At 58.7% G+C, this 44,743-nt stretch carries 41 protein-coding genes, 1 tRNA gene and 1 pseudogene; 18 read left to right on the top strand and 25 right to left on the bottom strand.

The window, feature by feature from the left end; genetic code table 11:
• Both ACUY3D_RS03985 and ACUY3D_RS03980 read left to right on the top strand, forming a co-directional pair.
• Positions 1-218: integrase core domain-containing protein (locus ACUY3D_RS03985; RefSeq protein ID WP_448240381.1), on the top strand; the 218-nt coding region annotated here is incomplete at its 5' end.
• Between the two features lie 107 nt (positions 219-325).
• The gene (locus ACUY3D_RS03980) at positions 326-697 is read left to right on the top strand and encodes a hypothetical protein (RefSeq protein ID WP_448240380.1); all 372 of its coding nucleotides are present in this window, start codon (positions 326-328) and stop codon (positions 695-697) included.
• Positions 698-919: 222 nt separating this feature from the next.
• On the opposite strand, the gene ACUY3D_RS03975 is transcribed toward ACUY3D_RS03980, so the two are convergent.
• The 3 genes from ACUY3D_RS03975 to ACUY3D_RS03965 all read right to left on the bottom strand — a co-directional run bounded on the left by ACUY3D_RS03975 (position 920) and on the right by ACUY3D_RS03965 (position 2,664).
• A tRNA-Pro gene (locus ACUY3D_RS03975) sits at positions 920-993 on the bottom strand.
• Positions 994-1,080: 87 nt separating this feature from the next.
• Complete coding sequence (locus ACUY3D_RS03970) at positions 1,081-1,479, bottom strand: YchJ family protein (RefSeq protein WP_448240379.1); 399 nt, start codon at positions 1,477-1,479, stop codon at positions 1,081-1,083.
• Positions 1,480-1,485: 6 nt separating this feature from the next.
• Positions 1,486-2,664: a bifunctional alpha/beta hydrolase/OsmC family protein gene (locus tag ACUY3D_RS03965; protein ID WP_448240378.1), complete on the bottom strand. Its 1,179-nt coding sequence runs from the start codon at positions 2,662-2,664 to the stop codon at positions 1,486-1,488.
• A 96-nt stretch (positions 2,665-2,760) separates the two neighbouring features.
• On the opposite strand from ACUY3D_RS03965, the gene secA2 reads away from it, so the two are divergent.
• The 5 genes from secA2 to ACUY3D_RS03940 all read left to right on the top strand — a co-directional run bounded on the left by secA2 (position 2,761) and on the right by ACUY3D_RS03940 (position 7,989).
• Positions 2,761-5,052 carry an accessory Sec system translocase SecA2 gene (gene secA2 / locus ACUY3D_RS03960; RefSeq protein ID WP_448240377.1) on the top strand — a complete coding sequence of 764 codons (2,292 nt, stop codon included), beginning with the start codon at positions 2,761-2,763 and terminating at the stop codon, positions 5,050-5,052.
• 87 nt (positions 5,053-5,139) lie between these two features.
• A complete protein-coding gene (gene odhI, locus ACUY3D_RS03955) occupies positions 5,140-5,571 on the top strand; it encodes an oxoglutarate dehydrogenase inhibitor Odhl (RefSeq protein WP_010186533.1) in 432 nt (143 codons plus the stop codon).
• A 106-nt stretch (positions 5,572-5,677) separates the two neighbouring features.
• Positions 5,678-6,433 (top strand): transcriptional regulator FtsR, encoded by a 756-nt coding sequence (gene ftsR / locus ACUY3D_RS03950; RefSeq protein ID WP_070524832.1) that lies wholly within the window; start codon positions 5,678-5,680, stop codon positions 6,431-6,433.
• Positions 6,434-6,534: 101 nt separating this feature from the next.
• Positions 6,535-7,128 carry a bifunctional nuclease family protein gene (locus tag ACUY3D_RS03945; RefSeq protein ID WP_070524859.1) on the top strand — a complete coding sequence of 198 codons (594 nt, stop codon included), beginning with the start codon at positions 6,535-6,537 and terminating at the stop codon, positions 7,126-7,128.
• Between the two features lie 300 nt (positions 7,129-7,428).
• Positions 7,429-7,989, top strand: coding sequence for a MerR family transcriptional regulator (locus tag ACUY3D_RS03940; RefSeq protein WP_198530989.1), 561 nt, complete (start codon positions 7,429-7,431; stop codon positions 7,987-7,989).
• Positions 7,990-8,097: 108 nt separating this feature from the next.
• On the opposite strand, the gene ACUY3D_RS03935 is transcribed toward ACUY3D_RS03940, so the two are convergent.
• From ACUY3D_RS03935 to ACUY3D_RS03925, 3 genes are read right to left on the bottom strand one after another with little or no spacing between them, the layout of a single operon-like run.
• Positions 8,098-8,940 (bottom strand): vWA domain-containing protein, encoded by an 843-nt coding sequence (locus ACUY3D_RS03935; RefSeq protein ID WP_070524836.1) that lies wholly within the window; start codon positions 8,938-8,940, stop codon positions 8,098-8,100.
• Between the two features lie 56 nt (positions 8,941-8,996).
• On the bottom strand, positions 8,997-9,851 hold the full coding sequence (locus tag ACUY3D_RS03930; RefSeq protein WP_070524839.1) for a 3-methyladenine DNA glycosylase: 855 nt from the start codon (positions 9,849-9,851) through the stop codon (positions 8,997-8,999).
• On the bottom strand, positions 9,848-11,137 hold the full coding sequence (locus ACUY3D_RS03925) for a DEAD/DEAH box helicase (protein WP_448240376.1): 1,290 nt from the start codon (positions 11,135-11,137) through the stop codon (positions 9,848-9,850). The genes ACUY3D_RS03930 and ACUY3D_RS03925 overlap by 4 nt, the downstream gene beginning before the upstream one ends.
• 115 nt (positions 11,138-11,252) lie before the next feature.
• Here ACUY3D_RS03925 and ACUY3D_RS03920 point away from each other — a divergent pair, with 115 nt between their 5' ends.
• Positions 11,253-12,047, top strand: a complete 795-nt coding sequence (locus ACUY3D_RS03920) for a hypothetical protein (protein WP_448240375.1) — start codon at positions 11,253-11,255, stop codon at positions 12,045-12,047.
• Positions 12,048-12,290: 243 nt separating this feature from the next.
• On the opposite strand, the gene ACUY3D_RS03915 is transcribed toward ACUY3D_RS03920, so the two are convergent.
• Both ACUY3D_RS03915 and gnd read right to left on the bottom strand, forming a co-directional pair.
• Positions 12,291-13,385 carry an HNH endonuclease signature motif containing protein gene (locus ACUY3D_RS03915; protein ID WP_448240374.1) on the bottom strand — a complete coding sequence of 365 codons (1,095 nt, stop codon included), beginning with the start codon at positions 13,383-13,385 and terminating at the stop codon, positions 12,291-12,293.
• A gap of 109 nt (positions 13,386-13,494) precedes the next feature.
• Positions 13,495-14,952 carry an NADP-dependent phosphogluconate dehydrogenase gene (gene gnd, locus ACUY3D_RS03910; RefSeq protein WP_448240373.1) on the bottom strand — a complete coding sequence of 486 codons (1,458 nt, stop codon included), beginning with the start codon at positions 14,950-14,952 and terminating at the stop codon, positions 13,495-13,497.
• A 43-nt stretch (positions 14,953-14,995) separates the two neighbouring features.
• Here gnd and ACUY3D_RS03905 point away from each other — a divergent pair, with 43 nt between their 5' ends.
• On the top strand, positions 14,996-15,442 hold the full coding sequence (locus tag ACUY3D_RS03905; RefSeq protein WP_070520420.1) for a PaaI family thioesterase: 447 nt from the start codon (positions 14,996-14,998) through the stop codon (positions 15,440-15,442).
• Positions 15,443-15,446: 4 nt separating this feature from the next.
• Here ACUY3D_RS03905 and corA read toward each other — a convergent pair whose 3' ends face one another.
• Positions 15,447-16,520, bottom strand: a complete 1,074-nt coding sequence (gene corA, locus ACUY3D_RS03900) for a magnesium/cobalt transporter CorA (RefSeq protein WP_070532752.1) — start codon at positions 16,518-16,520, stop codon at positions 15,447-15,449.
• A gap of 83 nt (positions 16,521-16,603) precedes the next feature.
• Between corA and ACUY3D_RS03895 the strand changes: the two genes are divergently transcribed.
• Complete coding sequence (locus ACUY3D_RS03895) at positions 16,604-17,206, top strand: class I SAM-dependent methyltransferase (protein ID WP_070520425.1); 603 nt, start codon at positions 16,604-16,606, stop codon at positions 17,204-17,206.
• Here the strand turns inward: ACUY3D_RS03895 and thiD are convergent.
• Together thiD and ACUY3D_RS03885 are read right to left on the bottom strand one after the other, a co-directional pair.
• Positions 17,203-18,039 carry a bifunctional hydroxymethylpyrimidine kinase/phosphomethylpyrimidine kinase gene (gene thiD, locus ACUY3D_RS03890; protein WP_070520428.1) on the bottom strand — a complete coding sequence of 279 codons (837 nt, stop codon included), beginning with the start codon at positions 18,037-18,039 and terminating at the stop codon, positions 17,203-17,205. The two genes, ACUY3D_RS03895 and thiD, sit on opposite strands and share 4 nt — an antisense overlap.
• Before the next feature lie 99 nt (positions 18,040-18,138).
• A complete protein-coding gene (locus ACUY3D_RS03885) occupies positions 18,139-19,482 on the bottom strand; it encodes an NAD(P)/FAD-dependent oxidoreductase (protein ID WP_070520431.1) in 1,344 nt (447 codons plus the stop codon).
• Between the two features lie 186 nt (positions 19,483-19,668).
• Between ACUY3D_RS03885 and ACUY3D_RS03880 the strand changes: the two genes are divergently transcribed.
• The 6 genes from ACUY3D_RS03880 to ACUY3D_RS03855 all read left to right on the top strand — a co-directional run bounded on the left by ACUY3D_RS03880 (position 19,669) and on the right by ACUY3D_RS03855 (position 26,467).
• Entirely contained in the window at positions 19,669-20,961 is a 1,293-nt protein-coding gene (locus ACUY3D_RS03880; RefSeq protein WP_070596587.1) for an SAM-dependent methyltransferase, read from the top strand.
• 60 nt (positions 20,962-21,021) lie between these two features.
• Positions 21,022-21,741: a glycerophosphodiester phosphodiesterase gene (locus ACUY3D_RS03875; protein WP_070520437.1), complete on the top strand. Its 720-nt coding sequence runs from the start codon at positions 21,022-21,024 to the stop codon at positions 21,739-21,741.
• A gap of 238 nt (positions 21,742-21,979) precedes the next feature.
• Positions 21,980-22,954: a carbohydrate ABC transporter permease gene (locus tag ACUY3D_RS03870; protein WP_448240372.1), complete on the top strand. Its 975-nt coding sequence runs from the start codon at positions 21,980-21,982 to the stop codon at positions 22,952-22,954.
• Complete coding sequence (locus ACUY3D_RS03865; RefSeq protein ID WP_144677133.1) at positions 22,955-23,926, top strand: carbohydrate ABC transporter permease; 972 nt, start codon at positions 22,955-22,957, stop codon at positions 23,924-23,926.
• A 73-nt stretch (positions 23,927-23,999) separates the two neighbouring features.
• Positions 24,000-25,310, top strand: coding sequence for an ABC transporter substrate-binding protein (locus tag ACUY3D_RS03860; RefSeq protein WP_448240371.1), 1,311 nt, complete (start codon positions 24,000-24,002; stop codon positions 25,308-25,310).
• 26 nt (positions 25,311-25,336) lie between these two features.
• A complete protein-coding gene (locus tag ACUY3D_RS03855; protein ID WP_448240370.1) occupies positions 25,337-26,467 on the top strand; it encodes an ABC transporter ATP-binding protein in 1,131 nt (376 codons plus the stop codon).
• Between the two features lie 68 nt (positions 26,468-26,535).
• On the opposite strand, the gene ACUY3D_RS03850 is transcribed toward ACUY3D_RS03855, so the two are convergent.
• Positions 26,536-29,457: an FAD-binding and (Fe-S)-binding domain-containing protein gene (locus ACUY3D_RS03850; protein WP_448240369.1), complete on the bottom strand. Its 2,922-nt coding sequence runs from the start codon at positions 29,455-29,457 to the stop codon at positions 26,536-26,538.
• Between the two features lie 109 nt (positions 29,458-29,566).
• Between ACUY3D_RS03850 and ACUY3D_RS03845 the strand changes: the two genes are divergently transcribed.
• On the top strand, positions 29,567-30,544 hold the full coding sequence (locus tag ACUY3D_RS03845) for a bile acid:sodium symporter family protein (RefSeq protein WP_448240368.1): 978 nt from the start codon (positions 29,567-29,569) through the stop codon (positions 30,542-30,544).
• A gap of 338 nt (positions 30,545-30,882) precedes the next feature.
• On the opposite strand, the gene ACUY3D_RS03840 is transcribed toward ACUY3D_RS03845, so the two are convergent.
• From ACUY3D_RS03840 to ACUY3D_RS03825, 4 genes are all read right to left on the bottom strand, one after another.
• A complete protein-coding gene (locus ACUY3D_RS03840) occupies positions 30,883-32,253 on the bottom strand; it encodes an MFS transporter (RefSeq protein WP_448240367.1) in 1,371 nt (456 codons plus the stop codon).
• A 604-nt stretch (positions 32,254-32,857) separates the two neighbouring features.
• Positions 32,858-33,022 carry a hypothetical protein gene (locus tag ACUY3D_RS03835; RefSeq protein ID WP_168163001.1) on the bottom strand — a complete coding sequence of 55 codons (165 nt, stop codon included), beginning with the start codon at positions 33,020-33,022 and terminating at the stop codon, positions 32,858-32,860.
• Between the two features lie 15 nt (positions 33,023-33,037).
• Complete coding sequence (locus ACUY3D_RS03830) at positions 33,038-33,736, bottom strand: YceI family protein (RefSeq protein ID WP_250223888.1); 699 nt, start codon at positions 33,734-33,736, stop codon at positions 33,038-33,040.
• Between the two features lie 3 nt (positions 33,737-33,739).
• On the bottom strand, positions 33,740-34,099 hold the full coding sequence (locus tag ACUY3D_RS03825) for a hypothetical protein (RefSeq protein WP_250223887.1): 360 nt from the start codon (positions 34,097-34,099) through the stop codon (positions 33,740-33,742).
• A gap of 135 nt (positions 34,100-34,234) precedes the next feature.
• Here ACUY3D_RS03825 and ACUY3D_RS03820 point away from each other — a divergent pair, with 135 nt between their 5' ends.
• Positions 34,235-34,618, top strand: a complete 384-nt coding sequence (locus ACUY3D_RS03820) for an RNA polymerase-binding protein RbpA (protein ID WP_010186588.1) — start codon at positions 34,235-34,237, stop codon at positions 34,616-34,618.
• Positions 34,619-34,721: 103 nt separating this feature from the next.
• Here the strand turns inward: ACUY3D_RS03820 and musI are convergent, their stop codons facing one another.
• The 9 genes and pseudogenes from musI to ACUY3D_RS03775 all read right to left on the bottom strand — a co-directional run bounded on the left by musI (position 34,722) and on the right by ACUY3D_RS03775 (position 44,679).
• Positions 34,722-35,363, bottom strand: a complete 642-nt coding sequence (musI, locus tag ACUY3D_RS03815) for an ABC transport system MusEFGK2I component MusI (RefSeq protein ID WP_250223885.1) — start codon at positions 35,361-35,363, stop codon at positions 34,722-34,724.
• A gap of 26 nt (positions 35,364-35,389) precedes the next feature.
• Positions 35,390-36,304: a carbohydrate ABC transporter permease gene (locus ACUY3D_RS03810; RefSeq protein ID WP_143335529.1), complete on the bottom strand. Its 915-nt coding sequence runs from the start codon at positions 36,302-36,304 to the stop codon at positions 35,390-35,392.
• 3 nt (positions 36,305-36,307) lie between these two features.
• Positions 36,308-37,153 carry a carbohydrate ABC transporter permease gene (locus ACUY3D_RS03805; RefSeq protein ID WP_070520471.1) on the bottom strand — a complete coding sequence of 282 codons (846 nt, stop codon included), beginning with the start codon at positions 37,151-37,153 and terminating at the stop codon, positions 36,308-36,310.
• 172 nt (positions 37,154-37,325) lie between these two features.
• Positions 37,326-38,656 (bottom strand): annotated as a pseudogene (locus tag ACUY3D_RS03800) (ABC transporter substrate-binding protein).
• 365 nt (positions 38,657-39,021) lie between these two features.
• Positions 39,022-40,266 (bottom strand): DUF4032 domain-containing protein, encoded by a 1,245-nt coding sequence (locus ACUY3D_RS03795; RefSeq protein ID WP_269948256.1) that lies wholly within the window; start codon positions 40,264-40,266, stop codon positions 39,022-39,024.
• A 99-nt stretch (positions 40,267-40,365) separates the two neighbouring features.
• Complete coding sequence (locus ACUY3D_RS03790; protein WP_070520478.1) at positions 40,366-41,496, bottom strand: ABC transporter ATP-binding protein; 1,131 nt, start codon at positions 41,494-41,496, stop codon at positions 40,366-40,368.
• A 219-nt stretch (positions 41,497-41,715) separates the two neighbouring features.
• Positions 41,716-42,591, bottom strand: a complete 876-nt coding sequence (locus ACUY3D_RS03785) for a polyprenol monophosphomannose synthase (RefSeq protein WP_448240366.1) — start codon at positions 42,589-42,591, stop codon at positions 41,716-41,718.
• 28 nt (positions 42,592-42,619) lie between these two features.
• Positions 42,620-44,107 (bottom strand): apolipoprotein N-acyltransferase, encoded by a 1,488-nt coding sequence (gene lnt, locus ACUY3D_RS03780; RefSeq protein WP_448240365.1) that lies wholly within the window; start codon positions 44,105-44,107, stop codon positions 42,620-42,622.
• Positions 44,107-44,679, bottom strand: a complete 573-nt coding sequence (locus ACUY3D_RS03775) for an FxsA family protein (RefSeq protein WP_448240364.1) — start codon at positions 44,677-44,679, stop codon at positions 44,107-44,109. The genes lnt and ACUY3D_RS03775 overlap by 1 nt, the downstream gene beginning before the upstream one ends.
• Positions 44,680-44,743 lie beyond the last annotated feature (64 nt).

Below are 44,743 nucleotides of genomic sequence, written 5' to 3'. Positions count from 1 at the left end.
ATGACAATGCACTAGCCGAAACAGTCAATGGTCTCTACAAGGCGGAACTGATTCATGCCCAAGGCCCGTGGACATCGGTCGGAGAAGTCGAACTGGCCACCTTGCGGTGGGTGCATTGGTGGAACACCAAGCGGCTTCACGAAGCATTGGACTACGCCACCCCACAGGAAATAGAAACCGAGTACTATCTCACCCAGCCCATCAACACAGGGGCGTAAAAGAAGCGGAACTAAACCCAGGACGCTTCAGACTGCCTATTATCCCATCACCTAGTCTTGAAGCTCCGCGCAGCCAGATGGGTAAGTGCTGTACCAATAAGTCCTCTGTGGCCATCCCTCACACTGAGGGCATTCGCTACCGACAAACTGGCCCGGCCTACAAGACACCTGAGTGGCAGAAAATATACGGTACCTGGCGCAATGTGATTGAAACTCGTAATGACTACGTGAAGAACAATCGTGGTGGTGCTGCTATTGGTGACCACACTAGGAGGCCGGTTCGTGGTTTTGCTGCGGCCTTCTTCTATACGGCTCTTGGTGTGGTTGCGGCCAATGCCTCCATGATCCGGCGCTTTCTTGGCCGGGTGGAGCGAGATGAAAAGACCCCGCCTCCTGAAGGCCGTGAGCCTCAGCCGCCGCGCGATCCGGCGCGCGAGAAGGCAAGCCCGAACGCGCCGCCTGCGCGCGAGGCAGCTTAAGACCAACTAAATAGCTTTATCCATCTAGCTCGGAAAACCGATATGGGGTTCCGGGCTAGAAGTCGTTTTAGAGGGGACGAACCATGCTGTGTTTGTTATTGGTCAACACCCAGATCAGAGCGAAAACGACCAAACCCACCGCCCGAAGGAGGTGGGTTTATCTCACGGAGGCAGTTTCGCAAACGATTTAAGGTCGTTTCACGAAACCGTCCCTGGATGCTGTCGGACTAACAGGATTTGAACCTGCGACCCCTACACCCCCAGTGTAGTGCGCTACCAAACTGCGCCATAGTCCGCCGTCGCACCATTTGGTGCAACTGCTACAGATTACACCAGCGGTATTCGCTTCGACAAATCCCAGGTTGATGCGCGTTTTGAAGGCTCTAGAACTCGCCGGTGGAGTAGACCCACTGCCCGTCTTGTCTGCGGAAAGAGGAGCGTTCCCGCTGAGAGCCTTGTGCGGCGCCCTTATAGAAGGCCTCGAACTCAACGACGCCGGTATCGTCCAAGGGGCCGCCGGCGACGGTATCGATAATATCGAGGTGGTAAAAGCGGATGCCGTTATCTGCGAGGTTGAGGCGCTCAGGGCGGGTCTCTGGGTCCCAGGTACGGAGCAAATAGTCCTCATCGCCGGTGACGAAAGCACTGAACCGCGAGCGCATGAGTGCCTCTGCCGAGGGCGCGGGCGTGCCGGCGTGGTAGCGCGAGCAGCACTCGCCAAACGTCAAGCCGGTTCCGCAGGGGCAGCGGGCAGCCGGATCAAGAGGGTTGAGAACAATCATGTGAATCTATTGTGCCGCGGTTGTCACGGTGGTGGTCACCTCGACGGTGAGGAGGGAGTCGATGGTGGTGGATGCGGAGGCGTCGCCAAGCGCGCGTTGTTGGTCCGCGCTAAGGGAGGCGGGGAGAGTCACCGTACGTGTAAATCGGGATTCGGACTCTTGGGTAATGCTGACGGACACAGCTTCGAGAGCCTTCGCGTCGATCTTCTGTGCCTTGCCCGCTGCCTTGATGGCCTGGGTGCTTGCCACAGCCAGTGCGGACATGAGGAGGCCTTCAGCGGTAAAACCTTGGCCCTTGCCGCCGCTTTTCTTCGTGCGGTCAGCGGTCACAGAACGGTCGTTGTGGCGTACTACGACGCCCATCCTCGTGCCCACAGCTGGGATTGCAACTGCGGAGTCCTCAGCGACCGGCGCGGGAAGGTTCTCCGGAACGATGAACTGCTCCGCCCACGCGCCAATCAGGTCGGCAGCGCGTGCGGCCGCGCCTTGCTTGGTGACGAGGTGATCAGCCTTGTCCAAGGCCACCAAGGACTTGGGGTAGCGCGTGGTGCGGAAAATGTTCTGGGCATTGTCGATGCCAACGGTCTGATCAATGGGGGAGTGCAGCACCATGAGTGGCTTGCGTAGGCGCGGAAGGTACTCCTCCGGGTTGGTCTCAGCAAGGTCTTCGAGGAAAAGGCGCGAAATGGTTAGCGCGCGGCCGCCCAAGGTGACCTCTACCTCGCCATTGGCGTCGACCTCGCCAATCTTGTCGGCGTAATGCAGCACTGAATGTGCGGGATCGAAGGGGGCACCGATGGTGGCGACGGCTTTGAGGGAACGAATGTCGTTGGCCGCCGCGAGGGCTGCGGCGCCGCCCAGCGAGTGACCCATGAGGAGCTGCGGCGCAGAATAGTTGTGGGCCAGCCACTCGGCGGCGGCCTGGATGTCTGCAACGTTTTGGCTGAAACAGGTATCAGCGAAGTTTCCCTCGGACTGTCCCAAGCCTGGGAAGTCGAAGCGCAGGGTGGCGATACCAAAGTTTGTCAGCTGCTTGCTCACGCGGGCGGCACCGGGTGTATGGCGCGAGCCGGCAAAGCAGTGCGCGAAGATGGCGAAGGCTTGCGGAGGGGAGTCTGGGAAATCGATGGTTCCGGCCATCGTGGTACCGGTGCTGGAGGGGAGCGACACGTTCACGGATTGCATGCCCACAAGGATATAAGGGCAACTGCACGCCTGCGAACCGGGGTTGACTAAAGTCGATAGAAGACCTGTATGACGCACAAGGATGGAGGAGTGCTCATGGGCGCATTCGATTGGTTCTGGAAGGCAATGGGCGCACAGTCCGAGCGCAACAATAAGAAATCGAAAGCCGTCGTCACGGCTGCGGACTCGGCGGTGGAAGAAATTGCCAACTTATCGGATGCAGACGTTGCCACCACCGCACGGGAATGCGTGAAGGATGGCAAGATTGCGGATAAGTCGCGTTTCCTCGCTGCTCTGGCCGTGGCCAGCGAACGCAAGCTCGGCATGCGCCCATTTAATGTCCAGTCCCAAGCCGTTCTCCGCTTGCTTGAGGGTGATGTCATCCAGATGGCCACCGGTGAGGGAAAAACCCTGGTGGGCGCAATGGCCGCGACTGGTTTTGCGCTGACCGGAAAACGCGTCCACCTGGTGACGGTCAATAACTATCTCGCGGCGCGCGATGCCGAGTGGATGCGCTCGCTCGTGGAGTTCTTCGGCCTCACGGTGGCCTCGGTCACCGAGAAGCTAGGCCCAGAGGAGCGTCGCACGGCCTACCTGAGCGATATCATCTATGCCCCCGTCAACGAGCTGGGATTCGACGTTCTGCGGGATAACCAGATCACCTCCCGCGAGCAGACGGTACAGGCGCGCGCAGATGTTGCGTTGGTGGATGAGGCGGACTCCGTGCTTGTCGACGAAGCCCTCGTTCCCCTCGTCCTCGCCGGAAACCGCCCGGGTGAGGAGTCCACAGGTCACATCACCAACGTGGTTTCGCGCCTGCGTGAGGAGCAGGACTATGTCATCGCGGAGGATGGGCGCACGGTGGCGCTGACCGACGATGGAGCGGCGCGAGTCGAGCGCGAATTGGGCATTGATTCGCTCTACTCCGAGGGGAATATCGGCTCCGTACTGGTCAAGGTGAACTTGGCGCTGCACGCGAAGGCGCTGCTCATTCGTGACATTCACTACATCATCACGGACGGAAAGCTGCAGCTTATCGACGCCTCCCGCGGCCGCGTAGCCGAACTGCAGCGCTGGCCCGACGGCCTGCAGGCCGCTGTGGAGGCCAAGGAAGGCTTGGAGGTATCGGAAGGAGGGCGCATCCTCGACACCATTACGCTCCAGGAACTCATGCGCCGTTACCCGTTGGTGTGCGGGATGACCGGTACCGCTGTGGAGGCGACCGATCAGCTACGGCAGTTCTATAACCTCCACGTATCGGTCATCGATAGAAACAAGGAACTGCAGCGCTTCGATGAGGCGGATCGCATCTATGCCTCGGTGGATGAGAAGTCCCGCGCCATCGTGAACGAAATCGTCGCGATCAACAGCACCGGCCAACCAGTTTTGGTGGGCACCCACGACGTCGCCGAATCCGAAGATCTCGCCGCTGCGTTACGCGAACGGGGGATCGAGGTAAACGTCCTTAATGCGAAGAATGACGAGGACGAGGCGCGCATTGTGGCGGAGGCTGGCGACGTCGGCCGTGTCACCGTTTCCACCCAGATGGCGGGCCGCGGCACGGATATTAAGCTGGGCGGCGCTGATGAGTCTGACCGCGATGCCGTCGTCGAGAGGGGTGGTCTGGCGGTGCTCGGCACCTCGCGGCACCGTTCCTCGCGTCTGGATAACCAGTTGCGCGGTCGCGCTGGCCGCCAGGGAGATCCGGGCAAGTCCATCTTCTTCGTTTCCTTAGAAGATGACGTGGTTAAACAGGGTGGGGAAGATGAATCCTTGTCCGCCCGCCCCGATGCCGACGGGCTCATCGAATCCAAAAGGGTTCGTGATTTCATTGCACACTGTCAGCGCGTGACCGAGGGGCAGCTTCTAGAGATTCACGCGCAGACCTGGAAGTACAACCACCTGCTCGCAGATCAGCGCATCATCATTGATGAGCGGCGAGCTAAGCTGCTCGATACCGACCAAGCCTGGCAGGAGCTGGCTGAGCGGGCACCGGAGCGTGCTGCTGAGCTTCGTGACGTCCCCGCTGAAGCGCGCGAGCGGGCGGCCCGTGAGATTATGCTCTTCCACCTCGACCAGGCGTGGGCCGACCACTTGGAGTTGATGGATGATGTGCGGGAATCTATCCACCTACGTGCCATCGCCCGCGAGACGCCAATCGACGAATACCACCGCATCGCGGTGCGCGAGTTTAAAGACCTAGCGCAGCGCGCGGTTAATGACGCCGTTGATACTTTTAAAACCGTGCTTATCGATTCAGATGGCGCCCATCTAGAGGATCACGGCCTGTCCCGCCCGAGCGCAACGTGGACTTATATGGTCTCCGATAACCCACTATCAGGGGGCGGAAACTCCGTGCTCAAGGGCATAGGAAACATTTTCCGTTGATGTAAATTGCGGAGAGGCGACTCGCGCGGGCGGCGGAGTCGCTAATATGGAATGAGTCAACATTGATCCGACCCTTCGGAGGTAAAAATGAGCGAGAATACCGGAACGCCGGAACCGCAGGCAGAAACTACTTCTGTCTTCCGCGCAGATCTTCTCAAGGAGATGGAAAACGGCACCGCGGCGGGTTCTGACGCCTCCGTTGCTGGAGCTGAGAACTTGGCTGAGGGCCAGGCACTGCTCGTCGTCAAGCGCGGTCCCAATGCAGGCGCTCGCTTCCTGCTTGATCAGCCGACCACCACCGCCGGCCGCCATCCAGAGGCTGATATCTTCCTCGATGACGTCACCGTGTCTCGTCGCCACGCGGAGTTCCGCGCGAAGGACGGTCAGTTTGAGGTAGTCGATGTCGGATCGCTCAACGGAACCTACGTGAACCGCGAGCCGCGCAATGCTCAGGTACTCGAAGTGGGCGATGAAATCCAGATTGGTAAATTCCGCTTGGTATTCATTGCCCCGAAATAAGGCAGTGCCTGTCCTAAAGAACTAGGGGAGAAGGCCGGGGGAAGCTTCCACCTGAGCTCCCCTTTTGTCATAGTGAAATCGTGAAGAAAGCAGTAGTAGTCCTATCGTGAGCGCACAGAAGTCCACCGCCGCTGCCGCAGCAGCGTCTTCCGTGGTCAAGAAGACCAAGCCTGCTAAGCAGAAGCCCATGTCTATTGGCGTAACGCTGAAGCACGTGCAGAAGCAATTTCCGGATGTGACGGTGTCGAAGATTCGCTTCTTGGAATCTGAGGGGCTGATTACTCCAGAGCGCACCGCGAAGGGCTACCGCCGCTACTACCAGAAGGACCTTGATCGTCTTCGCTATATTCTGACCGCGCAGCGCGATCACTATACGCCGCTCAAGGTTATTCGGGAACAGCTAGACGCGATGGATTCGGGGCAAGTTACCGCCATCGTGTCCTCCCAGGCCGAGGCCCTCATCAGCGCCGAGCAGCTGCGCGCGCCGGTGGTCACTCGGCTTACCGACGCCGATGTGGCCGACCAAGCAGGCACTACGCAGGAAAACATCGCCAAGCTGGTTTCTGTGGGACTGATTAAGCCGGATCCGGCGGGCTTCTTTGATACGGATGACGTGTCCATCGTGGCCGCGGCCGTGGCGCTGGAATCCTTCGGGTTTGAGGCGCGACAGTTGAAGTCGCTGCGCAATGCTGCCCGCCGCCAGGCGGACATGATTTCGCAGGTGGCAACGCCGGTGGCGCATTCGAAGTCTGATACTGCCCCGCAACAGGCCGAGGAGCTTTCTCAGCAGATGGCGGCCCTTGTTCTGTCGCTTCACGGGACGTTGGTCAAGACCGAGCTTCGTGACGAATTCCGCCCTTAAACCATACGGGCTTTTATTTCCGTAAGTTTGGCGCCGACTTTTCTACGCCACTTAACCGGCCCGACAACCATGTGCAAGGAATGTGTGTAAAAGTGGATTCCATGAACACTGAAGTATTGAAATTTCTAGGTATCCACCCCGTTGGCCCCGAAAATAACCTATGTGCTCTTTTCTATTGGGCGGAGGCGGACCGGCACGTGCCGGTCTGGGTCTCACCCATCGACGGCGCGCGTGTCCTCCAAGTACTTGAGCGGCACTTTAATGCGCGCCCAAGCACGTATGAACTGCTCATCGCCTTTGCGGATCAGCTAGATGGCATCGAGCATATTTGCGTGTCCGAGTACCGTAAGGGCGTTTTCATGGTTGATCTCCTGGATGGTACCGGCGAAGAGCACGATGCCCGCTTGTGCGACGCTCTTGTCCTCGCAGATCACTATGGGTTGCCCATTCATTTTGAGAAGGATGTGCTCGACGAGGTAGCCATTTACATTAGCGATGAGGACCTTAAAGAATATTACGGCCTAGAACGCGAGGCAGAATCCCTGGAGACGTTCCCGGAGAAGCGCATGCGCGAGTTTAAGGAGCGCCATTCCCAGCAAAGCGCGCTGGAGGACGATGACTTCGAGCAGATGATGCGTGATTCCGGAATCTCCGAGGAAGATTTGCTCGGCGGCAAAGATGGTGAAGAGGAGTAAAAGGGGAGTTTAAGCTCCCTTCCACATAATTCAGCCCTAAGCCCTGATCCCAGCTAGACATTAGAAGCGGCGCCCTCTGTGGCGTCGCTTTAGTCGTGCTACCACTGAATTTTTTAATGACACGCGTGTGACTAATGATGACAAAGTGACTCAAAAAGTCTAAAGTTCTACTAGAGGTTCACGGAGGACGACTCTTGACGCGGTCGCTGACGTGCCCTTTAATAGAAAAATAGAACTCCCCTCAAGTATCACTGGAGTAATTACGTGAGCAGTAAGAATAACCGTCCCGAGTCCAGCGCACTGCCGCTCGAAGATTTCGCAGCCAACGACTACGTTCAGGAATCCCTTTTTGATGTCGGGCCCGACGAGGAGCTGGGCTACCGCGTGCCCATCGCTTGTCAGGTAGCCGGCATTACCTACCGCCAGTTGGACTACTGGGCGCGCACGGACCTGGTGAAGCCCTCGATTCGCACTGCTCGCGGCTCTGGTTCCCAGCGCCTGTACTCCTTTAAGGACGTGCTGGTTCTCAAGATTGTCAAGCGCCTTTTGGACACCGGCATTTCTTTGCAGAATATTCGCCTCGCGGTGGAATCCCTGAGGGATCGCGGAGTTAATGATCTTGCTGAGCTCACCCTCGTCTCCGACGGCACCACGGTTTATGAGTGCCGCTCGAACGACGAAGTCATCGACCTTCTTGCCGGTGGACAGGGCGTGTTTGGCATCGCTGTCCCAGGCATCCTGAAGGAGCTTTCCGGAACCATCACTTCCTTCCCGGCCGAGCGCGTTGTGGAGGACGAAGAAGTCGACGTTGTATTTGGCCTCGACGAACTGGCTGCTCGGCGCAAGCTCAAAACCTCCTAAGGAAGCCATCCGCCGCCGCTCCTCTTAGTCACTGCAGCTCACGTCAGTGCTCTAGAGGAAGCGGCGGCTTTTTTGATGTGCGGCGTCGATGCGCCTGAAGTGTCCCGGTTATCGTGCCCCGGCGGCGTTGGCGATGGCCTTTTTGTCCTCTTGGGCATTTGAAGGGTCCGAGATGGTCTTGTAGGAGTCAGCGAGCTTTTCGAGCTCGGCGTCCTTTTCACCTTCACCGATATGCACCACGCTCAAGCTAACGCCCTGACCGCGCGCGGCTTTGACTGCCTCTGTAAAGCTTGCGTCATCCATATCTTGTTGGGTCCCAGTAGTAACGAGCACGACGCGGGCGTCTTTGCCCGTTTCTGCCTTTTGGTCCGTGGCGTTATTCAGTGCCGCGACCACGGCGCTGCGAGTTTGAGGAACGCCACCAGTGCCGAATTGCCGTACTGCGAAGGCCACGTTCTCGGCGTCGCCATAGGCTACATTCTGACGGAAGCCCACGGTGGCCGTGGCTGAAATGGGTGAGGAATAGTTCCAGAGAGCCACCTGGCTTCCCTCCGCGCCGACTGCCGACGCCGCCTCCGCCACGCCCTCGGTTACCTCATCGAAGTACGGCGCAAGGTTGTCGGAGGTATCAAGAAGGAACAACGTATTCGGCGCCACCCCTTGATCTTCCTTGTTTTCAGTGCTGGGCGTGGCTGATACCGATTCGGACGGCTGTACTGACTTCGAGGGCGTGGTCGATGCAGACGTAGTGCTAGCGCTTACACTTGTTGGTTTCTGTACGGCCGATGACTCAGTGGTTTTATCCGCCGCTACTGGCTCGCTCGAATCGGATTCCCCTCCGCGGAAGAGGAAGAATGCGCCGATAACCAACGCCAAAACCGCGAGGACGGCCACGATGATGACCCACGGTGCGATTGCATAGTTATTCTTTCCATCCGAGTGCCGGGCCATCTTTTTCCTTCCGCGCTGGGGTCTCGGGGCAGTAGAGGGCGCCCCGACGGGTCACATCAATGGTCTCTCATTGTAGCGCTCAGTGCTGCTCTAATTTGGGAGACAAGCCGCGCGCGGAGTGGCTCGGAGGCGTCGGCAAGCGCGCGTTGGCGCCGCACATACTCCGACTTTCCCTCTGGCGTTTCGATGGGGACGACCCCAAAGCCCCACTCGCGGCAGTCATATGGCGAGGCCTCCATGTCGAGCGTGCGCGCGGCCACCGCCAACCGGAAGGTATCGAGGAACAAGTCACCTGGCACCAACGGGCCCAATTTCCACGCCCATTTATATAAATCCATAGTCGCATGGACGCAGCCAGCCTGGTCGTTGTCCGGTTGGTCCTCACGGGTCAGCACCGTGAGGTTAAGCGGGCGGGCGGGCTCAGTAAAGAAACGGAAGGCATCGTAGTGCGTGCATTTGATGCGGTGCTTGTCGACGACTGCGTTCGTCCCTTCCGCTCCCAACCGCAACGGCAGGTCATGGCGAGGGGAATCGGTGTGGTACACAATGGCCCATTCATGCAGGCCAAAACAATCAAATTGGGTGGGATTGTGCGCCGTCTTTTCCAGAAGTTCCAGGATGTAGCGCACGGTTCCGCCGCGGCGTTCGAGGAAGGCCTCGGTGTCCATCGTGATGCCCTCGGCAGTGCGGCGGTAGTAGCGCCATTCGCTGTGCGGAGCGTTCCCTTCCAGGGTGACCCCTACGCCTGGGTGCCAACGGCGCAGATGAGAGGGGCGGACGGGGTAGTACTCGAAAAGGAAGTCGTAGACAGGGTGATACGAGCCTGGGTGGCGATAGCGAGCGAGGAACTCATTTGCTTCCTCCTCGTGCTGTCGCATCCGGGCTTGCCAATCCTTGGGCGCGAGAATCATCGTTGTCCAGCACTGCCTCGACGGCGGCGGTTGTTACGGCCGCGGCGGCGGTGCCCCGGTGCTTCCTGCTTAGGCTGCTGTTGGTTCGGTGGCCCGAGCGGCTCGCCCTTCGGCTTGCGCGCACCGGTCATCTGGGCAAGTTCGGGGCTGCTGGCGGGGTTGGCGCGGTCACTGATGTCGAGGTCGGTGTGGTCCACTCCGGCCTTTGCAATGAGCTTGGCCACCTCTCCGCGCTGCTCGTCGGTAACGAGTGTGACGACGGTGCCTGACTCACCGCCGCGGGCGGTGCGGCCGGAACGGTGTAGGTAAGCCTTGTGCTCGGCGGGTGGATCTACGTGGACGACGAGGGAGACATCCGCAATGTCGATACCGCGTGCGGCGATGTCCGTGGCGACGAGCACGGGTACGCTTCCGTCGGCGAAGCCCTCAATTGCCTTGGTACGTGAACCTTGGCCCTTATCGCCGTGAAGCGGCAGTGCGTTAATACCGACTCTGCGCAGCTTCTTCGCCTGCCTGTCGACTCCGTGCTTGGTCCGCATAAACATGATGGTCTTGCCCTTGCGTGCACCGAGCCGCAGGACGACGCCGTTGCGTGCCTCGCGGGTGCCGATGAAAATGAGGTGGTGCTCCATCGTGTCCACGGCGGCCTCGACGGGGGCTGTGGAGTGGGTTACGGGGTCGTGCATGAACTGCTCGACCAACTTGTTTACCTCACCGTCGAGGGTGGCGGAGAAGAGTAAGCGTTGGCCGTCTGGTGGGGTGAGACTGAGCAGTTTGCGTACCTGGGGAAGGAAGCCCATGTCCGCCATCTGGTCGGCCTCGTCGAGCGCAGTGATGGTGATCTGGTCGAAGAAAAGCTTGCCTTGGTCGATGAGATCCAGTGCGCGGCCCGGCGTAGCAACAAGGAGGTCAACCGGGCGGGCCAATGAGCGAATGTGGTTGTTGATGTTGACACCACCGACAACTGCCAACACACGCAGTCCCAGCGCGGCTGCGGGTTCATCCAGGCGTTGTTGGATCTGCGTTGCCAGCTCACGCGTTGGTGCTAACACGAGACCGCGGGGGTGCGCCGGTCGGGAGACCCCGGATTCGGCAAGTCGAGTGAGCATGGGAAGGCCGAACGTGAAGGTTTTTCCCGAGCCCGTGGGGCCGCGGCCTAGGACGTCCTTGCCGGAAAGGGCGGCGGGAATCGCGGCTTCTTGGATAGGGAAGGGGGTCGTGATGCCCTGTTTGTCAAGGACGCGGACAACATCGCGGGGGAGGCCGAGGTCGGCGAAAGTATTCATCGAGAGGAAGTCTAGTTCGCTTCGATGCCAGATAGAAAAGCCAGTGCGGGGAATGGGCCTAGCATCCTGCACTGTTGGCAGTAATGTGATGTAGGTCTCTGCTAAATTGATCGACATGACGAACCCTTTCAGTAGCCCGCAGCAGCCGCCCCGTGGATTTGGCCAGAACCCGCAGCACAACCAAGCACCGCCTGGCTTTATCAATCAAAATCAAGGTGCTCACGCCGGCGGCCCAACGATGCCACAGCCGGTCGAAAAGAAGCCCAGCTCGAAGAAAGCATTGTGGATCGTTCTGGCGGTAGTTCTTGTATTCGCCATCATCGCAGGCGTCGCTATTTTTGCTGCAGTTTCTTTCTTCAAAGATGTTGCTGCCGACTTTGATGATGCGCCACAAGACGTAAGTGCTTCCGACAATGCCTACTGGAACAGCACATATGACTCCGATGAGGTTGACAGAATCCGCGCCTCCGAGGTTTCTGCCCCGGTGCCCGCTCCGCTCATTGACCTTTCGGACGAGTGCTATGAGGACACGTCATTCTTCGGGCAGGCGGACTATCTGGGCCTAGATGTTCAGTGGGTTCCGACGATTTCTTGCATCTATGGTCCGGACAGAGAATTCGTGGCTCAGTACACAGAGAACAAGGATGCTATACGCGATACTGAAAGCGTTGGGCTGGCCGGCACCGTCGAGGACTTCACCTCGGCCCGCGGCTCCCAGATTGGTGCTTTTAGTGAGGAAGATGAGTACGTGATTGCTGAAGTACTTGAGGATGGCAACGCGGTTATCGAGTACGTCATGGACGGCTATGATGCCAACGGGGACGAAGCGGACTTGAATGATTTGGCCAACTATCTCGTGGGTGCGGGAATCCTTGACTCGGCTCTGGGTGGTCCGTCGGTGAATGCCTAGCTATCTTCGGCGCCCCACGCGCTTGACGACGCTTCACCCACCCCAAGTGGCCCGTCAACCCTCATCCGGTTGGCGGGTCTCGTTCTTTAAGGGCTTAAATGCGCGTCGTTCCTGCCGGTATTTGAAGGGGGTCAAGGATCACCGATGTGCCCGCGTGCCTTGATGTGGTCCGCGGGTGGCAGTGTTGTCACTGGTGGTTAGCTGTTTCCTTTCTGCCGTTGCTGTGTTTGGTGGCTGTGGGTGTTAGCTGCTGTCGGGTGGTTCCTCTGGTGGTTGTCCTGCTTGTTCGGCGTTGAGTCTGGCTAGTGCTTCTTGGTATTCGGGCATTGCGGTGATTGGTGTGCCCCAGGGTGGGATGAAGCTGACCCCGGTGTTGAGCCGGTACATGTAGCCGCGGCCGGTAGGCCTTTGCGGGTCATCATCGTTAATACCGTTGTGGTAGGCGCACAGGAAGGTCAGGTTCTTGATGTTGGTGTAGCCGCCTGCCTGCCAGGGGATGAGGTGATGGACTTGGCAGTAATCAGCGGGCTTGTTACAGCCTGGTCTTGCACATGTGTGGAATTCAGCGTGCAGGGTAAGGCGTTGTTTGAAGTTTGCTCCACGCTCTAGCCGCCAGGTGTTGATGGGTCCTTCAATGGGGTGGACGATGGTGGCATAGCCTATTTCGGCGAATTTGTGGGTGAGGAATTCCGCCCCGGTCATGCGCCCACCGTTAGTCAAGTTGAGCTCTATTTCGTCCCCGTCGCCGTTTATGATCTGGTCGAGCTCGTTCAGGGTGACGATGACTTGGGTGCGCACCGCGGGTTTGGAACCGGTGCCTTCTTTGAAGAAGACGTCGTTGGCTGCTTGAAGCAGGTCGGTGTTGGTGGATTCTAAGACGCCGCGCATGTTGGCAATCGTGGTGGCGTCATCGGTAATGGAAAGGGTGTTAGGGCCTTGCGTGCGGTAGGTGATGCGCACGCCTGGTTTGGCTATGCGTTTGGAGCGGAGTTCTTTCAGTCGTGTGGCGGCGACGGTGGGGATGCGGTGTGCGGGTGTTCCTGCGAGTTTGATTCGCAGGTTCCAGGCGTCGAGGGTTTTCTTGACTTTTGCGGTGTAGGACTCGATGAGTGTGAGGGTGCCGAGGCTGTGGCGTTGTTGAAGGGCTGCGTGGCGGGCTTTGCGTTGTTTGCCGCTAAAGCGGGTGGGACCGAAATACACCTGGTTAAGGTTTGCAAGCTCAGTGGCATCGGAGGCATCCGCGCCGAGCGCGCGGAGCTCGTCGGGTGAGCCAGGAATGTTTTCCACCAGCGCAATCCCCGAATTGCGAAGGCGGATGTAGGTTTCAATATCCCCCATGAGCACAGAGACTAAAACAGGTCTCTACACCCCGCAACCGGAAGAAGAAAAATTCTGGTCGCGGGTAGCGGAGGGATAAGAAAAGCCCCTCAGGGGAGGGGCTTAGCAGCTACATCTCGGTAAGCGAGCGGTCACCTGACCATTCGATATGGAACGTGCCCTCGCGGTCCACACGCTTGAAGGTGTGGGCGCCGAAGAAATCGCGCTGGCCCTGAATCAGAGCAGCTGGGAGGCGCTCGGCGCGCAAGCTGTCGTAGTAGGACAGGGAAGAGGCAAACACCGGAACCGGCAGGCCCAGCTGCGTTGCAGTAACCACGACGCGACGCCAGGGGTCGATGAGGTTCTCCAGCTCGCCCTTGAAGTACGGGTCCAGAATCAAGGCAGGCAGGTCGGCATTGTTGTCGTAGGCCTCACGGATGCGATCGAGGAACTTCGCGCGAATGATGCATCCACCGCGCCAGATGGTGGCCAAATCGCGTGGGTCCACGTTCCAGCCGAACTCCTCGGAGCCAGCCTTGATCTCATCGAAGCCCTGGGAGTAGGCAATGAGCTTCGCGGCATACAGTGCACGGCGAACGTCTTCGACGAACTCAGCCTTGTCCACATTGAGCTCGGCAATGGTTCCGGAAGGCAGCTGGCCTTCCTGGGCAGCTGCACGTTGAGCAGTGGCAGAAGAGAGCGCACGCGCGAAAACGGATTCCGCAATGCCGGTGATCGGCACGCCCAGCTCGAGACCATTAATGGCGGTCCAGCGGCCGGTGCCCTTCTGACCGGCGGCGTCCACGATGACGTCGACAAGCGGGGCACCTGTCTCCGGATCTTTCTGTGCTAGTACTTCGGCGGTGATCTCAATGAGGTAGGAGTCTAGGTCTCCGGCGTTCCATTCGCGGAAGACTTCGGCGATTTCAGCCGGTTCCATGCCCGCACCATAACGAAGCAACTGGTAAGCCTCACCGATAACCTGCATGTCGGCGTATTCGATGCCGTTATGCACCATCTTGACGAAGTGGCCAGCGCCATCGGGTCCGATGTGGGTCACGCACGGAGTACCGTCGACATTAGCGGCGATGGACTCGAGGATTGGTCCCAAGGTCTCCCAAGACTCAGCTGGGCCACCAGGCATGATGGACGGGCCATTGAGCGCGCCTTCCTCACCACCGGAAATGCCTGCGCCGACGAAGTGACGGCCCTTAGCGGCCACCTCCTTCTCGCGGCGAATGGTGTCCGTGAACAGTGCATTGCCGCCATCGATGATGATGTCACCCTCATCCATGGCTTCGGTGAGTTGCTCGATGACGGCGTCAGTAGCCGCGCCAGCCTTAACCATGATGATCGCCTTACGCGGGCGCTCGAGGGAGGCAACGAAGTCCTCGACGGTCTCGGAGGCAATGAACGCTCCTTCATCGCCGTGCTCGCTGATGAGCGCGCGAGTCTTTTCCGGGCTGCGGTTGTACACCGCGACCGTGTTGCCGTTGCGAGCAAAGTTTCGCGCAAGGTTGGAGCCCATCACAGCAAGCCCCACAACGCCAATCTGAGCGAGATCTGTCTTTTCAGCACTTTGAGTCATGTTCACCATCCTACGTCACCGAATTCCACTAACCTGTTGTGGCATGAACCACTCTGAAATCTTTGAAAAGCTCTTGGCCGTTTCCCAGTCGCGTCCGCTCAACGCGGAAGAACTCGAGTTGATCAACTCCAACCCGCAGGGGCTCGCAGGGCTTATTGGCCTGCGCTACACGCACATTTCTGCAGACGAGGTTCGATCTGAGGTGGAAGTCGTCCCAGATCACCACCAGCCTTGGGGCGTTGCAAATGGGGGTCTGTACTGCACAATTACGGAATCGACTGCATCCGTCGGCAGCCTAATCCTCGCAGGCAAGCCCGTTGTCGGTGTCAACAACAACACGGATTTCCTCAAGCCGGTGGCTTCGGGCACGGTGACCGCCGTTGCTACACCGCTGTACAAGGGGCGCCGCACGCAGCTGTGGGAGGTTAAGATCAGCCAGGGGGATGTGCTCCTCGCCGCGTCCACGCTGCGCACGATGGTGGTGCAGTAGCCTCTTACAACCAGTTGTTGCGGCGGAACCACCACCACATTCCGGCCACGACTAACACCATGAGGCCGATTGCGCCGTAATAGCCCCAAGGAAAATGCAGCTCCGGCATGACATCGAAGTTCATTCCGTAGATACCCGCGACAAGCGTTGGTGCGGCCCACATACCAACCACCGCGGAAATCGTGCGCATGTCGGAGTTTTGCTGCATGCTGATCTTGGCCACGGAGGCGTCGATAAGCGAGGTCAAGCGTTCATCGAACCCCGACACGTGGTCCTGGACCACCAGCTGGTGATCGTTGACGTCCCTGATGTAGGAGCGAATCGCCTTCGGAATGAGGTCCTTGTGGTCAGAGACCATCGAGCGCAAAGCAGGCGAAAGCGGCACGATGGCGTGCTTCATCTCCAGAATCTCGCGCTTGAACATATAGATGCGATCGATGTTCGGCAGCGAATTCGGAGTGAAGATTTCTTCCTCGAGCTCGTCGACCTCGATGGCGATGAGGCGGCAGATCTCCGAATAGCGGTCCACCATCATGTCGAGGATCTTCCACGCTAGGGACACGGGGCCCTGTTCGACGAGGTCCTGCTCATCCTCGATCACGTAGGCCAAGTTGGGTAGCTTAGCCGAGTGACGCACCGTGATGATGAATGTGTCACCGATGATCATTTGCATCTCACCAGTGGAAATAATTTGGCGCTTATCGGCTACCTCGTCGTGATCCCGGTAGTTCACCGACCGCGCCACCACGAACAGCTGGTCATCGTAGCGTTCCAGCTTCGGGCGCTGGTGAGCTTGGACGACGTCCTCGACGATGAGCTCGTGGATACGAAACTCAGCCGCCACCTTCGTCATCTGTGATTCGAGCGGCTCGTAGAGGCCTACCCACACGAAGCCGCGTCCGTACTCTTCCACGGTTTGCAGCGCGCTGTGCGGCGAAAACTCGCCGGGAAGAGCCTCGCCATCGACGAACACGCGGCAGTGCTCAATGGCACGTTCGACGGGAACGGAAAAACTCGGAGCACTGTCGTCAGAAGTGTTTTTCTTGCGTGGCTTGAATGGTGACGGTACAGATGGCATCGTGTCTCAGCCTCCTTCGTTTCGTATAGGCGTTTTGTAATGGCGGCTAAAGCTTACACCTGTAAGGGCATATAATCGTTGTCATGCCTACCTGGAAAGAAGTTACTGCAGCGAATCCCGCCCATTCCCATAACTTTGCGCGGAAGTGGAAGACACTTCGGGCCCAGGGCAAGGACATCGATGGGGAAGCCCGGCTTATCGACGCCATGAGTGAACGCCACTCCCGCGTCCTCGACGCCGGCTGCGGTTCCGGGCGCCTCGGCGGTGAGTTGGCAAAGCGCGGCCACACGGTGTTGGGCGTGGACGTCGATCCCATCCTGATCGAGCATGCGGTCAATGATTATCCGGAGGCCCGTTGGGAAGTGGGGGACCTTTCGGAAGAGGAAATCCCGGAGGGTAACTTTGATATCGCTGTGGCTGCGGGCAACGTGATGACCTTCATTGCCATCGAAGGACGTGAGGCCGCTCTGCGCAACGTCTTCAACGCTTTGCGCCCGGGTGGTCGGTTCGTCGTTGGTTTTGGCGAAGGTCGTGGTTGGGGCTTCGATGAATTCCTCGACCTCGCCCGCGCGGTGGGCTACCGAGTCGACTTCATCTTCGCATCCTGGGACATGAAGGTCTTTAAGGAGAACTCCACCTTCATGGTGGCCGTGCTTACCCGCCCCGGCGCAGACCTATTGGGTTAGCGCTGCGCGCCTGCGGCGAGGCGCCGCAGCCGGTGACCATGGTCAACGGGGCCGCGCCCGCGACCGACGTGAAGCGCATCAGCATTCTCTATCGCTTCGTGGAGCCATTCGGTGGCCCATACCAATGCCTCGTCGAGTGTTTCCCCCGCTCCTAAACGTGCTGCGAGCGCGGAGGAGAGCGAGCAGCCGGTGCCGTGCGTGTTCTTCGTGTTAATCCGCGGGCAGGGCACGCGGGTTACCGCGCCGGACGGGCTTACCGTTGCATTATCGGCTTGGGCGCCGTCGAGGTGTCCGCCCTTGACCACGACCCAGGTCCCATTGTCGTGAGCCCACTGAATGGCGATATCGATTGCTTCCTCGAGGATGCGCGGCTGTGCGACGTCCGCGAGGACAGCGAGCTCCGGCAAGTTCGGCGTGACCACGGTGGAGCGGCGGGCGAGTTCGCGCACAGCGCGCTCCGCCTCCCGTTCGAGTAGGCGGTCGCCGCTGGAGGCGACCATGACCGGATCGCAGACTATGGGAACCCCCTCGGGCAGGGTAGAGACGAACTTGCTCACCGTTTCGGTGATGGACACCGAGCCGAGCATGCCGATCTTGAGGGCGTCGATAGTCACGTCCTCCTTCACACTTGTCAGTTGTTCGCGCAGGAATTCCACCGGAGGGGTGTGGATGGCGCGCACCCCTTGCGTGTTTTGCGCGACGAGGGCCGTCACCACTGCCATGCCATAGGCGCCGGCCGCCTCAAAGGATTTGAGGTCAGCGTGAATTCCCGCCCCTCCCGTGGGATCGGTGCCAGCAATGCTGAGGACGCGAGGCAGGGCAGGACGGTTCACGGTTTTCTCCTTTACGCTAGGGACTTCTTCCGTTCTACCGTATGTGGCCAAAGAAAAGGGAGAGAGGATGATTCCTCTCTCCCTTAAAGCGCGTAGAACTTAGTGAAGGTCGCGGTCAATGACGTTGCGAGCGACGCGCTGCTGCTGGGTGATTTCCAGGTTGCCGCGGTCGCGCGAGAAGGCGTTGAGGATCCAGTGCAGCGCCACGAGGGTACGGCTGCGGAAGCCAACGATGTAGAAGATGTGCAGGCCGAGCCAGGAGATCCACGCCGGGAAGCCAGCAAACTCGGTCTTGCCCAGCTTGACGACGGCGTTGAAGCGGGAAATAACGGCCATGGAGCCCTTGTCAAAGTACTCGAACGGCTCGGCTTCGTTCGCGGTGGACTCTTCATCGATCTTGGCTTCGATGAGCTTGCCCACGTGGTTGCCGCCCTGGATGGCCACCTGGGCCACGCCCGGAAGGCGGTTGAGGGAAATCATGTCGCCGACGATGTAGACGTTCTTGTACTCGCCAACCGTGAGGTCCTCGTTAACGGAGACGCGGCCGGCACGGTCGGATTCCACGCCAGCCTGGTCAGCGATGACCTTGCCCAACGGGGAAGCGGCGACACCTGCGGACCAGATCTTGGTCGCGGCCTCGATGGTGACCTCTTCCTCGGTCTTCATGTTCTTGTAGGTGACGGCGTCAGCGGTGACGTCGGTAACCATGGCGTTGAGGCGCACGTCAACGCCCAGCTTCTCCAGCGTGCGCTGAGCCTTGCGGCCGAGGCGCTTGCCGAACGGCGGAAGGACCTGCGGAGCGCCGTCCAAGAGGTAAATCTTGGCGGAGGAGGAACCGAAATTGGAGTATTCGCCAGCAAAGGTGCGCTGTGCCAGCTCGGCAATCTGGCCGGTCAGCTCAACGCCGGTCGGGCCAGCGCCCACGATGACGAAGGTCAGCAGCTTCTCGCGCTTTGCAGGATCCTCTTCCAGCTCCGCCTTCTCAAAAGCGGAGATAATGCGGGAGCGGATCTCTAGGGCATCATCCAGCGTCTTCATGCCCGGGGCATACTCGGCGAAGTGGTCGTTGCCGAAGTAAGACTGGCCAGCGCCGGCTGCCACAATGAGGGAGTCGTAGCCGTAGGTACGAACAGCGCCATCGAGTTCCGCGGTGACGGTCTGATCCTTGATATTGACGTCGGTGACCTCACCGTTGACAAAGTTAACGTTGTCCTGGTGACGCAAGATCTGACGCGTAGACGGGGCGATTTCGCCGGCGGAAATGACGCCGGTGGCTACCTGGTAGAGCATCGGCTGGAAGAGGTGGTGGTTCTTCTTGTCGATGAGGGTGATCTCAACATCCGCGTCCTTGAGCTTCTTGACGGCGTTGATACCGCCGAAGCCGGCACCGATAACAACGACGTGGTGGCGGCCGTTACTAGGACGGTGGGGAGTTTGCGCCATGGTGTTTGATTACCTTCCTTAAGAAAGCCAGATTATTTTACCCGAGTCAGTCTAAACCTTTCTAGCGGTACATGCATACTTTATGGGTTATTAACTGGCTTTTTGGGCCGCGCCTCCACCCGCGCGGGCCCCGTTGGCTTTAGTCTGGGAGGACACATGCGTGCGATGAGGAAGGCTGACTTGAGCGTGTATCCCCACTTGGCTTCGATCGATGCTGCGGTGTGGCCCGGTGTGGCTACTGTCCCTTCACCGCGCCTACTGCGTATGAAAGCTGGCCGGGCTGAGGCGGAGTTCGCGCAGGCCTGTTCCAAGGCTGGGGTAGAGCTGGACGGCGAAGACCCAGATGTCACCGTGCTTCACGACGCCCTCTTCTCCCGCATCGCCGATTCGGGCTGGCTGGGCCTGGCCGAGTCTTATATGGCTGGCGAGTGGACAACTCCCGATTCTGAGCGCCTTGTCAGAGTCCTCACGCGGCTGGTGGGGGTGGGTTATCGGCCGAAGGCCAAGGAGCTTGCCGTGGAGACATCGAGCCCTGGTGAACTACCCCTTGACGTTGTGAAACTGTACGCAGGTGACTCGTTGAGCCATTCGGGCGGCATTTTTGCAAGTGGCGTACCCACTACGGTGCGCGAGGCGGTGCGTAGCTATAGCGCGCGTGCGGGCAGAAAAGAACCCAAAGAGCACTTCGTCGATGTAACCACGGTGACCGAGCCGGCATCAACGGACCGCGAGGACTTGGGCGACGCACAGCGTCGCGCTGCGCAGTGGCTTCTCGACGCCACCCGCACCGGCGCCGGAACCCACCTCCTGGTCTACCCAGCCACTGGGCTGCAAGTAGCGGTTCAGGCGGTGGCCCGGCGCGCCACGGTGGACGTGCTTACGGGCGACACGGAGCAGAAGGCGCTTTTCGACGAGCAACTGCTTCTCGAAGGCGCCGCTGATTCGGTTCACGTGCAGGGCATAGAGACGGCCTTGCCCAACCCAAAGAAGTGGCGCGGGCGGTATGACGCGATAGTGAGCGTCGAAAAACTGGAGACGCTTTCGCCGCCGGAACGCCGCCGATATGTCGAGATGCTGGACCGCTCGCTGGTCAGTGGCGGGCGTCTGGCTTTAGCTTCGCTTTTTGCCACGGATGCGATGACTCCGGCGGCTCGTTCGGCGATTCAGGTTCTGCGTGCCTATATCTGGCCTGGCTTGGAATACCCGTTGTTGGAAGAAACCCATAGGCTCTTCGATAAGCGTTCCAACCTGCGAATCATCGCGCAAACCCACACCGGAAGCCACTACCTCGAAACGCTTCGCTACCAGCGCAGCTTTTTCGATGGCCGCCACCGCGAAGCCGGGGCAGCCGGGTTCGATCAGGTCTTTCGACGCCTGTGGACCTTCCAATTTGCCCTGCGCGAGGCGGTGCTCAGCCTGGGCATGCTGGATGCCGTGCACGTGGTGGCGACCCACCGCCACCGCGGCGGCCGGCGTTAGCGGTCTACACTGGGGCGGCGCCAACGTCACAATTCACTTTGCCGCCCGGAGGATAAGAGTATGTCAGAGCGCCCAGGAATTATCGCGCACCGAGGTTATAACGGCTGGTACCCCGAAAACACATTCCGGTCCTTCGAAGAAGCCCTCAAACTCGACGTGGCTGGTGTGGAGTGCGACGTCAACCTAACCAAAGACGGAGAAGTCGTAGTTATCCACGATCAGACGGTGGACAGGACGTCGGATGGCGCCGGCGCTGTTGGCGACATGACCCTAGAGGAGCTGCGCACACTCAATTTCGGTACCCACGGGGATCCGCAACGCATCATGCTTCTCGACGAACTCGTGGACCTCGTCATGTCTTACCCCGGAAAGCAGCTGCTCATAGAGACGAAGCATCCGTCTCCTTTTGGTGCACGCCTTGAGGAATCGGTAGCGGAAGTCCTACGCGGCCGACAGCTCGATGCCGACCCACGGTTTAGCCTGATCTCCTTCAACCCCGAAGCAATTGCTCGGTTTCGACACTTCTTGCCGTCCTTGCGGTCATTCCTTCTCCTTGAACCTGATGAGGGAGTCCCGGAAATGCTCGAGGGTGCAACGGGATTTGGGCCTTCGATTCACCAAGCGCGGAGGGACGCCGACTTCTTTGTCGGTGTTGATGCCCCGTCCTACGTGTGGACGGTGAACCTGCCAAAGGACATGGAGTGGTGCCGCGAAAACGGAGTATCGCTCATGGCAACCGACCTGCCAGAGCTGGCAATCGACGTGCTTTCGCGCAGTTAGCCAGCGTTAGGCTACATCCTCATCTGATCCGTCATGGACCGAAATGGTCTATCTAAAGAGACGGCGGAGTTCTCTCATTAACGCGACGTGATGTGAGGTCTTCCATTGTGTTGCTTGTGATGTTCCCCACGCGCAGCATGGGTTTTCGAGTGCTCGGCTCCGGAAATTTTCCTGCTGTTTATCAAGTCAATACTTTCAATAAACTTTTTGTTTACTGCCTTGGTCTAGTTTCTTCTGCATGGCAATTTCCACCCCGGCAAACGGGCTAACGGCTGCGATCCCTGCAGTCACTGAGAAGCCGGTCGTCTCCGAGGACTTCGCGCGTCATCCACGCAAACGGAAGCTCGATTGGAAACAGATCGGTCTTGCGGCATTGCTCGTTGGCCCGAACCTTCTCCTTCTCGTTCTTTTCACTTATCGGCCGTTGGTCGATAACATTCGCATCTCTTTCTTTAACTGGAATATTTCATCGCCGACGATGACCTTTGTCGGTCTTCAGAACTACATCGACTGGTTCCAAGCACCGGATACCGGACGCGTGGTGTTCAACACTGTCGTTTTTACTTTCTTCGCGGTGGCCGGTTCGATGGTTTTGGGACTGGCTCTGGCATTGCTGCTGGACCAAAAGCTTTTTGGTCGCGCTGCGGTGCGTTCGATGGTCTTCGCTCCCTACGTCATCGCAGGTGCGGCGATTGGCGTGGCCTTCCAGTTTGTCTTCGATCCCAACTACGGCCTCATCCAATACTTCTTGGGGATCATCGGGGTCGATGTGCCGAACTTTTACCAACAACAGAACTGGGCGCTGTTCATGATTACGGTGACCTACATTTGGAAAAACGTAGGCTACGTCTTCGTTATCTATCTGGCTGCCTTGCAAGGACGGCGCCGTGATCTTGACGAAGCATCGGAGATTGACGGTACCCCGGCCCCGCGACACTTCTTCCGTGTGGTCCTGCCGCAGCTTCGCGGCACCACCTTCTTCTTGCTGATTACCGTGCTGCTCAATTCCTTCCAGGTCTTCGACATCATCAATGCGATGACCGGTGGTGGACCGTTCGGCTACGGAACTTCCACAATGGTCTTCCAGGTGTACCAGGAGACCTTCATCAACAACCGTGCCGGCTATGGCGCAGCAGTAGCTACCATCATGTTCCTCGTAGTGCTTGTCATTACGGTGCTGCAGATTAAGTTGCAGGAAAGGATGGATAAGTAAATGTCCGAAAGACGCGCAATTCCGGCTTCCGTCCAGGTAGGTCTCCCGCAAGCCAAAGGCGAACTGCCGCCCGTTCCTGGCTCCCAATCCCTCGCAGCGCCGGTCATTACTGATGCCCAGCGAAAACGCAAAGGCGAGCCAATTGATCACAGTCATCCAGCGACGAAGGTCATCGGCTACATCGCCTTGGTACTGACAGTGCTGATGATTATGGTGCCGCTGTACTTTATTTTCATCACCAGCTTCAAGTCTTTCCAGGACGTGTATTCGGATCCAATTTCCTTCTGGCCTAATCCTTTCAAGGCGGAGAACTATTCCTACGTCTGGCAGACCTCTGGCTTCTCGAGCTACCTGAAAAACTCCGTCATCATCACTCTGATCCTGACGGTGGTAGAGGTAGTCCTCGGCGTTCTGACTGCCTATGCCTTCGCATTCATTCGTTTCCCCGGCCGAAACCTACTGTTCCTGCTTATCATCGCCTCGCTGATGGTTCCCAACCAGATCACCATTATTTCGAACTACTCGTTGGTTGCGTCGTGGGGTTGGAGAGATACCTACGCTGGCGTCATCATCCCACTGGCGGGCGTGGCGTTCGGTGCCTTCCTCATGCGCAATCACTTCCAGTCATTGCCCCCGGAAATTCTCGAGGCCGCTCGCATGGACGGAGCAGGTTTCTTTACCACCTTGTTCCGAGTGGTCCTGCCGATGTCATGGCCAACGCTGTCCGCGTTCGTCCTCATCACCGTGGTCAATGAATGGAACCAATACCTGTGGCCCTTCCTGATTACGGATACACCGGCTGCAGCCACGCTGCCGGTGGGCCTGACCCGCTTGCAGGATGCGGAAGGCGTCACAAACTGGGCGCCGGTGATGGCCGGTACGGTGTTGACAACCCTGCCCATGATCATCATCTTCCTCATACTCCAGAAGCCGATGATCAAGGGTTTGACTGCGGGCGCAGTCAAAGGCTAGTCCGTCTGCCTGCTGTCTCTATGCCCAACTCAATCAAGTCCCCAACTCTTCACCTCCAAAGGAGAACCTCCCCATGTCTCGTAAGACCACTACTCGCATCGTCGCTGCCTGCGCGGCACTACTGACCACCGTGTCCTTGACCGCTTGTGCAGGTGGATCGACCACCGCAAGCAACGGCTCGAAAGATGACGGCGATGCCAACACCATCACTTTCTGGTCCAATCACCCGGGATCCTCGCGCGACTTAGAGCAAGAGCTCATTGATGAATTTGAGAAGGAAAACCCGGATCTCAAGGTTGAACTGGTCACCGCGGGATCCAACTATGAGGAAGTTGCGCAGCGCTTCAATGCTGCCCTCGCAGGCGGCGATCTGCCTGACGTCCTCGTTGCCTCCGACGTCACCTGGTTCAACTTCGCACTGAATGAGGCCACCACGCCGCTCGATGACCTCTGGGAGATGAACGACATTGACTCGGAGAGCTACGTCGATACCCTGCGTGAGGACTACAAGTACAAGGACAAGCACTACGGTGTGCCGTACTCCCGATCCACGAACCTGATGTATTGGAACACCGATGACCTCAAGGCAGCGGGGCTTCCTACCGATCGTGGCCCGAAGGACTGGGAAGAGTTCGACGAGTGGGCTACCAAGATCAAGGACAAGCTCAACAAGCCGGCTGTTACTGTTCCGGACGGCTCCAGCTATCTCGACTGGTACTTCCAGGGCATGATTTGGGCCTTCGGTGGTTCTTACTCTGATGAGTGGGAACCGAACTTTACCTCGAAGGAGTCCATCGAGGCCGGTAAGTTCCTCCAGGCCCAGGTCAAGGAAGGCCACATCGAAATCTCCACCGACCCGACCGTTGCATTCGGCTCCGGCAAGGCTTCCGGTCTGCTGGAGTCCACCGGTTCCTTGGGTGGCCTGAAGGAGACGGCAACGATTCCGTTCATCACCACCTACCTGCCGGGCCCTGGTCCTTCGGCAGCGACTGGCGGTGCCGGACTGGCCGTGCCGGCTGGCATTTCTGACGAGCGTAAGGCTAACGCGGTTAAGTTCATTGACTTCCTGACTAACACCGAAAACACCATCAAGTTCTCCCAGAAGACGGGTTACATGCCGGTGCGCAAGAATGCTTTGGACGATCCGGAAGAGAAGAAGTTCTTGGAGGAGAACCCGAACGCGCAGACCGCTATCGAGCAGCTCAATGAGAACACCAAGCCGCAGGACTACGCTCGCGTCTTCGTACCGGGCGGCGGCCAGCGCATCGGTGGCGTTCTTGATCGCATCACCGTAGGAAATGAGGACGTGGAGACCGCATTCGGTGACCTGCAGAAGGAGACCCAGAGCGTTATCGACCGCGACATCACCCCGAAGCTCAAGTAACGCTTCGGACAGTTTGAAAGGACACCATGGCTACAGTTGAATTCCGTCAAGCTTCAAGGATTTATGATCCGAAGAAGCCTCCGGCGGTTAGCCGCATAAACCTAGATATCAAGGACGGCGAGTTCCTAGTACTCGTCGGGCCTTCGGGCTGCGGCAAATCTACGACATTGCGCATGCTCGCTGGCCTTGAGCCAATCGACGAAGGGCAGATCTTCATCGACGGGGCTGACGTTACTGAAGCCCGCTCGCGGGATCGCGATGTAGCCATGGTGTTCCAATCCTATGCGCTGTACCCCAACATGACAGCGCGCCAGAACATGGCCTTTGCCTTGCAGAACGCCAAGGTGGATAAGGCAACCATCGAAAAGCGCGTGAATAATGCCGCGAAGATGTTGGAACTGGAAGACCTCATTGATCGCAAGCCTTCCGCTATGTCGGGCGGCCAGCGCCAGCGCGTGGCTATGGGACGCGCTATCGTTCGCCAGCCTAAGGTCTTTCTCATGGATGAGCCGCTGTCCAACTTGGATGCGAAGCTGCGCGTATCGACGCGTGCGCAAATCTTGCAGCTGCAGCGCGAGCTCAACACCACCACGGTCTACGTCACCCACGACCAGACTGAGGCCATGACCATGGGGGACCGCGTGTGCGTTCTCAAACAAGGCATCATTCAGCAGGTCGACGCGCCGAACACGTTGTATGAGAATCCGGGTAACTCGTTCGTGGCGACGTTTATCGGTTCGCCGGCTATGACTCTCATCGACAACGTCCCCTTCGTCGACGGTCGCGTTGTCGGCGGCAAGGACCATGCTTTGGACTACTACATGCCGCCGGAGCAGGCCGCGAAGGTGGCATCGGATCGCGTCATCGTCGGCGTGCGCCCAGAGAACTGGGAAATCGTTGGCGTGAACCAACCCGGTGAGCAATATGGGCTACCAGTTCGGGTCGACATTGTGGAGCACCTTGGCTCCGAGTTGTACGTCTACGGCGGCCCAGAGGAGTCGGCGGACGACGTCAGCGCAGTCCGTGGTGACCGTATCTCAGTGAAGGTGCCCCGAGGCGTTGACGTGCGACAAGGCGACACGATTTACCTGCGCCCGATTAAGGGAGGTTGCGTCTTCTTCGCCCCAGACACCGAAATCAATTACGACTATCTATAAGCTGCTTCCGCCACGACTGACGTGCCGGTGGCGAGGCTCCCACAAGGGGTGCCGCCACCGGCACGGTGCTATGGAGTGACGACCGGACGGGAAGCCCTCTCCAACAGTACTGCAATCGAGTCATAGGTCTTGCCCGCAATCATTTCTAGACCCATCTCGCAGGTGCGGTTATCAGAGACGTACGCGTCGAAGTGTTCGGCGTCGAGAGAAGCGCGCTCCTCGCGGGTAGCGGACTCAACAAGCTCTGGGTGAAGCATGACGCGGTCGCCAGCGGAGCCACAGCACATCGCGCCCTCAGGGATCTTGGCGTCACCGCAGAGGTTGGCCAAGTCAAGGAGGTCCTGGCTAATCCCCATGTGGTCTGTCGAGCACGTCGGGTGGACGGCGATGCTGCCCATGCTCTTCACGATTGGCAGGTGTGGTGCAATTTCATCACGCAACCACTCCACGACATCGAGGATCTTTAAGTCCTCCCAGAGCTCGCGGTCAGCGGGGGAGAGCACCTCCGGAACCGAGTCGAGCAGCCCGTGGGTGCAGCTTGCAGCATCGACGACGATGGGCAGGCGGCCGTGCTCCGACCAGTGCCAGAGATCGCGAACTATCTTTTGAGCTTGATATTCAAATCCCTCTTTGTAGCCCTTGGATGACCACGGCGTGCCGCAGCAATCGCCCGCGACGTCTTCTGGGATCCACACTGGCTGGCCAGCACGGCGTCCCAGTTCCACGATGGCGCGCGGGAGGTCTACCGAATCCTTAGCTGCCCCAGCAGGACGGCCGAAGATGCGGTTAATACAGGCCGGGAAGTAGAGCGCGCCAGCACCCTCGCGCGGAGTTTCCGGCAGACGCGATGCAGCCTTCGGAAGTGGGCCTGGGACGGTCGGCAGCAAGTCGGGGGCCACCACGTTACGCGCCATGTTGGCCCCCAGTTCCAGAGGCTTGTGAGGAACCTTGTTGGCGGAGACGATGCCAGCGCGGGCAAGCTTCTCTACCAGCTCCCAGCGCTGCGCCGTCGTGAGCGCCACTTTCTCGCGGGCAGGGGTTGCCTGCTGAGAACGTAGCTTCTTCATGACCGCACCGGTATCGATGCTGATCGGGCAGGGGATTGAACACGTGCCGTCGGCCGCGCACATGTCGACGGCGTCGTACTGATACTCCTTCTGCAGCTGCGCCAAGACCTCCGAGCCTTCTTCCTGCCGAGCCATCTCGCGGCGCAAGACGATGCGCTGGCGTGGGGTCACCGTGGCGCGGCGGGAGGGGCAGACAGGCTCGCAGAAGCCGCACTCAACACAGGGGTTGATCTCACTTTCAACCTTGGGGAAGGACTTGAAGTTGCGCAGGTGGATGGTCTGGTCGCGCGTGAGTTTTACGTTCGGTGCGAGGATGCCCTTGGGGTCGATCATGTTCTTGACCTCCCAGAAGAGCTCGAAGGCCTCCGTGCCCCACTCGTGCTCCAGGAAGGGCGCCATGTTGACGCCAGTGCCGTGCTCGGCCTTCATCGAGCCCTGGTACTTATCAATGACCAGCTCAGCCAAATCATCCAAGAACGCGGCATAGGACTCGCGCTCCTCCTCAACGTCGAAGCGCGGGGTGAAGAAGAAGTGCAGGTTGCCAAAGGCAGCGTGCCCCATGACGGATTCCGGGTAGCCGTACTTGGCCTGCAAGTCCAACAGGTCCGCTGCAGCTTCGCCGACCTGGGAGGGTGGGAAGCAGACATCCTCGGTGATGTATGCCGTGCCATTCGGGCGATCCGCACCCAGCAGCCCGTACAGGCCATTGCGCAGTTCCCAGGCGCCGCGCATTCCTTCTGCGGTGGTGAGGAATTCGAGGGGGCGCAGTAGTGGGGCGTCGGCAAGCACTGCGCGCAGGCGTTCCATGGCCTTGTCCAGGTCTGCCTCGTCGCTGCCGCCGACCTCCACGAGGAGTGCTGCGGCATCGTCATCGAGGTTGCGCCAGGACTCCGGGGCGTGGGAGTAGTGCTCGGCCGAGCGGCGCATGACCGGGGCGACGAGGAGCTCGCAGGCCTCCGCGCCGGTTTCCATGATGGGGTGGACGTAGTTGGCCGCATCGCGGAGATTGGGCAGCTCGACCCATGTCGTGGCCTTCACGCGCGGTAGCTTCACCGTGCGGATGACGGATTCGGTGATGGCACCGAAGATGCCCTCGGAGCCGATGAGGAGGCGCTTGAGGATGTGCACGGGTTCGTCTTCATCGAGGAAGGCGTCAATTCGCAGGCCATTGGTGTTGCGAATAGAGAACTTGGTGCGCAGGAACTCCACCATCTCGGTGTTGGCGCGTAGCTTGTCGCGGAAGGCCAGCAGATCGGCGTGGAGCTTTGGCTCCTGCTTGCAGAAGGCCTCATCGCCCCGCGAGGTATCCACGATGGTGCCGGAGGGCAGGACGAAGATGAGCTCTTCAATGCTGTGGTAGCTGTCGCGCTCCAAAGAACAGCGCATGCCGCCGGAGTTATCCGCCAGCACGCCACCGATGGTGCATACGGACGTGGAACCCGGGTCCGGCCCCAGCATGAAGCCATGGCGGGAAAGTACGGCCTGGGCATCGCCCAAGATGACGCCGGGGCGGGACCACAGCTTGCGGCCTTCCTCGCGTACTTCCATGCCGCCGAAGTGGGTTTTGACGTCGACGAGGATGTCATCGCCCATGGATTGTCCGTTGAGCGAGGTTCCTGCCGCGCGGAAGGTCATGTGGCGATCGTGGGTATCGCAATATTTCATCAAGGCAGACAGGTCCGCCGCGTTGCGAGGGGAGACCACGATGTTGGGGATGGAGCGGTAGGGGCCGGCATCGGAGGAGAAGCGCACGAGGTCACTGAGGCGTCCATGCACGTTTTCTGCGCCGACGATGGCTTTCATATCCGCGAGGAGTTCGGCGGGGGAGCCGTTCTTGAAGCGTGCGGGGACGGCGTCGGCCTGGCTTGTGGTGCCGGCTGGGCGAGAGAAACGAGAGGAATCGGGGCTTAGTAGCTTGGACATGTTTCTAATCTATCGCTTGATAGTAAATATGGGTCAAACCGGGTACGTGAGGTTCATCATATGGGATACTCAATTCATCTAGTGAGACACCTTCTGGAAAGGAAACACCGTGACGAACCCACGCACAGAGGGGGAGACCGGCGAGAAACTCGCCGTGTATATCTTCCCCATCGTCATCATTGCCTGCGCTTTTGTCGCTTTCATGAGCCCCAACACCTTTGAACCGATAGGGCAGTACACCTCGCAATTGCTGATGGTCATCATGTTCTCGATGGGTCTGACCTTGACCATTCCGGACCTGGCCCTCGTGGCGAAGCGTCCGTTGCCCATCTTCTTGGGTGTTGTCTGCCAATTTGCCATCATGCCGACCAGCGCCGTACTCGTGGCAAAACTGCTGGGGCTTTCCGACGCCGCCACCGTCGGCCTCATCCTCCTCGGCTCTGTCCCCGGCGGTACCGCATCCAACGTCATGGCTTACCTGGCCAAAGGTGATGTTGCACTGTCGGTGGCGATGACCTCGGTATCGACCCTCGTCTCACCGATCATGACGCCTTTGCTCATGCTGTGGCTGGCAGGGAAGACCGCCGAGGTCGACGGCGCCGGCATGATGTGGTCGCTGGTTCAGACAGTGCTCATTCCTGTAGGGCTCGGCCTCCTCTTGCGCGTTATCGCCAGCAAGGCAGTGGACAAGCTTCTGCCGGCCTTGCCGTGGGTGGCCATCGCTGGCATCGGCGGCGTGGTCATGGCGGTGGTGTCAAAGTCTCAGGACAAGCTTGTGACCGTGGGCCTGGTCGTCTTCGCAGGTGTGGCCATTCAGAACCTCATCGGCTTCCTTTTTGGTTATTGCTCGGCGAAGCTTGCCCGTCAACGCGAGGCGGCGGCGCGTACTACGGCAATCGAGGTGGCAACACAGAACTCCGGATTGGCTTCGGCCTTGGCGCTGCAGTTCTTTACCCCAGAGGCGGCGCTGCCGGGTGTCGTGGCCGCGGTGTGGGCCAATGTCACCGGAGCGATCTTCGCCGCCATCGTGCGCCGCAAGCCCATTGTCAACGAACCCCAGACCGAGCGAGCAACTGTTGCTGTGTAGTTAGCAGGCGCCTCTCTCACAAAGCAGCGTCTTATGGGCGGCTAGCAACTACTGTGCTAGCCGCCCTTTCCATTTGTCCAGACCTGAAAGTGCAGGCACGCTGGTCGTCGCCAAGCACTGCCCGGATGTTTGGCGATGACCACCTGCAGGTATGCACTTCCTGGTCTGCGCTTTTGGAAGCAGTGGCACAGTGCTCCCAGGAATGGATCCCCTAATCGGTGCCTTTCGGGACGGCGCTGCCGGGGCCAAGCCGCCGACGGAACCGAAACCAAAATCTCCCTGAGCTTTGGTGTGTAACACCAGAAGAAGTCGGGGAGAAGTATGCGTCTTAAGACCGGCTAAACCTGCGAGAGGTCATGGTCCTTCAGCTCCTGCATCATTATGATCGCGATGAGGGAGATGAAGCAGACGATGATGAGATAGTATCCCACATAATTCACGTTATAGGAGCTGACCAGCCACGTTGCGATGAATGGTGCCACTGCAGCGCCGAGGATCGATGAGACGTTGTACGCGATGCCGGAACCGGTGTAGCGCACGTTGGTGGGGAAGAGCTCAGGAAGGACGGCGGACATAGGGCCGAAGATGAGTCCCATGATGAACATGCCGACGACGAGGAATCCGAGGACCGAGTTTCGGTCAGCGTTGTCGATGCCGAGGAAGAAGGGGAAGCTAAAGCCGAAGGCAATCATGATGAGCGAGGTTACGGTCAAGATTGGCTTGCGCCCGTACTTGTCCGAAAGCATCGAGGATACGGGAATGCCGATCATGAACATGAAGATGGAGATCAATTGGATCTCCAAGAACTCCAGGTAAGGGATTCCCAGGCCTAGTTCCTTGGTCTTATCACCAATGCCGTAGGAGAGAATCCAGGTGGTGACCAGGTAGAACAGCGTGTAGCAAGAGACCATGACGAAGGTGCCGATGATCATTGGCTTCCAGGCGATGCGGAATGCTTCCACCATAGGGGTCTTGACCTTCTTGCCTTCGTCAACGGCCTGCTGGAAGACAGGAGTTTCTTCTAAGCGCAGGCGAACATAGAGGCCGATGAGAACCATGACCGCAGACGCGAGGAAGGGCAAGCGCCAGCCCCATTCCATGAAGGTGCCGGTGGTGTCACCGCGTGAGTAATCCATGGTGGCAACCAAGGTCAGGAAAAAGCCGTTAGCTAAGAAGAAGCCGAAAGGTGCGCCAAATTGTGGCCACATGGCAGCAGAAGCGCGCTTGCCTTCCTCAGCGGTTTCGGAGGCCAACAGTGCTGCGCCGGACCATTCGCCACCCAAGCCTAAGCCTTGGCAGAAACGCATCAGGGCCAGCAAGGCCGGGGCGATGATGCCTGCGGTCTGGTATGTGGGCAGGATACCGATGATGAAGGTGGCGATGCCCATTGTCAGGAGCGCACCGACGAGCGTGGCTTTGCGGCCGACGCGATCGCCGAAGTGCCCGAAGAGCAACGAGCCCAGCGGACGTGCGATGAAGGCCAGGCCGAAGGTGGCGAAGGACTGGAGCAGGGCGACGGTGGGATCCTCGGTCTTTGGGAAGAAGAGAAAAGGAAAGACGGCTACGGCTGCCGTGGCATAAATACAGAAGTCGTAGAACTCGATGGTCGTGCCAATGGTCGAAGCCACGGCAATACGAACACGATCACGTTTGGTGAGTCGCTGTGTTGTGCCCGCTGACTTCGGCAGCGTGGTGTTGACGGCGGTCATGTGAGAGGCGCCCTCCTCGAAAATTTCAATAGCTTGATTGGTTATGGAGGAAACACTACCAGTCTCACTGGTTGAAATGAAAGTCTCATTGAGTGAAAAATTCAAAGCGAGTGACTAGCGGTTGAAAGCTGGGGAGTGGAAGCGTGGTTAAAATGACATAATGTACATTATCGGACAACCACTTATGCACTGGGCGGAGGGGGATCTTTCCTTCAGCGCCGCCCGGTTCCGAGTTTGTTCCTTGACTGTACTGTCTCGACTTTCTCGTGGACGCTCATGGTTTCACCCTGGTCGCAGCGCGTGCTGTTGGCGGCTGGCTGGCGATTGGTTTCTGAGCTGCGTGTCGTATCGGCGTTGCCGATTCTGTGTTGGGAAATCCTTCGTGGCTGCAAGGTTCCTTTGCTTGCTACCTTCCGGATGTCCCTTTTTGCGCGCCACTCCTTGTTTGTGGATAAGGTCTCGTGTGCGGGGTTGCTATAGTTGGCGGCCGCTTACCTTCATCTGCGCCTCCCTGTTGGCTGCTTAGTGGGCGGCCCAAATTGCCATTAAATAGTCACAGTTACGTAATTGGGGTATGTTTCTGTGCATGCGTCAAGCGTCAGTTTTAGCGCTGACGGTAGGCGATCACCAGCTGCACGATGGTAAGAGCTACGAGTACCGCCGAGAAGGCAGCGAGGAGCTTCATCTCCTGCAACCAAATAAAGATGCCAAACCCTACGAGCACGACGAGCCGTACCCACAGGATTGGAATGAGGCGTTGGGAATTCATGAAGAACAGTGAATCTTACTTCTCAAAGGTGACGCGGACGTTGATCTCGCCAGTTTCGGAGATCCGCGCGGCGATCATTTCAGGAGTCTCAATACCGAAATCGAGGCGGTTAATCGGGATGTCGCCACCCAAGATGATGGTGTCGCCATCGCGGACCACCTGAAAATCCTGGCTCACGCTCTTGGTCTGGCCGTGGATGGTGAGATCGCCTGTGAGTGGGACGGTGACTACTGAGCCGTCGTCAGGCACGGCGGAGACGTCTGCGGGCTCAGTCAATGTGAAGGTAGACTCTGGACACTTTGTGACCTCAAAGAGCTTTGTCTTCATGTTCTGGTCGCGCACCTTCTTGTCCGTGGTCAGGCTCGCCATGTCCACGGCGATGTGCGCCTTCTCAACGGTGCCGTCCTTGATGGTGGCCTGGCCGGTGACATGCTTGGTTGAGCCGGATGTCGTGCGCTTATCGGCTGGGAGGATCTCATCGATAGTAAAACCTGCCGAGGTGTGGTTATATGCCGTACCTTGCGCCACGTGCCATTCGCCATCGACGTTGGTAGTAGCGGCCTGGACCTTATCCGCATTGATGGGCTCGGTTTTGACACCGCGGCCCATGATCAAAGAAAACACGAGTGGTCCTAGGGCCAGCGCTGTCGAGGCCACAATCAGGATCACGAAGATACTAACGATCAATTTGCGGTTGCCTAATAAGGATTTCATGTACTATCTCAATTCCTCAAGCTTTCGAGCCAGTGCGACCAGTTCAGCACACAGCTGTTCCATCTCTTCAGCGCTGGCGCTTTCCGACGCTGCCGTAGCAACATCCTCAGCGCAACACCGCAGCTCAAAGAGGCCGTCGCGGAGACGCTCAGCCTTCTCTGGAGTTAGGATGACGGCATCCGCAGGAATGGGCGTTCCAACCACGTTGTGGCGCTGCTCGTAGGCTCGCTGCTTGCAGGATGGCGAGCAGAACTTGCGTGGCCTACCCCGGCCGCCCTGCGCGATTTCCTTGCCACACCACTGGCAGGTTGCCGGGCTGCGCCTTGGCGGCGTGCCGGGCTGCGGATCCTGTGTACCAATCACCTCAATCACCTTAGCCCATTAACCCGAGGGTGGGAACAAAGGCAAGGGGCCATTCGTTATAATGATAGATCTTTGGGTGATATAGGTCGACCCTGATCCCTTTCCTACCTCAACACTTGAAAAGGATGATGTTGCATGGCAGATCGCGTACTCCGTGGCAGCCGCATGGGCGCAGTGAGCTACGAAACCGACCGCGACCACGACTTGGCCCCGCGCCAGATGGTGAAGTACCGCACCGAAGACGGCGACATCTACGAGGTGCCCTTCGCTGACGATGCGGAGATTCCCGAGGAGTGGATGTGCAAGAACGGTAAGCTCGGCACTCTGGTTGAGGGCGAAGGCGTAGAGTCCAAGCCCGTGAAGCCGCCGCGGACCCACTGGGATATGCTGCGCGAGCGTCGCTCCATTGAGGAGCTGGATGAACTCTTGACGGAGCGCATTGAGAATCTGCGTTCGCGACGTCGCGCGGCGGCACGCCTCCTCAAGGAGCAGAAGGCGCAGGAAGAAGGAGAGGCCTAGCAGCCTTTGCGCGCCGCATAGAATTCTCAAGGGTAGTGAATCCACGAAGAAGTGGATACCACTACCCTATTTTTCGTTTTGGGCCCAGCTTGCCCGCAGCGCCTTATGCGGCGCTGCCATCGGGAGAATCGGAATTGAGTTCGGGCCATTGTAGCGCCAACTCAGCGAGATAGACTGCGAGGGCCGGACCGAGCACAACGAGAAAGAACAGGTAGCCTCCCCACTGCGCAGGGAAAAAGAGCGGGTACAGTACCAGCAGTGCCCAAGGGCACACTGCTAAAAGCGTACGCGGAAGGTGCGCTACCGCCTTCATCATGGCCGTTGTGCACCGTTGACTAAACCTCAACCCTGGCGCATCGAGGTGGAAGAACCACACACTAATGCAGCTTATGACAATGAGGCCTGAGACCAGCGCAGCGCGAAGCACTACGCCCATCGTCCCGAGCTCAGCCTTTGCGATAATGGCGAATTCATAGGCGGCCAAGGCGCCTACGGCGAGGCAAATGAGCCACCATGCAGTGTTTACCCCGGGACGCGTCACAAGGCCCCGAACGAAGGCTGAGCCGCGGCGGGAACCTTCTTCGCGAACCATCTGACCAGTCACCGCGTGAGCGGTGCGTAGGGACATTCCCCCAGTGAATACGGGAAAGCACGTGATAACCAGGAGAACGTTAACGATGACGAGGTCAGCGAAGAGGCTCAGAGCAGCATAGAACTTCGATTCGGGGCCGAGCATGCGGTTCATGGTTTTCTAACCTACCGCACTGCGGATTAGCCCTTGACAGCGCCGGCAGCAACACCTTCGATGATGTGCTTCTGCGTGGAGAAGTAGAAGATGACGATAGGAATAATGGCCAGAACCAGCATCGCCATCATGGCGCCCATATCGCGGTTGCCGTTGGAGCCAACGAAGGACTGGATGACTACCGGGATGGTCTTGTAGCGGGTGGACAGGCCGATGACCAGGTACGGCAGCAGGTAGTCGTTCCATACCCACATGGCGTTGAGAATGGCCACGGTAATGGCAGTCGGCTTAAGCATAGGCCACACCACGCGGAAGTAGTTCTGGAGCGGGCCGCAGCCGTCGATCATCGCGGCTTCCTCGACGTCCAAGGGGATGGACTTGACGAATCCGGCAAACATGAACACCGATAGACCGGAACCGAAACCGAGGTAGAGCACCACGATGCCGATCGGGTTGTTGAGGTGGAGCATGTCTGCAATCTTGACCGTCGGGAACATAACCATCTGGAAGGGGATGATCATGGACACCACAAAGAGGTAGTACAGAAGGTTCGTCCACCAGGTCTTAACGCGCGTGATGTAGTAGGCGGTCATCGCGGAGAAAAACACGATGACAATCACGGAGAGAATCGTAATGACGAAGGACCACAAGGTCGCTTCAAGGAAGCCCTGCTTGGTCAAGCCCACCATGAAGTTCTCGAAACCGACCCAGGTTTCACCAATGGGTAGGGAGAAAGGATCGGATGAGATAGCGAACTTGGACTTAAAGGAGTTGATGAAGATGAAGAGAATCGGGCCAAGGAACACGATGGTAAAGAACACCAGGATGGCGTAGACAATGAACTTGGCGCCGCCGGACATCCTGGTCTGGTTGTCCGTAGGAAGCTGGTGATCCTTCTTCTTCGGGGCCGGTGCGGCCTGCGCTGAAGTACTGGTAGTCATGACTTAAGCCTCGATTTCCTTGGAGCGGGTCGCGCGCAACTGGAAGTACGCGATGACGACCACGACGACGACGAAGATGACGGCCTTGGCCTGCCCCACGCCCTCGACGTTCATACGGTTGAACAGCGTATTGACGATGTTGAGGGCGACCATCTCGGTTTGTCCGCCAGGTGCACCGTTGGTCAGTGCAAGGTTTTGGTCGAAGAGTTTGAAGGAATTCGACAAGGTTAGGAAGAGACAAATGGTGATTGACGGCATGACCATCGGGATGGTGACGTGGCGCAGCATTTCCCACTTGTTGACACCATCGAGCTCAGCGGCCTCGAGAAGCTCCGGCGGGACGTTTTGTAGACCGGCGATGTAGATAATCATCATGTAGCCAATCAGCTGCCAGTTCAGCAGCATGATGAGGCCGGCGTAACCGAATTTCCAGTCCGCGCTAATAGTCGTGGAATAGTGCGAAAGCACGGCATTGATCATGGTCTGCCAGGTATAGCCCAGGACGATGCCGCCGATGAGGTTCGGCATAAAGAAGACCGTGCGGAAGAAATTTGTGCCGCGAAGCTTGCGGGTCAGCATCCACGCCAAGAGGAAGGCGAAGACGTTAACGGTGATCACGGAGACGATGACCACGAGGACGGTGAAACCGAAGGCTGAGATGAATCCTTCGCGTTGGGAGAAAGCTTTGACGTAGTTGTCGATGCCAACCCACTTGGCGTTAGTGATGGTGGTGAATTTCGTAAAGGAGAGGAAGAAACCCACGATAAACGGCACCAAGAAGGCAATCATGAATGCCAGAAGGGTGGGCAAGACAAAGACTGGGAAGTATTTCTTCAGCGTTGCTTGCATGGTGGTGAAACCTTAAATTCAGGTGGTGCCACGCGTTTCCCAAAGGATGGCGGCGAGGAGAGGGGGGCTGAGGGCGTGGAACAAACTGACGAGTACGTGCCATGCCTCTCACCTACTCCCCTCCCCGCCCTCCGTTTGGGAAGGCGGATGGCGAGGGGATGGGACTAAAGGTTTAGCCCCAGTTGGATTCCTTTTCAGCAGCCCAGTTGTCCTTGAACTGCTTGACGACGTCATCCCACTTCAGGGTGCCGGAGGCATACTGAGACAGGGCTTGGCCGAAGTCATCCTTGAACTGCTGTGACGGGAAGTACTGGAAGTTCCACGGGTAGGTGGTGAGGTCTTCGTTGTCGATAGCTTCCGCGACCTGCTTTGCCAGCGGGTCATTCGGAGTGTCTTCTGCGGAGTAGTTCTTGAACGGGGCAATGAAGCCAAGGTCCTTAACCACGTGCTCCTTGCCGGCATCGGAGGTGAAGAGCCAGTCCACGAAGTCCTTGGTAGCCTTCTGGTCTGCCTCGGAAGCCTCCGAGTTCACACCCAAGTAGTTTTCGGTACCGACGTTGATGCCGTGCTTCTCCTCATCCGGCAGGCCCATGTACATCGGCAGGAACTTGATCTTGTCTTCCTTGACTACGTTGCCGGAGGTCTCGGAAATCTGGGACCATGCCCAGTTACCGTTTTGGACCATGGCGGCCTTGCCCTGAGCGAACTCAGCCATGGAGTCAGAGACCGTCTTAGACGGGGCAAGAGACTTCTCGACGGTGGAGTTGTCCAGGTAGAGATCGAAGAGGTTCTTGTACTCCTTGTTATAGGAGAAGTCGATTTCGTTGGTGTCCTCGACGCCCTTGTCTTGGTACTCCTGCCAAATCGGAGCGTTGGCCAGGTGAGTCTGCCAGCGCCAGTCCTCGCCGGAGGTCAGTGAGGTGGAGGCAAAGGCGCCCTCAATGCCGAGCTCGTCCTTCTTCGCCTGCATGTCCTCGGCGACTTCCTTGAGCTTCTGGTAGCTCTTGATCTCATCGGTGGACTTGATCTTTGCCCCGGAGGTGGCGATGTACTTGTCGAAGATCTCGTCGTTGTAGATGATGCCGAAGCCCTCGACAGCGAACGGGACGCCGCGTACCTCTCCATCTTCAGTGGTCAGTGGCGGGATGTCATCGGTGAGCTGCTTAGCTACCTCGGTATCCGACATGTCTGCCATGTAGTCTTGCCAGGTGATGAAACCAGCCGGGCCGTTGACCTGGAAGAGGGTCGGTGCTTCATCTTTGCCGATCTCAGCCTTGAGGGTCTGCTCATAGGAGCCGGAGGCTGCGGTGACGACCTTGACCTTGACGCCGGTCTCTTCGGTGTAAGCCTTTGCGATCTCCTGGTAAGCGGCATCCTGTTCTGGCTTGAAGTTCAGGAAGTAGAATCGCCTTCGTCGTCAGTAGAGCCTGAGCAGGCGACGAGACTTGCGGCGGCCAGCATGGAAGCCATGCTGATGGATGCGATGCGAGTAAGACGCTTCATGTGGTCCTCATCTTTCTTGATGAAAAGCGGGATGTTGAGCCGTAGATAGACAACCGGCTCGTATGCGGTTATGTCTGGGCGATCCTCCATGACAAAGGCTCTTGCCCAGTGCTACCAGTTGGTCCATAGCTGGTCACTATCCGACTATGAACTGGTTAGCCTGTCTCCTACCTTAGTGAGGTATTCCACACGATCAAAAGAAATCGGGCCTAAAACGCCCGATTGTGACTATATCCATATTCGGGCATGAGATCGCTCCCCATTTAAGGGGCAATCGGGCCTAAAACATACAAAACGATATAAGAAACGGCTGAGAGCGGCTCGATAGACTTGAGCTATTGAGCGGTGTTGGGGCACACGGGCGGTTATGACAAGTCGTCATTCGGTGCCGGCGTCTGAAGCAGCCGAGCCTCGTCGCGGCGGGCGGGCAATACGGAAGAGAGATAGGACGCCGTGGCTTCCGGGAGGGTTACGGCTTCTCCCCTCTCTTGGGCGAGGAACCAGCGGTGGTCAACGATCTCGTGGAAGATCTGTGCCGGTTCCAGCTTGTGGAGCATCTCGACGGGAACCGCAGCAATGGTCGGTTCATACTCGTGTGTCATCCACAAGTGCGCCGCCTGGGTCAGCCCAACATGAGGGTCGCACTCGATAGCCTGATAGGCCTGGATAGAGCCCAATAGGCGTTGCGCTTGGTGCTCCTCGACGCTCAGCCCTGTCAAGCTCAACAGCTCCGAACGATAGTGGCCGGGATCGACTACCACAGGGCGAATGCGCACGACCTGTTTCGACGCGTCCTTGGTGACCTTGAGCTCCCCCACGTCGAAACCCAGCTGGTTAAGGCGGTCGATCCTCTCGGAAACGCGCCAGTACTCGCTGGCATCTACGGATTCTTCGGCAGTTAGCTCTGTCCACAATTCAAGGTAGGAACTCTCGACCAAGCTTCCAAGGGCGATGACATCGATATCTTGATCTAGGCATTCACCTGCCTGCAAGTCCATGAGCTCACCGATGATGTTGACGCGGGCAATGTCGACGTCGTAAAGCCTGCGTGATTCGGAGAGATTGGGCTGGAACTCCCCTGTTTCGGCGTCGACAAGATAGGCCGAATAAGTCTCGGCATCACGCCGGAAAAGGGTATTCGACAGCGATACATCACCCCAGTAGAAATTGAGCAAATGCATCCGCACCAAAAGCACCGACAAGGCACGGATGAGCTTCTCCGCTTCGACGACTGTCAGGTGCCGCGAGAAGATCTCGCGGTACGGAAGAGAAAACTCTAGGTGTTCAGTCACCAGAGCTGCGGTGAGCTCTCCGTAGCTTTCTACAGCCGGCTGGCGTCCCGTGATGACTGCAACGGGACGCACGCTGGGAGCGCCGAGGCGCTGCAGCTCACGCAGCATCTTGTACTCGTGGTGAGCGGTACGCGCACCAATCTCCTTGACTGCGACGATGCCGCGATTGATCCCCACGAAACGCACGATATGCCGGGAAATACCCCTGGGCAGTGCGGCGATGAGATCATCGGGCCACTGTTCCAGGGGCGTATCCCAAGGCAGCGTCAGCAATGCCGACGCGTACGTCGAAGAGGTGATGCTCATGGACTCTTTCATGTCGAGTCAATCCACCTTCTTTGCTGATTTTGGCCTAGAGCTTTGCCACAGCCGTGCTGACGTTCGCGACATGTTCCGCGGGTCAGCCGGCATATGGGCTTAAGGGAGGCGCTTGCCAGTCGACGCCGAGAAGTTGTGCTGGCCGCCTTCCACGATGCGTGCGTGGAAAATGCTGCCCGGGGCAGGCGCAGTGTTCGGGGCTGCACGAACGACGATCTGGCCCGACTCGGGAACGTCTTCGCTCGAGGAGCCGAGATCACCTTCGCCCACCAGTTTTCCGTAGAGGAAGGAGTCGGAACCAAGCTCTTCCACGAAGTCAAGCTTGATCGGGATGGAGAGATCGGTGGACTCGCCCTCGGGGATGATTTCGAGGGCCTCTGGGCGGAAGCCGATGGTGATGCGACCGTTATCCTCCGGCGTCATCGCAGCGACGGTTTCCGGGGAAAGCTTGATACGAGCATGGCCGGAGGTTGCGTTACCGTCCTTGACAGAGAAGGTGCCCAGGTTCATTGCCGGGGAGCCGATGAAGCCGGCGACGAAGACGTTGGCGGGGCGGTCGTAGAGCTCGCGGGGTGCGCCAACCTGCTGAAGGTAACCGTCCTTCAGTACAGCGATGCGGTCACCCATGGTCAAGGCCTCAGTCTGGTCGTGGGTGACGTAGACGGTGGTAACCCCAAGCTTGCGCTGCAGGGCTGCGATCTGGGTACGGGTCTGCACGCGCAGCTTGGCATCGAGGTTGGACAGCGGCTCATCCATGAGGAAGACCTGCGGGTTACGCACGATTGCGCGGCCCATGGCAACACGCTGACGCTGACCGCCGGACAGGGCCTTCGGCTTGCGCTCAAGGAATTCGGTAAGACCCAGGGTGGCGGCGGCTTCGTCGACACGCTTGTTAATTTCGTCCTGGGACTTGCCGGCGATTTTCAGGGCGAAGCCCATGTTCTCGCGCACGGTCATGTGCGGGTAGAGAGCATAGTTCTGGAAGACCATGGCGATATCTCGGTCACGCGGGGCAACGTGGGTGACGTCTTTGTCGCCGATGTAGATGGCACCGTCGGTGACGTTTTCCAAGCCGGCCAGCATGCGCAGCGTCGTGGACTTACCGCAGCCGGAGGGGCCGACGAGGACGAGGAATTCGCCATCGGCGATTTCCAGGTTGAACTTCTTGACGGTGGGTTCCTTAGCGCCTGGGTAGGTCAGGGACGCATCTTTGAACGTTACGGTTGCCATAGCAAACTCTCCTCCATCGGCAGGTACGTGCCGAACGATCCGTAGTGTGAGAATGAAGTGAAGCAAGTCACTGTGCACCAGATAAAGTGCCACCTACGACATTAGCACTGGTGGTGGTTATTACCGCAAAAGCCCGAAAACCATGACAGGTTTTCGGGCTTATTTGCCTTATCTGAGGCTCAGGGGGGTCAGCGTGCATTGCCTCGAGGAGGCTGGATTTTAACGGCTGAGCATTCCTTTAACCAGGCTGGATACCTCGGATACAAAGTCGGACACGGCATTCTTAGCCCTGGAGGCCTTGGAACCAAGCTCCATATCCTTCACTGTGCGGGAAGTGATCTTGGATACTTCCGAGGTGAAGTCGCTGACCTGCTCGGAGCGGTGAGCGACTCCCCACTTGGTCACCTCGAGCAGGGAATCCTTGACGAAGGAGCCGTCCAGCTTGGATTCGCCCAGCTCGCGCTCGGTGAAGGTAATCGGAACCTCGCGGACATCGAAGCCATCCTTGATGGCGCGGAAGGCAACATCTACCTGGAAGATGTAGCCGGCGTTGGATAGTTCCTCAAAGTCGAGGTGCTCTAGCAGTTCGCGACGGAAGGCGCGGTATCCAGCGGTCATGTCGTTGATGCCAGCGCCCAGCGCCACCGAAATGTACTTGTTGCCCAATCGGGACAGTAGCTCGCGGTTGGCCGGCCAGTTCACAGTCTCTCCACCCGGCACATAGCGAGAACCGATCACCAAGTCAGCACCCTTGTCGATCTCCTCGAGCAAGAGATGCAGCTGCTCCGGGGCGTGGGAGCCGTCCGCGTCCATCTCGCAGAGCACCTGGTAGTCCTTCTCCAGGCCCCACTCGAAGCCGGCGATGTAGGCGCCGAGGAGGCCGCCCTTGCCCTCGCGGTGAAGGACGTGCAGGTGAGAATCCTCGGCGGCCAGCTTGTCCGCGGCCTCTCCGGTGCCGTCCGGGGAGTTATCGTCCACGATCAGGATGTGAACCTCCGGGGTGGCCTTGCGCACGCGGCCGGTAATCAGCGGCAGGTTCTCAATCTCGTTGTAGGTGGGGATGATGACCAGAGTAGATTCGCGGGTCGAGCTCACTAGTTCCTTGCTCCTTTTGGTTTCTGCTTTAAGGCGCGCTGCGCCGTCCGGACAAGCGGGTGGAATAGATCGCGTACAGCGCGCAGACCGTTCCAATAATAGTCATGAGCCACTGCAGGAGCGAACCATAACGCACCGCAAATGTACGCCCCTCTCGGAGCGGAAGCTCTTCTTCGAGATAAGCCGGTTCAAAGATCCCACTGTCCTGGCTCACGGAACCATCTGGGTGCACGATGGCGGAGACCCCTGACGTGGCCGCCACAACGACGGCACGATCTGCTTCCATGGCGCGCAGACGGCTCATGGCCAACTGCTGGTAGGTCATATCGGAATCACTGAACGTGGCGTTATTTGTTGGCGTCGTGAGAATCTGCGCCCCGTTGTTAATCGCGGTTCGAAAGGCCTGGTCAAAGCTCACCTCGTAGCAGGTGGCAACGCCGACCGCAGTCCCTGCCATGGTCACCACGCCTGGCCCATCACCGGGTTTCATGTCGCCTGCGAGATCCACCAGATCGGTAATCCGCGCAAAGAAGTCACGCATCGGCATCGTTTCGCCGAAAGGCTGCAGGTACTTCTTGTAGTGATGCTCCCCTACCGATCCATCCGGGTTGAATACCTGCATGGTGTTGCGCGCACCGACCTCATCGCGGGTCAACGTGCCGACGAGGATGGGGGCGTCGATGTCGTGGGCGGCGGCGTCGATAAGCGCCCGTGCGTCGTCGTTGGCAAAAGGATTGATATCGGAGGAGTTCTCCGGCCAGATGACGACGTCTGGCCGTGCGCCATCCTGTGCCGCTTGCTCGGTGACACGGACATGGTTATCCAGCACCGCGCGGCGCTGCGCGGCGAAATCGAGGCCAAGCCGCGGAACGTTTCCCTGGACAGCGGCTACCGTCACAGTACCCGTGGTATGGCTAGGGCGATTCACGCCCTGCGCAGCTACAAGTCCGGCAAGCAACGGCACCGCTAAGAGGGCACAGGCCAACCGTGGCGCGCGCGCAAGCCCCACCAGACCCGCGCCCATGCAGACGACCGCACAAGTAATGAGCGCGGGACCACCCCACGGGGCGAGGTTGGCCAACGGTCCTTCGATCTGACCCCATGCCAGGCGCACCCAGGCAAAGCCTCCAAAAGGTACGGAGGAGCGCAGCATTTCCACCGCCACGTAGAAAAAGGGAAAGAGCGCGAACCCATAGCGCAAGCGCAGCAGTGCTGCCCCACCGACGCCGAGGAGGATGCTGTACAGCGAGAGGAAGATAGCGAGCGCAATATAAGGCATGTTGCCCACGAGCTCACCAATCCACGGCAGCGTGAAAAGGTACAAGACAGCGCTATGGACAAAGGCGATGAGTGTTGCCCACCCTAGATGCAGGGGCTTTCTCCACGGCGCCAGCGCTGCCACCAGCATGGCCATCCCAATGATCCCCGCGGCCCACCAGCCGCGTGGTTCCACCGAAAGATACGTGACCGCGCCCGACAGAGCGGCAAGAACAAGCCGCGCGCACAGCGTGAGCACTAGTTGTTTCCGTCCTCGAAGTCCTCAGGCTTAACGTGTTGGGTCCACGAGCGGATTTCTTCTTCATCCAAGACTTCGTGCGATTGGCCTGACCGATCCATCCCGCTACCTGCTGTACTGCCACCAACAGTGCCGAAGGAACCATAGGAATCGCGGTGCTGTGCCATGGGCGAAGCCTCGTACACGCGCACGCCCATGTCCTCAATCTTTTTGAACATCGATGCGGCGAGAAGTGTGCGGATTATGGAGCGCGTGGGCGCAAAGATGAGCAGAGCGCCAAAAACAGTGGAGACGAACCCAGGCAGCGAAAGCAGGATGCCGCCCACCATGGTCAGACCAACATTGCCGGCCGTTTTGCCTGGGGTGGGATCCTCCATCACATAGACGCCGTCTTCGGTCTGCCGGATGCGGCTGGCCATCATGCGGCGCACTTCCCAGCTGGCAATCGTCATCCCGAACAGCATGGTCAACGCCAAAGCAAGCAGCGCCCACAGCACACCGATCCACTCGGCGACTGCCCAAAACGCCAGGGTTTCGAGGAGGATGTACGCGATGAACAGAAGAAACGGCATGCAGCCCACCATACTTGCTGGACCTGCCGGTTCGCTGGTGACCCTCCCGTAACGATTAAACTTG

This window comes from Corynebacterium guaraldiae, assembly GCF_053480195.1.
The sequence above is the reverse complement of the archived record's forward strand: the minus strand, read 5'-3'. Positions and strand labels throughout refer to the sequence as shown.

Excerpts from the sequence above, each read along its gene's own strand:
- ACUY3D_RS03970 (WP_448240379.1), bottom strand. The coding sequence starts at position 1,479 with ATGATTGTTCTCAACCCTCTTGATCCGGCTGCCCGCTGCCCCTGCGGA.
- ACUY3D_RS03965 (WP_448240378.1), bottom strand. The coding sequence starts at position 2,664 with ATGCAATCCGTGAACGTGTCGCTCCCCTCCAGCACCGGTACCACGATG.
- secA2 (WP_448240377.1), top strand. The coding sequence starts at position 2,761 with ATGGGCGCATTCGATTGGTTCTGGAAGGCAATGGGCGCACAGTCCGAG.
- odhI (WP_010186533.1), top strand. The coding sequence starts at position 5,140 with ATGAGCGAGAATACCGGAACGCCGGAACCGCAGGCAGAAACTACTTCT.
- ACUY3D_RS03945 (WP_070524859.1), top strand. The coding sequence starts at position 6,535 with ATGAACACTGAAGTATTGAAATTTCTAGGTATCCACCCCGTTGGCCCC.
- ACUY3D_RS03935 (WP_070524836.1), bottom strand. The coding sequence starts at position 8,940 with ATGGCCCGGCACTCGGATGGAAAGAATAACTATGCAATCGCACCGTGG.
- ACUY3D_RS03930 (WP_070524839.1), bottom strand. The coding sequence starts at position 9,851 with ATGATTCTCGCGCCCAAGGATTGGCAAGCCCGGATGCGACAGCACGAG.
- ACUY3D_RS03925 (WP_448240376.1), bottom strand. The coding sequence starts at position 11,137 with ATGAATACTTTCGCCGACCTCGGCCTCCCCCGCGATGTTGTCCGCGTC.
- ACUY3D_RS03920 (WP_448240375.1), top strand. The coding sequence starts at position 11,253 with ATGACGAACCCTTTCAGTAGCCCGCAGCAGCCGCCCCGTGGATTTGGC.
- ACUY3D_RS03915 (WP_448240374.1), bottom strand. The coding sequence starts at position 13,385 with ATGGGGGATATTGAAACCTACATCCGCCTTCGCAATTCGGGGATTGCG.
- gnd (WP_448240373.1), bottom strand. The coding sequence starts at position 14,952 with ATGACTCAAAGTGCTGAAAAGACAGATCTCGCTCAGATTGGCGTTGTG.
- ACUY3D_RS03905 (WP_070520420.1), top strand. The coding sequence starts at position 14,996 with ATGAACCACTCTGAAATCTTTGAAAAGCTCTTGGCCGTTTCCCAGTCG.
- corA (WP_070532752.1), bottom strand. The coding sequence starts at position 16,520 with ATGCCATCTGTACCGTCACCATTCAAGCCACGCAAGAAAAACACTTCT.
- ACUY3D_RS03895 (WP_070520425.1), top strand. The coding sequence starts at position 16,604 with ATGCCTACCTGGAAAGAAGTTACTGCAGCGAATCCCGCCCATTCCCAT.
- ACUY3D_RS03885 (WP_070520431.1), bottom strand. The coding sequence starts at position 19,482 with ATGGCGCAAACTCCCCACCGTCCTAGTAACGGCCGCCACCACGTCGTT.
- ACUY3D_RS03875 (WP_070520437.1), top strand. The coding sequence starts at position 21,022 with ATGTCAGAGCGCCCAGGAATTATCGCGCACCGAGGTTATAACGGCTGG.
- ACUY3D_RS03870 (WP_448240372.1), top strand. The coding sequence starts at position 21,980 with ATGGCAATTTCCACCCCGGCAAACGGGCTAACGGCTGCGATCCCTGCA.
- ACUY3D_RS03865 (WP_144677133.1), top strand. The coding sequence starts at position 22,955 with ATGTCCGAAAGACGCGCAATTCCGGCTTCCGTCCAGGTAGGTCTCCCG.
- ACUY3D_RS03860 (WP_448240371.1), top strand. The coding sequence starts at position 24,000 with ATGTCTCGTAAGACCACTACTCGCATCGTCGCTGCCTGCGCGGCACTA.
- ACUY3D_RS03855 (WP_448240370.1), top strand. The coding sequence starts at position 25,337 with ATGGCTACAGTTGAATTCCGTCAAGCTTCAAGGATTTATGATCCGAAG.
- ACUY3D_RS03850 (WP_448240369.1), bottom strand. The coding sequence starts at position 29,457 with ATGTCCAAGCTACTAAGCCCCGATTCCTCTCGTTTCTCTCGCCCAGCC.
- ACUY3D_RS03840 (WP_448240367.1), bottom strand. The coding sequence starts at position 32,253 with ATGACCGCCGTCAACACCACGCTGCCGAAGTCAGCGGGCACAACACAG.
- ACUY3D_RS03835 (WP_168163001.1), bottom strand. The coding sequence starts at position 33,022 with ATGAATTCCCAACGCCTCATTCCAATCCTGTGGGTACGGCTCGTCGTG.
- ACUY3D_RS03830 (WP_250223888.1), bottom strand. The coding sequence starts at position 33,736 with ATGAAATCCTTATTAGGCAACCGCAAATTGATCGTTAGTATCTTCGTG.
- ACUY3D_RS03820 (WP_010186588.1), top strand. The coding sequence starts at position 34,235 with ATGGCAGATCGCGTACTCCGTGGCAGCCGCATGGGCGCAGTGAGCTAC.
- musI (WP_250223885.1), bottom strand. The coding sequence starts at position 35,363 with ATGAACCGCATGCTCGGCCCCGAATCGAAGTTCTATGCTGCTCTGAGC.
- ACUY3D_RS03810 (WP_143335529.1), bottom strand. The coding sequence starts at position 36,304 with ATGACTACCAGTACTTCAGCGCAGGCCGCACCGGCCCCGAAGAAGAAG.
- ACUY3D_RS03805 (WP_070520471.1), bottom strand. The coding sequence starts at position 37,153 with ATGCAAGCAACGCTGAAGAAATACTTCCCAGTCTTTGTCTTGCCCACC.
- ACUY3D_RS03795 (WP_269948256.1), bottom strand. The coding sequence starts at position 40,266 with ATGAAAGAGTCCATGAGCATCACCTCTTCGACGTACGCGTCGGCATTG.
- ACUY3D_RS03790 (WP_070520478.1), bottom strand. The coding sequence starts at position 41,496 with ATGGCAACCGTAACGTTCAAAGATGCGTCCCTGACCTACCCAGGCGCT.
- ACUY3D_RS03775 (WP_448240364.1), bottom strand. The coding sequence starts at position 44,679 with ATGCCGTTTCTTCTGTTCATCGCGTACATCCTCCTCGAAACCCTGGCG.